We start from the raw sequence: 55,827 nt of genomic DNA on the forward strand, positions 1-55,827 counted from the left end.
CCCGCTCTCCCTACCACACCACGGGTTTCGGTCATGAGGAGGTGCCCTATGGGGGGGGGGGGGTTTGGGCGGGGGGGGGGGGGGGGGGGGGGGTTTGGGGGGGGGTGGGCGGGGCGGGGGGGGGTTGGGGGGGCGGGTGGCGGAAAAACACCCGGGGGCGGGCCGGGGCCCGGCACTACCGGAAGGCGTCTCAGATCGTCTCGCCAAACGCCTTGGCCAGGTTCCGGTAGGCCTTCTTCTGCGCCTCGTCGGTCGCGGCCGGGGCCACGATCTCGATCTCGACGATCTGGTCGCCCTCCGGATTGCCCGGCAGGCCCCGCCCGCGCAGGCGCAGCTTGCGCCCGGCATCCGAATCGGCCGGGATCTTCAGTTCCACCGCGCCGCCCAGGGTCGGCACGCTGATGCTGGTGCCCAGCGCGGCCTGCCACGGCGTGACCGGCAAGGTGTAGAGGATGTTGCGACCATCGACCTCGAACTGCGGGTGTGCGGCGTACTCCACTTCCAGCAGCAGGTTGCCACCATGGTTGCCCTGCCCCGCCAGGCGGATCACCTGGCCCGGACGGATGCCCTTGGGCACGCGCACGTCCAGCTGCTTGCCGTTGACGGTGATGCGCAGGCTGTCGCCGCTGTAGGCCGCTTCCAACGGTACCGACAGCTTGGCACGGGTGTCGCGGTTGGGGGCATGGCCCTGGCTGCTGAACCCCGGGCCAGGACCGGCACCGCCGCGCTGGCGCGCGAACAGGCTTTCGAAGAAGTCGCTGAAGCCGCCGTTGGCGCCACCACCCCCGAACACTTCCTCGAAGTTGAAACCACCGGCGCCGCCGTAGTTCGGCGGTACGTTGAACTCCTCGCCCGGGCGATAGCCCTGCGCGCGCAGCTGGTCGTAGGCCGCGCGCTTTTCCGGATCGCGCAGCGCCTCGTAGGCCTCGTTGACCGCCTTGAACTTGTCCTCCGCCCCGGCTTCCTTGCTGACGTCCGGGTGGTACTTGCGTGCCAGCCGCCGGTAGGCGGTCTTGATCTCCGCCTCGCCCGCGCTCGGTTCCACCCCCAGGGTGGCGTAGTAATCCTTGAATTCCATCCAGCTACCTCGATCTGCTTCGGCCGCGCCGGTGGCGCCGCCCCGGGTTCATTCTACGCGCCGGCGATGCTCCGCCGCCCCTCGTGCGGCGCCAGTGAGGCCGACTGATCCTGCGCAATGCGGTTGCCATCGCCCTGCCCCAGGCTATGGCTGGAAGCCCGCTCCGCAAAGCCTGAAGATGGGGCCTGCACGCCGGTTTTCCAATGTCTTGACGTCCCTGTCCCATCCGGCCCACTACGCTGCCCCAGCAAGGAGTTCCCCCATGACCATCCATGTCGGCGACCGCATTCCGGAAGTGACCCTCAAGCGCATTCGCGAGGGCATTGAAACGCTTGATACGCATTCGCTGTTCGACGCGCGCAAGGTGGTGCTGTTCGCCGTGCCCGGCGCGTTCACGCCGACGTGCTCGGCCCGCCACCTGCCCGGCTACGTCGAGAAATTCGCGGCCTTCCGCCAGCGCGGCATCGATGTCTACTGCATCGCCGTCAACGACCCGTTCGTGATGAAGGCCTGGGCCGCCGATCAGCACGTGCCCGACGGCCTGCTGATGCTGTCCGACGGCAATGCCGAACTGACCCGCGCGCTCGGCCTGGAGCTCGACGCCAGTGCCTCGGGCATGGGCATCCGCGCGCGCCGTTTCGCCCTGTACGTGGTCGACGGCGTGGTCCGCGCCGCCTGGGTTGAACAGCCCGGTCAATTCGAAGTGTCTTCGGCCGACTACGTGCTGGAGCACCTGCCCACCTGATCTCCCACCGCAAGAGGAAACGGCCAGCCATGTCCAGCAAGCCAGCCAAAGCCCCCAAGCCCGCCGCGCAGATTCCCGGCATCAGCGAGCGCACGGCCCTGCGCGAGCGCGCCCGGCGCAACATCGAGGATGGTGCGATCACCGACAGCTACAGCGCCGACCGCAAGGTGGTGATCAAGCTGCTCAACGACGCACTGGCCACCGAGTACGTGTGCGTGTTGCGCTACTACCGGCACTACTTCATGGCCAAGGGCATGCTGGCCGACGCGGTGAAAGCCGAATTCCTTGAACATGCACAGCAGGAACAGGCGCATGCCGGCAAGCTGGCCGAGCGCATCGTGCAGCTCGGCGGCGAGCCGGATCTCAACCCGGATACGCTGACCGCGCGCTCGCATGCCGAATACAAGGAAGGCAGCGACCTGCGCGACATGGTCCGCGAGAACCTGGTGGCCGAACGCATCGCCATCGACAGCTACCGCGAGATGATCAACTTCATCGGCGACCGCGATACCACCACCAAGCGCATCCTCGAAGAGATCCTGGCGCAGGAAGAGGAACACGCCGACGAGTTCGCCGATCTGCTGGATGGGTGGATCGGAGAATAGCGGTTACGCCACACGCTCGCTGCCATCTGCCGCGTTGTAGAGCCGAGCCCATGCTCGGCTGACTGCACCACGCACGTCACAAGAGCAGCCGAGCATGGGCTCGGCTCTACAACAGCGTGGCAGTCATACGGGAAGTGCCAACCAAGGTTGGCACCTACCGGAGGACGTTGAACCGTACCTGGGTCCACGCGCCATCTGCTGCCAGCGCGGTCAGGGTATGCGCCCCGGGATCGGCGAACTCGCGCTGCATCAACTGCGCGCCGTGGGTCTGCGCGATCCAGCGGCCGTCCAGCAACCAGTCCACCGCCTGCTCGCTGCCCAGCGCGCGCAGCTGCAGGCGTACGCCATGTTCGGCGTTGGGTGCACGCGCCAGTGCGGCGCCATCATTGAGGCCATCGATGTGCAGCGCGACGCTGGCCTCCCGGCCATCATCACGGCAGTCCGGCGACAGCGCCGGCAGCTGCGAGGCGTCGCGCGTGGCCTTGGGCAGCCACGGCGACAACAGCGCCGGCCAGCGCGCGATCTCACGCGCGACTTCCTCATGCGGCAAACGGCAATCAGCGGAGACACGCAGACCGGTCCGCGCATCGGCCAGGTAACGTTGACGCCCCGGCTGCCAGCGCCGCGCCTCGCGCTCCGGGAAGGTCGGCGGTGCTGCGCCATCGAGCAGGTAGGCTGGCATCCTGCGCTGGCACAGTGCAGCCGGCAGTCCCTCGGCACGTTCGCCAGTGGGCCAGCAGATGTCTTGCTGGCTGACACTGGCCGGCATCGGCGCGGCCGCCGAATCACCACGCTGGCGCGGCAGGCTGTCCACCACTTCGAACATCAGCGGCAGCGCGGTGACCGCGCCGTACTGGCCCGGCAACGGAGTACCGTCCGGCCGGCCCACCCACACGCCCACCGTGTAGTGGCGGGTACTGCCGATCGCCCACGCATCGCGGTACCCGTAACTGGTGCCGGTCTTCCACGCCACGCGCGGGCGGCCACCGACATCGAACGTCCCGGCGCTGTATCCCGGGCGCGGGTTTGATTCGAGCATCTCGCGCACGATCCAGCTGGCGCCCGGCGAGGCCAGGCGCCGCTCGATCATGGGCTCGTCGTCGGTATAACGCACGCGGCCGGCGATACCGCTCCGGTTGAGCGCGGCGAACGCGCCGACCAGGTCTTCCAGGCGCGCGCCGGTGCCGCCCAGGATCAGCGACAGGTTGGGCGTACTGCCCGGCGGGAAGCGCAGCTGGATCCCGGCGTGCGACAGTCGGGCAGCAAAGCGCGCCGCGCCGACCCGCTGCAGCAGGTCCACCGACGGTACGTTGAGCGACAGCCGCAATGCGCTGGAGGCACCGATGGGCCCATTGAAGGCCATGTCGAAGTTGCCGGGGCGGTAGCTGCCGAAACTCTGCGGTGCATCGACCAGCAGGCTTTCCGAATGGATCAGGCCATCGTCCAGCGCCATCGCGTACAGGAACGGCTTGAGCGTGGAGCCTGGCGAACGCCAGGCCTGCACCATGTCCACGTGACCCAGCCGCTGGCGGTCACCGAAGGACAATGTGCCGACATAGGCGCGTGCCTGCAGGTTCCGGTTGTCGACCACCAGCAGGGCCGCCGAGGTACGCTCGGGCAGCGTCGAGAAATAGCTGGCCACGCGCTCTTCCAGCGTGCGCTGCAGGCCGATGTCGATGCTGCTCTGGATGCGTGCCTGGCCCGGATGCGCCGAGTGCAGGCGCTGCGCCAGCAGCGCGGCGTGCAAGGGAGGGCGCAGCGAACGCGCCACCACATTCTCGACGCGCGCATCCTCCACTTCTTCCGGTGTCCACGCGCCCAGCTCGGCCATGCGTGACAGGACCTTGTCGCGCGCTTTCTGCGCAGCTTCCGGATGGCGGTCCGGGCGCAGCCGGCTGGGCGCCTGTGGCAGCACCGCCAGCAGCGCAGCCTCGGCATGCGACAGCTGCGCCGCCGGCTTGCCCAGATAGGCCCAGCTGGCCGCTTCCACGCCTTCGATGGTGCCGCCGTAGGGTGCACGCTCCAGGTACAGGGCCAGGATCTGCTGCTTGCTCAGGTGCACCTCAAGCTGCACCGCACGCAGCATCTGCTTCAGCTTGCCCCACGGGGTGCGTGAGTGCGGATCGAGAATGCGCGCGACCTGCATGGTCAGGGTCGAACCACCGGACACGATGCGGCCGCCGCGCAGCAGCTGGCCGCTGGCCCGCAGGATCGCCAGCGGGTTGATGCCCGGATGGCGCCAGAACCAGCGGTCTTCATAGGTCAGCAACGCCTGCAGGTACAGCGGTGAGACGCTGTCGATCGAGGCCGGATAGCGCCACACGCCCTCGGCATCGGCAAATGCGCGCAATGGCGTGCCGTCGGCAGCCACCACCAGTGTGCTGGTATCACGCTGCTTCGGCAGCGGCGGCGGGAAGGCGAAATCCAGCACCAGCAGCAGCGCCAGCGCAGCGGCCATGCCCCAGCGCAGCCATGGCCACAGCGGCCGCCACCGGCGGCGCAGGGTCGCCAGCCGGGTCGTCATCGTGTTCTTCATTGCAGGCTGCCAGCAGGACGGGCCGCGCCGTCGCGGCCCGTCCGCGCGGTCACGGCTGTACCACCGTGATCGTGGTCGGGTTGCTGCGGCCGACACCGCGCAGCTGCGGCCGGTACATGTCCTCCACCAGCGGCGGCGGCACCGAGTAGGTACCCGGGGTCACCGCGCGCACCAGGTAGAACACGTTGGCCTTGCTGCCACGCGAGAGCTTCAGCGCAGCCACGTAGCGGTCGTCGCGGAACTCCTCGTGCTTGGTATCGGCGGCCTCACCCCGGTCGCTGATGGTGATGCCATCGACCACCACGTCGGCCCACTGCTTGGCATCGCCCAGGTTGAAGTTCTCGATCTCCAGGCCCGCCGGCAGCAGGTCGGTCAGCAGTGCATCGGGCATCGTGGTGTCGGCGGTGACGGTGACGCGCACGATCAGCGCTTCGCCTTCCTTCAGCGGGCGCGGCGACCACGGCTTGCCATCGGTACCGAAGTAACTGCGTTCAATACCCACTACGCTGTTGTCCGGTGCCGGTGCACTGCGCGGGATACCGGCCACGTCGATGCTGGCGAACATCGGCGGTTGCCCCTGCGGGGTGAAGCGCACGCCACTGGCCAGCTCGCTGGCGCTGAAGTTGCGTCCGAACAGCTTGCGCTCGCCGATCGCTTCGGTGGTGCCACCGATCACCAGCTCACCGGCTACCAGCGCCTTCTGGTTGGCGGCGAGCGCCTTGCCGAGGCGGGCAATCGCCACCTGCTCCTGCGTGCTCAGCCACATCCAGCCGGCATTGCGGCGCGCATCCAGGCCACGACCGAGGTCGACCGCGCGCGCGTCCCAGGCCGGCTTGGCCAACTTGTTCTCGTGGGTCAGCGCGATCATCAGCGCGTCATCGCGGATCGCGCTGCCGTAGTCGCCGAAGTACGACGGGCGCTCGCTGCTGGACTTGGCGAAGGCCGCCGCCAGCGCGGCCTGGCCACGCTTGGCATCGCCCTGCAGTGACAGCGCCACGCCCAGGTGGACCAGCGACAGGCCGCCCACCGCCTTGCTGCGCTCGTTGTCGTACAGCGTGCGCAGGGTACCCAGCGGCGCACGGTTGACCCGGGCCAGCACGTAGCCCGAATAGGCCTGGTTGGCGAACTTCAGCTTCTCGCGGTCATCCTGGCCGTAGAACTGATTGCCGCCGGACAGCAGATCCTCGCTCAGGCGGTTGAGCGCCTTCTGCAGCACGTTGTCAGGCACCGCAAAACCGGCGTCCTTGGCATCGAGCAGGAACTCGGTGATGTACGGCGTCAGCCACGGGTTCACGTAGCCGTCGTCACCCCACATCGAGAAGTTGCCGTTGGCCACCTGCATCGACGCCAGGCGACCGAACGCACCTTCCATGCGCTCGCGACGGGTCTTGGCATCCAGGCCGTCGGCACCGAGCATCGACGACGTCGCCTGGTCCAGGATCAGCGCCGCGTAACCCTTGCTGGTGGTCTGCTCGGCACAGCCATATGGATAGTTCAGCGCGCCCTGCAGTGCACTGGCGAACGGAATCGGCGGCAGCGGGCTGACCAGCAGGCGGGCATTGACCGACTCGGACATCAGGCCATCGGTCAGGCTGTTGTCGAGGCTGACCGCCGCCAGTGGATCGAGCGTACGCACCTGCGAACGCAGCACCTGCGGCCACGCCGCACGCACCGGCAGGTCGTAGCGGCGATCGGCCTTGAAGCCGTTGCCGTCCACCCGCACCCGCACCTTGGCCACGCTGTGGCCTTCGCGTGCCGACAATGGGAAGCTCAGCGTGGTCTTGGCGTCGGCATTCAACTGCACGCTGCGGCTGCCCTCGCCCAGGTTCAACGGGCCCTCGGTTTCCACCTTCACGTTGAACTGGCCCGGCTTGCCGGTGAAGTTCTGCACGTCCAGGGTCACGGTGCTGCGGTCGCCAGGGGCCAGCACGCGCGGCATGCTGGCTTCGGCCAGGATCGGTGCGCGCACTATGGTTTCCACGTCGCGCTTGCCGTACTGGTCATCGCTGTAGACCAGCGCCGACACGCGCAGGGTGCCGTTGAAGTCCGGCACTTTCAGGCGGATGCGGGCATTGCCCTTGGCATCAAGCTGTACCGGACCGGAGAACAGGTCCACGGTCTGCACGCGCGCGGTCGGGCGCTTGGCCTGCGGCAATGCCTGCAGCGCCATGTCGCCGCCGAACTTCAGCTTGCCGCTGCCACCATCGAAGCTCTCGATCACCCGGCTGTAGATGTCGTAGGCATCGATACCGAGGCGACGCTGGGCGAAGAAGTGTGCACCGGCATCGGGCACCGGGAAACGGGTGATGTTGAGGATGCCCACGTCCACCGCCGAAACGGTGACGTGCGCGGTCTTGCCGGCCAGCTGCGGCGCACTGACGGTTACCGGCAGGTCCTGCTCGGGCCGCATCTGCTTGGGCGCGACCAGGCCGACGGCCACTGTGCGGCCCTTGCGGTCCATCGGCACATGCACCACGCCCACGGCACGGGCCGGGGTGATCTTGCTCGGCGCACTGCCGCCACGGAACACCAGCGCAGTGATGTAGACGTCGTGGCGTTCCCAGTCGGCGGTGACCGGAATCTTGAAGGTCGAACCCGGCTTGGCCTCGATGTCCTGCACGTACAGCATGCGGTCGGTCTCGACCATCAGGATGCCCTTGCCGGCGTGCGGCGGGGTCACCGTCACCTCCAGGGTGTCACCGGCCTTGTAACCGGTCTTGTCCAGGCCCAGCTTGACCTTGTCCGGGCGTGCATCCAGGCCACGGTTGTCATCGCCCCAGCTCCAGCCCGCACGGAAGGGGTAGCGGCTGGTCAGGCCGGTGGACGGATCGAACACGTCCACCCGGTACTCGCCCCACTCCACCGGGAAATCAAAGGCGACCGCGCTGTTGCCGGCATCGACGGTTCGGGTTTCCTTGTTCTCGAAACGGCGGGTGAAATCGTAATCCCAGCGGTTGTCGTTGAAGGTCCAGTGGTAGTCGCGCAGCTCGCGCACCAGGGTGATCTTCAGGCCCTTGGCCGGCTGTGGCGTACCAGCGGCATCCACGCGCATCAGCTCGAAGCGCGCGTTGCCGTTGGAATCGGCGCCATCGTCCGGGTTGAACAGCGGCCGCACGCCGACCAGCGCATTGGCGGGCCACATTACCCGCTTCAGGGTGCGGGTGACTGTGCGGCCGCCGGTTTCATACAGGCTGCCGGACAGCACCACGGCGATCGGCGCCTTGGCCTTGGCGGCCTCTTCCGGCAACGCCACATCCTCGCGCAGCTGGCCATTGGCCGGCAGCGTGGTGTCGATCACGTCCTTGGCCTCGCGCGGCAGCTGCAGGGTCGGGTCACCGAAGAAATAGCCCGGCAGGCCGTCCACCGGCTTCTGTTCGGCGGCCACCGCCATGCGTGCGGTGAAGCGGTTGCCATCGGCCGGTGCGCCATACAGGTAGGCGCCATTGGCCTGCAGGCGCAGGTCCTCACCCGGCTTCAGCGTCTTCTGCGCGCTGTCCAGGTCCAGCTTCATGCGTTCGGGCAGGAACTCCTCGATGCGCAGGGTCATGCCCTGGATCGCTTCCTTGCTGGCCGGGTCGGTGCGGAACTCGACCTGCCAGCGGCCGGTCGGCGCCTCGGCGGGGATCACCTGCTCGAAATTGATGTAGCCCTGGTCGCCTGGCTGCAGGCGGGTCTCGCGGAAGGTCTTGCCGTCGGGCTGCTTCAGCCGCAGGAACACCGGTTGCGCCTTGACCGGCTTGCCGTCGTTGTCGCGCAGCAACGCGGACAGGCGCACGGTCTCGCCCGGGCGGTACAGATCGCGCCCGGACCAGGCATAGACATCGAACCACGCGTTGTCGCGGCCGGCCACGGCGAACTCGCTCAGGTCCAGCGCCGGCTGGTTGAACGGCAGGAAGCTGGTGTCCTTGCCACTGCTGGCGACCAGCACGTGAGTGGCATCCAGGGTGTAGTTCAGCAGCGCGTTGCCGTTGCCGTCGGTGCTGCCCTTCAGCACCACCTCGCCCTTGGCGTCGAGCACGCGCAGGTCGATGCCCTTCAGCGGCGCGCCGTCCTTGAGGCCGGCGGTATGGACGAACAGCTTGTCCTTGTAGGCGCGGGTATGCAGGCCGATGTCGCTGACCGAGAAGAACGCGGTATCGAACTCGCCCTCGTAGTCACCGGTGCGCTTGAGCAGGGCGAAGTACAGGCCCGGCTCCTGCAGTTCCCTGATGTCCTGGGTGGGCAGGTAGGTCAGCACCCGCTCGTTCTGCTTGCCGCCAAGGATGAAGCGGTTGACGTAGACCGGCTCGGCCAGCTTGTTGATCGGGCTGCGCTCGTAGTCGCTGCTCAGCTCCCAGCTGCCACGGCGGCCGCCGCGCTGGTACTGGCTGAAGAAGGTCGGAAGATCCTTCTCGCGCACGCGCAGGAATTCGACGTCGACTTCCGGCACGTTCACCGAGACCACCGGCAGGCCACGGCTGTCCTTGGCAGGCAGCACGCTGCCCTGCGAGGCGAAGCCAACCACCGGCTTCAGCTCGCCGCTGAACACCTTCTGCTTCAGTTCCTTGCCCAGGCGGCTGCCATCGGCGGCCAGCAGATCCGGCGAGACCACCAGGCTGAACTCCTTGCCGGCCTCGACGAACGGGTAGCGCAGGGTCAGGCCGTCATCGGACAGCGTCCAGCTGCTGTCTTCGGTGCCGACCTTCTCCTCGAAGCGCACCAGCGTGTCGAAATCCTGGGTGCCGACCAGCGGGCGCGAGAACTCCAGCGCCAGCGACAGGCCGTCATTCTTCTGGTCCGGGTAGGCGCGCAGCAGGGTGAATTCCTTCACCTGCTCGGCCTTGGTGGTGATCGCCTCGCCACTGGCCTTGGGCAACTGCCCGCTGTCGTTGCGGCAGCCGGCCAGGCCCAGCAACAGGCCTCCTGCCAGTACCGCCGCCGCCCATCCCCACCGCTTCCGCCGTGCCGGACCGCTCATGTCGTCACTCCTTGATCGAGGTGGTCATTATAGGCAGGCCGCGTCAAGGCGTTGGCGCCCCGGCGGTCGGAAACCCGGTTCCGCCCGGGACCCGGTAGCCGCCAACCTTGGTTGGCGCCCCCCACATGCCAACCAAGGTTGGCCTCTACCAGAGCGGCCCTACCCCGGCAGGTACAGGTCCACGTAGTCGGTCACCGGCATTGCCGCCAGCGCTACCGGGTCCAGTGATGCCGCCAGGATGCGCTGCTGCTGGACTGTCGGGAAGCGGTGGGCCAGGTGCCGGCGGAACTTGTCCATCAGCAGCGGAATGCCTTCCTCCCGGCGCCGGGCATGGCCGAGCGGGTACTCCACCAGTACCTCGGGCAGCTCAGTACCGTCGCTGAAGCGCACGCCCAGGCCATTGGCGATGCTGCGCTTGCCCGGGTCCAGGTAGTCGGCGCTGAGCTGCGGATCCTCATGGCAGGCCATCTTCGCCCGCAGGGCATCGATGCGCGGATCAGCTGCAACGTCGTCCTCGTAATCCTCGGCCACCAGCCGCCCGTGCAGCAGCGCGATGGCGACCATGTACTGGACGCAGTGGTCGCGGTCGGCCGGGTTATGCAGCGGGCCCTGCTTGTCGATGATGCGGATGCAGGCCTCCTGGGTCCGGATCGCGATATGCGCGATGTCCTCGACCCGCCGCCCCATCGCGCGCAACTGCTGGTGCAGCGTGATGGCCGCCTCCACCGCGGTCTGGCCGTGGAACTCGGCCGGGTAGCTGATCTTGAACAGCACGTTCTCCATCACGTAGCTGCCCAGCGGTCGCCCCAGCGTCAGTGCCTTGCCATGCATCGACACCGCTTCAAAGCCCCAGGTCGGCGCGCTGAGCACGCTGGGGTAGCCCATCTCGCCACTGGCCGCCATCAGCGCCAGGCGCACGCCACGGCTGGTCGCATCGCCAGCTGCCCAGCTCTTGCGCGAGCCGGTGTTGGGTGCGTGCCGGTAGGTGCGCAGGGACTGGCCATCGACCCAGGCCAGCGACAACGCATTGAGCATGCGCTCGCGATCCAGGCCGAGCAGCTGCGCAACCACGGCGGTGGTGGCCACTTTGACCAGCACTACGTGGTCCAGCCCGACCCGGTTGAAGGAATTTTCCAGCGCCAGCACGCCCTGGATCTCGTGCGCCTTGATCATCGCCAGCAGCACGTCGCGCACGGTCGGCGGGGGGCGCCGCAGGGCCTGCGCGTTGCGCCCCAGCCAATCGCAGACGGCAAGGATGCCCCCCAGGTTGTCCGAAGGGTGCCCCCATTCGGCAGCCAGCCAGGTATCGTTGAAATCCAACCAGCGCACCATCGCGCCGATGTTGAAGGCGGCCTGCACCGGGTCCAGCACGTAGTGCGTACCCGGAACGCGCGCGCCGTTGACCACGCTGATGCCCGGCACCAGTGGACCAAGCAGTTTGCTGCAGGCCGGGAAGGACAGCGCTTCCAGGCCGCAGCCCAGCGTGTCGAGCAGGCAGTGGTGCGCGGTCTGGAAGGCCAGGGGTGAGTCGATGCGCGCGTCGCGCACGTAGTCGACGATGCCCACCAGCAGCGCATCCCACGCTGCACGCTCGTTGGACGGGGTGTGGTTGTCGGACATCGTCGATCTCCTCGTTCCGGTGCACGGTTGCCCGTGCACCATGCCAACCAAGGTTGGCATCTACCAGAGCACTATTCGGCCGGCACCCGCACCTTGCCTTCCATCAGCACGCGGGCGCTGCGGCTCATGATGGCCTTGGTCACCGTCCACTGGCCGTCAACGAGGCCGGCCTGCGCGCCCACGCGCAGCGTGCCCGAGGGATGGCCGAAGGTTACTGCTTCGCGTTCGCCGCCACCGGCCGCGCGATTGACCAGCGTGCCCGGAATCGCCGCTGCGGTACCGATCGCCACGGCAGCGGTACCCATCATCGCGTGGTGCAGCTTTCCCATCGACAACGCACGTGCATGCAGGTCGATCGCCGAGGCCGGAATGGCCTTGCCACTGGACGACACGTAATCCTGCGCCGGTGCCACGAAGGCCACCTTCGGCGTGTGCTGGCGCGTGGCCGCATCTTCCAGGTTCTTGATCAGCCCCATGCGCAAGGCGCCGTAGGCGCGGATCTTCTCGAAGCGCTCCAGCGCCCCCTTGTCCTCGTTGATCGCAGGCTGCAGTTCGGTGCCGGTGTAACCCAGGTCGGTCGCATTGAGGAAGATGGTCGGAATGCCGGCGGTGATCATGGTCACCTCGAAACTGCCCACGCCCGGCACGTCCAGGGTGTCGACCAGATTGCCGGTCGGGAACATCGCGCCCGCATCGCCGTCATCGGACGGATCGATGAACTCCAACTGGATCTCGGCGGCCGGGAAGGTCACGCCATCCAGCTCGAAATCACCGGTCTCCTGCACTTCGCCGTCGCGCATCGGCACGTGGGCGATGATGGTCTTGCCGATGTTGGCCTGCCAGATGCGCACGGTGCACAGGCCATCGCGCGGTACGCGGGATGGATCGATCAGGCCGTTGGCGATCGCGAACGGACCCACCGCGGTGCTGAGGTTGCCGCAGTTGCCGCTCCAGTCGACGAAGGCGGTGTCGATCGAGACCTGGCCGTACAGGTAGTCCACATCGTGGTCCGGCACCGAGGCGGTGGAGATGATCACGCACTTGCTGGTGCTGGAGGTGGCGCCACCCATGCCGTCGGTCTGCTTGCCATACGGATCGGGCGAGCCGATCACGCGCATCAGCAGCGCATCGCGTGCGGCGCCCGGCACTTGCGCGGCGTCGGGCAGGTCCTGCAGGCGGAAGAACACGCCCTTGCTGGTGCCACCGCGCATGTAGGTGGCGGGAATACGGAGTTGCGGGAGGAAGGTCATGGTCGAATCCACGCGTTTGAATTTCAGGAAATGTCTTGCATCAGTGCGTCAAGACCACGATCAACGCACCACACGCGCATGATGTCCACGCGGTCCGGTAGATCGAGGTAATAGACGAGGTAGCGTTCGAAGCCCGGAACCAGCATGAACCGCAACGGCACCGGTAGCTGTGCTGCGAGGTCGGCGTGCCGGGTGGAACCCGAGCCTGGAAATACCGCGATGCGTTGAAGCGTGGCCTCCAACTCGGCGAGAAAGCGCCGACCCAGTATCAGCCCACCCTGCCGTGCGAACCACAGTGCGGCATCGGCTGCGTCGGCTTCGGCCCTGGGTCGCCATTCAATCGCCTTCACGCTCCATCCTTTCGGTCAGTTCACGACGCATGCGCTCGAATGTGTCGGCCGTCACCGGGACGCCAGGCCCAGAAGCCAGCCCCTCGGCTATCAACTGCTTGAGCAGCTCTTCAGCCTTGCTGCGCTGGCGCTGGCGGATCAGGTCACGCACGTAGTCCGACGTACTGGAATAGCCGCCTTCACGCACTTCCTCGTCCACGAACTGCTTGAGCGGGTCGGTCAGCGAAATGTTCATGGTGGCCATGAGACTCTCCATTGGCAGTTTTTGCCAAGTCAGTGTGCGCCCTGCCCAGGTGTCGGACAAGCCCGCCCCCAGCCTCCGGGGGCAGGCATTCAGGCCGGTATCACGCCACCTTGGCGCCTTCCAGGAAGTCCTGTGCGAAGCGCTGCAACACGCCACCGGCCTCGTAGATCGCCACTTCCTCGTCGCTGTCCAGGCGGCAGGTGACCGGCACGATCACGTCCTGGCCGTCGCGGCGGTGGATGACCAGCGTCAGCTCGGCGCGCGGAGTGCGCTCGCCGACCACATCGAAGGTCTCGGTGCCATCGATGCCCAGGGTCAGGCGGGTGGTGCCCGGCTTGAACTCCAGCGGCAGCACGCCCATGCCGATCAGGTTGGTGCGGTGGATGCGTTCGAAGCCTTCTGCCACGATCGCTTCCACGCCGGCCAGGCGGACGCCCTTGGCGGCCCAGTCACGCGAGCTGCCCTGGCCGTAGTCGGCACCGGCAATGATGATCAGTGGCTGCTTGCGCTCCATGTAGGTCTCGATGGCTTCCCACATGCGCATCACCTTGCCTTCCGGCTCCACGCGCGCCAGCGAACCCTGCTTCACGCTGCCGTCGTCGTTGCGCACCATCTCGTTGAACAGCTTCGGGTTGGCGAAGGTGGCGCGCTGCGCGGTCAGGTGGTCGCCGCGGTGGGTCGCGTAGGAATTGAAGTCCTCTTCGGGAAGGCCCATTTTCGCCAGGTATTCGCCGGCGGCACTGGAGGCCAGGATCGCGTTGGACGGCGACAGGTGGTCGGTGGTGATGTTGTCCGGCAGCACCGCCAGCGCGCGCATGCCCGACAGCGTGCGCTCACCGGCCAGTGCGCCCTCCCAGTACGGAGGTCGACGGATGTAGGTGCTCTGCGGGCGCCAGTCGTACAGCGGGCTGACCGCGGCGCCGTGCTCCACGCGCACATTGAACATCGGGTTGTAGACGCGGCGGAACTGCTCCGGCTTCACCGATGCCTTGACCACGGCGTCGATCTCGGCGTCGCTCGGCCAGATGTCCTTCAGGCGCACCTCGTTGCCGTCGGCGTCCACGCCCAGCACGTCCTTCTCGATGTCAAAGCGCACGGTGCCGGCGATGGCATAGGCGATCACCAGCGGCGGCGACGCCAGGAACGCCTGCTTCGCATACGGGTGGATGCGGCCATCGAAGTTGCGGTTGCCCGACAGCACGGCCGTGGCGTACAGGTCCCGGTCGATGATCTCCTGCTGGATGGCCGGATCGAGCGCGCCGCTCATGCCGTTGCAGGTGGTGCAGGCGAAGGCGACGATGCCGAAGCCCAGCTTTTCCAGGTCCGGCAGCAGTCCGGCCTCTTCCAGGTACAGCTGCACCGCCTTCGAGCCGGGCGCCAGCGAGGACTTCACCCACGGCTTGCGCAGCAGGCCGCGCTCGTTGGCCTTGCGTGCCAGCAGGCCGGCAGCGATCACGTTGCGCGGGTTGGAGGTGTTGGTGCAGCTGGTGATGGCGGCGATGATCACCGCGCCATCCGGCATCAGGCCCTGCGCCTGCTCGGCCTTGCCCGCTGCCAGCTTGGCCTCGTCGGCGATGCCGCGCTCGGCCAGCTCGGCGGTCGCCACGCGCTTGTGCGGGTTGGACGGGCCGGCCATGTTGCGCACCACGCTGGACAGGTCGAAGCGCAGCACGCGCTCGTACTGTGCGGTGGCCAGGTCGTCAGCCCACAGCCCGGTGGTGCGCGCATAGTTTTCCACCAGCGCGACCTGCGATTCCTCGCGGCCGGTCAGGCGCAGGTAATCGATGGTCTGCCCGTCGATGTAGAACATCGCGGCGGTCGCGCCGTATTCGGGGCACATGTTGGAGATGGTGGCGCGGTCACCGATGGTCAGTGCCGCCGCCCCCTCGCCGAAGAATTCAAGGTACGCACCGACCACGCGCTCCTTGCGCAGGAATTCGGTGAGCGCCAGCACCACGTCGGTGGCGGTGATGCCCGGCTGCGGCCTGCCGGTCAGCTCGACGCCGATGATGTCCGGCAGCCGCATCCACGAGGCACGACCGAGCATCACGTTCTCGGCTTCCAGGCCGCCCACACCGATTGCGATCACGCCCAGCGCATCCACGTGCGGGGTGTGGCTGTCGGTGCCCACGCAGGTATCCGGGAAGGCCACGCCGTCCTGCACGTAGACCACCGGCGACATCTTCTCCAGGTTGATCTGGTGCATGATGCCGTTGCCCGGCGGAATCACGTCAACGTTCTGGAACGCCTGCTTGGTCCAGTCGATGAAGTGGAAACGATCTTCGTTGCGGCGATCTTCGATCGCACGGTTTTTCTCGAACGCCTGCGGGTCGAAACCACCGCACTCCACCGCCAGCGAGTGGTCGACGATCAGCTGCACCGGCACCACCGGATTGACCTTGGCCGGGTCACCGCCCTTGTCGGCGATCGCATCACGCAGGCCGGCCAGGTCAACCAGTGCGGTCTGGCCGAGGATGTCGTGGCAGACCACGCGCGCGGGGAACCATGGGAAATCGAGGTCGCGGCGGCGCTCGATCAGCTGCTTCAGCGAGTCGCCGAGCGTGGCCGGATCGCAGCGGCGCACCAGGTTCTCGGCCAGCACGCGCGAGGTGTACGGCAGCGTGGCGTAGGCGCCGGGCTGGATCGCATCGACGGCGGCGCGCGCATCGAAATAGTCCAGCGTGCTGCCGGGGAGGTTCTTGCGGTAATCGGTATTCATGGGCTGGCGGAATGCTTGAGGCGGGCCGGGTGCCGGCAATGCGGCGGCGAAAGCACCCGGCCGGCACAGGGCCGGCCGGATGGGGACAGCAGGGGATCAGACGCGTTTGTCGATGGCGACGAAGTCGCGGTCTTCCGGACCGATGTAGTTGGCGCTCGGGCGGATGATCTTGCCGTCGATGCGCTGCTCGATGATGTGCGCGCTCCAGCCGGCGGTACGGGCGATCACGAACAGCGGAGTGAACATCGCGGTCGGCACGCCCATCATGTGGTAGCTGACGGCGCTGAACCAGTCCAGGTTCGGGAACATCTTCTTGATGTCCCACATCACCGATTCCAGGCGCTCGGCGATGTCGTACATCTTCATGCTCGACTGTTCTTCGGACAGCTCGCGGGCCACGTCCTTGATCACCTTGTTGCGCGGATCGGAGACGGTATAGACCGGGTGGCCGAAGCCGATCACCACTTCCTTGCGCTCGACGCGGGCCTTGATGTCTTCCTCGGCCTCATCCGGATTGTCGTAGCGCTTCTGCACTTCGAACGCCACTTCATTGGCGCCGCCGTGCTTCGGGCCACGCAGTGCGCCGATGCCACCGCAGATCGCGCTGTACATGTCGCTGCCGGTACCGGCGATGACACGACAGGTGAAGGTCGAGGCGTTGAACTCGTGCTCGGCGTACAGGATCAGCGAGGTGTGCATCGCCTTCACCCACGATTCCTGCGGCTTCTCGCCGTGCAGCAGGTGCAGGAAGTGGCCACCGATCGAGTCGTCATCGGTTTCCACGTCGATGGCACGGCCGTTGTGGCTCCAGTGGTACCAGTACAGCAGCATCGAACCGAGGCAGGCCATCAGCTTGTCGGCAATGTCGCGCGCGCCCGGATGGTTGTGGTCATCCTTCTCCGGCGCCACGCAGCCGAGCACGGACACACCGGTGCGCATCACGTCCATCGGGTGTGCCGACGGCGGCAGTTCTTCCAGCGCGGCCTTCACCGCGGCCGGGATGCCACGCAGCGACTTCAGCTTGGCCTTGTACGAAACCAGCTCGGCGCGGGTCGGCAGCTTGCCGTGCACCAACAGGTAGGCGATTTCCTCGAACTCGCTGGTGTTGGCCAGGTCCAGGATGTCGTAGCCACGGTAATGCAGGTCGTTGCCGCTGCGGCCCACGCTGCACAGCGCGGTGTTGCCGGCGGCGGTGCCGGACAGGGCGACGGACTTCTTCGGCTTGAAGGTCGGGGTTGCGGTCGTATCGTTCATGTTTCCCTCCGAAACTTGATGGTGCAGGGTACTGCTTATTTCTTGGCGGCGAACAGCGCATCGAGCTGCTGCTCGAAGGCGTGGTAGCCGATGCGGTCGTAGAGTTCCTCGCGGGTCTGCATGGTCTCCACCACATTTCGCTGGTGGCCATCGCGGCGCACCGCCTGGTAGACGTTCTCGGCCGCCTTGTTGGCCGCGCGGAACGCCGACAGCGGGAACAGCTGGATCGCAACACCGGCCGAAGCCAGTTCATCGCGGCTGAACAGCGGGGTGGCACCGAATTCGGTGATGTTGGCCAGCACCGGCACCTTCACCGCGTCGACGAAGCGGCGGTAGGTGTCCAGGTCGTAGGCCGCCTCAGCGAAGATTCCGTCGGCACCAGCCTCGACACAGGCGATGGCGCGCTCGATGGCCTTGTCCACGCCGTCCACCTGGATGGCGTCGGTACGCGCGATCAGGAAGAAGTCCGGATCGGTCTTGGCATCGGCGGCAGCCTTCACGCGGTCGACCATTTCACCCTGCGAGACGATCTCCTTGCCAGGACGGTGACCGCAGCGCTTGGCGCCGACCTGGTCTTCAATGTGGCAGGCGGCCGCACCCGCCTTGATCAGCGACTTCACGGTACGCGCGATGTTGAACGCGCTCGGACCGAAGCCGGTGTCGATGTCGACCATCAACGGCAGGTCGCAGACATCGGTGATGCGGCGCACGTCCACCAGCACGTCTTCCAGGGTGTTGATGCCCAGGTCCGGCAGGCCCAGCGAGCCCGCGGCAACACCGCCGCCGGACAGATAGATGGCGCGGAAGCCGGCGCGCTTGGCCAGCAGGGCGTGGTTGGCGTTGATGGCGCCGATCACCTGCAGCGGCGATTCGGCAGCCAGCGCCTCACGGAAGCGGGCACCGGCGGAGAAAGGGGCGGAAGCGGTCATGCGGCGATCCAGGTTGAAGTACGGGACAGACAGCGCAAGCCCCATGCCAAGCTGCAAGCCGTTGATTTCACGGGGACGACCGCCACGCGATAGTGAAACATATGAAACATTGAAACGGATGTATCATGAAACATCCCGTCGACCTCCCGCCGCCATGTACCCGCCCCGCTCACCCCTGCGCCATGCCGACGCCGACCCCGGTCGCCCCGTGATCTGGACGGTCAGCGTCTCTCGCCTGACCGGCCTGTTGGGCGACGTCATTCCCGAGTTCGACCGCCGTGCGCGCATCGAGCAGATCAACCTCGGCTTCGAGGAAGCGGTGGACGTGATCGGCCAACGGCTGCGCCGCGAGCACTGCGACGTAGTGATCGCCGGCGGCTCCAATGCGGCCTGGCTGCGCGGGCGGCTGGAGTTGCCACTGGTGCCGATCCAGGCCAACGGCTTCGACCTGATGGAAGCACTGGCCCGGGCACGACGGATCGCCAGCCGCATCGGCCTGGTCACCCACGCCAGCGACGTACCGGTGTTCAGCAACTTCCAGCAGCGTTTTGGCCTGGAGATCGAGCACCGTCGCTTCGTCACCCGCGAGGACGCACGCGATTGCATTGCCGACCTGCGTGCCAACGGCATTGAGGTGATCGTCGGCACCGGCATGGCCATTGACCATGCCGAGCAGGCCGGTCTGCCCGGCGTGCTGCTCTATTCGGCCGACTCGGTGCGGCAGGCGTTCGAACATGCGCTGGAGCTGACCCAGGCCCTGGCCCGCTCCACGGGCAGCCGGCCGCCCCTGCGCCGGCGCCCGACAGTACGCAGCGACGCGCACGAACTGCTCGGCGACAGCGACGCGATGGCGCAGGTACGCGCTCAAATCGCGCTCTACGCACCGCACGACAGCACGGTGCTGGTCACCGGCGAAACCGGCACCGGCAAGGAACTGGTAGCGCGTCAACTGCACGCCGCCAGCGGCCGTCGCGGGCGCTTCGTGGCGCTGAACTGCGGCGCCATCAGCGAATCACTGCTGGAAGCCGAACTGTTTGGCTACAGCGATGGTGCCTTCACTGGTGCACGGCGCGGTGGTCGCGTGGGCCTGGTCGAGGCCGCCGATGGCGGTACGTTGTTCCTGGATGAGATCGGCGAACTGCCGCTGCCTTTGCAGACCCGCCTGCTGCGCGTGCTGGAAGAACGCGAGGTGCTGCGTGTCGGCGCTACCGAACCGACCGCAGTGGACGTGCGCGTGGTGGCCGCCACCCTGAAGTCGCTGGAACAGCACGCTGCGACCGGCGGCTTCCGTCGCGACCTGTATTACCGGCTGGCCGCACTACGCATCGCCCTGCCCCCGCTGCGTGTGCGGCGCAGTGACATCCCGCTGCTGGCACAGCACTTCTTCCGCCAGCTGCGCGGCATCGACGCGCCACTGGACGAAGCTGCGATGGCAATGTTGACCGCCGCTGAGTGGCCCGGCAACGTCCGCGAACTGCGCAATCTGGTGGATCGACTACGCATCCACTGGCAGCCTGGGGAAGGATTGATCGATGCAGCGCGCCTGCTGCAGCTCGCGCCCGAACTGGTGAAAGAAAGCGCCACCATGTTGCCGCTGGAAAGCAACGGCAAGCGTCCGCCGCGCGCGCAGTTGGAAACGCTGTTGCAGGATCACCGCAATGACCGTGAGGGGATGGCACAGGCGTTGGGGGTATCCCGCACCACGCTGTGGCGCTGGCTGCGCGCGGAGGGGCTGTAGAGCCGGGCCCATGCTCGGCTGCGCGTGCGGAAACATCAGCCGAGCATGGGCTCGGCTCTACAACGGCAGCCCGCCGGCCAGCAGCAGCTCGATCTCCTCCACCTGCACCACCGGCACCCGCCATGGATGATGCGGCACGATGCCCTGCTCGAAGATGCGCTGCAGCCGCTGCGGATCACGCGGCAGGCAGAACTCCAGGCGCACGCTGTCGACCACTTCGGTGTGGCCCGCCTCACCCTGCACGGGCGACGCCCCCGCGCGTGGGCGGAACTGCTCCAAACCCGGCGCCGACCACCACATCCCGTGCTCGTAGTCGCCGGCCACGAGCGCATCCACCGCGAGGATGCCCTGCTTCACCGCGTCCAGGGCTGCCGGCGGCACGAACACCACCACGCGGTACAGCGGCAGGCGTTGCACCGGCCAGCCTTACGGATACAGCAGGCGCTTGCTCCAGCGCCCTTCGGCACCGGCTTCATAGCACCAGCGCTCGTGCAGGCGGAACTCCGCGCCGTACCAGAATTCGATACGGTCAGGCACTACCCGCAGACCACTCCAGCCGTCCGGACGCGGCACGTCCTTGCCGTCGAAACGTGCCTCGACCTCCGCCACGCGGGCATCGAACTCCTCACGCGTCGCCAGCGTCTTCGACTGCTGCGAGGCCCACGCGCCGATCTGGCTCATGCGCGGACGGCTGGCGAAATAGGCATCGGCTTCGGCATCGGCGACCTGCTCGACGCGACCCTCGATGCGCACCTGGATACCGGCCTCGCGCAGGCTGCGCCACAGGAACAGCAGTGCAGCCTGCGGATTGGCCTGCAGCTCCCGGCCCTTGTGGCTGTCCAGGTGGGTGTAGAACACGAAGCCACGCTCATCGAACGCCTTCAGCAGCACGGTGCGCGCCGAGGGACGGCCGTGCGTATCGGCGGTCGCCACGGTCATGGCGTTCGGCTCGACCTCGCGGCTCTGTTTGGCCTCTTCGAACAGGCTGGCAAACGTGGACAGGGCTTCGGCGTACAGGTCGCTCATGGTTGCGTTCTTCTCACACGGATTGGGCTATTGTGGCTGCATGGTCGCTGCTGCGTATATGCCCCAGGTGAAAGGATTCCCCGAAACATTGGCCGAACAGGCGCTGGATGATGCGCTGGGCAGCAGCGCAGCGGTTCCAGTATTGGCGATCAGCGGCCTGCAGGGGAGCGGCAAATCGACGCTGGCCGCGCAGGTCGTGGCCCGTGCCCAGGCGCGCGGCCTGAACGCGGCCACGCTGTCGATCGATGATGTCTACCTGACCCGCGCACAGCGCCAACGGCTTGCCCGCCAGGTGCATCCACTGCTGATCACCCGGGGCCCGCCGGGCACCCATGACCTGCCGCTGGCCCACGCAGTGCTGGATGCGGTGGCCGCACGCCAGCCCTTCGCGATGCCGCGTTTCGACAAGCTGGCCGACGAACGCCTGCCAGAAGCGCAATGGCCGCGCCTGCAACAACCGCTGGACCTGCTGGTGTTCGAAGGCTGGTTCCTGGGCACGCCCGCGCAGGATGGCATCGCGCTGGACAGCCCGTTGAACGCGCTGGAGCGCGAGGCCGACGCCGATGGCCGCTGGCGGCGCTGGTGCAACCAGGCGCTGGCCCGCGACTACCCCGCGCTGTGGCAGCGCTGCGACCGGCTATGGTTCCTTCAGCCGCCGGATTTCTCGGTGGTACCGCGCTGGCGCTGGCAGCAGGAGCAGAACCTGCAGGCCGCGCAGCCGGGCCGGCACGGCATGAGCCGGCCGCAGCTGGAGCGTTTCGTGCAGTACTACGAGCGGGTCAGCCGGCAGGCACTGCGCACGCTTCCCACGCTCGCCGACCACGTCGTGGTCCTGGACGGCCAGCGGCAGGTGCAGGCCGTGCGCTGAGCGCGGCTACTCCACCAGGAAGGTCACCCGCAGGTTGACCCGCCACTCGGTGATCTCGCCGCTGCCATTGGTGACCACCTTGGTCTCGTTCACCCAGGCGCCCTGGATGCCCTTGACCGTCTCGGAGACCTTCTTCAGCCCGCTGCGCACGGCGTCCTCCACGCTTTTCGGCGAGGAGGCGGTGATTTCGATGACCTTGGCGACCGTCATGGCCTGTACTCCGGCTGGCGCGGGAGACCCCGCAGGAACACCTACCCTGACGTGAAGGACGTAAAGGCCAGGGCACGGAGGTGTTAGCATCACAGGGCATGAATCCTGCTCCGAACCTGATCCTGATCGGCCCGATGGGCGCCGGCAAAACCTGCATCGGCCGCCGCCTGGCCGAGCGCTTCACGCTGGACTTCGTCGATGTCGACCAGGCCATCGTCGATGCCGCCGGCGCCAGCATCCCGACCATTTTCGAGCACACCGGCGAAGCCGGCTTCCGCAGCCATGAGCGGCAGGCCCTGGCCCGCGTGCTGGAAGGCCGCGGCCAATTGGTCTCCACCGGCGGCGGCGCGGTGCTGGACCCCGGCAACCGCGCATTGATTGCCCGGCGCGGCTTCGTGGTCTACCTGCGGGTCGGCGTGGCCGCGCAGCTGGAACGCCTGGCCCGCGACAAGGGCAGGCCGCTGCTGCAGCGCCCGGACCGCGAGCAGGTACTGCATGATCTGGCCGCACAGCGCGACCCGCTGTACCGAGAACTGGCCGACCTCACCCTCGATACCGACCCGTATACCGCTGCCGACGCGACTGCCCAACTGGTAGTCAAGCTGGCCACGCAATGGCAGCGCCAGGACATGACCGCATGACTTCCCCCGCCCTGCTGCAGGTCGCCGTTGGCGGCGATCGCCCCTACTCCATCACCATCGGCGCCGGTGCCCTGGCCGATGGCGCTGCATTGGTTTCACACGTGCGCGGCCGCCATGTGCTGCTGCTCAGCGACAGCGAAGTGGCTCCGCGCTATATGGCGTCGGTCAAGCAGACGTTGTTGACCGCACGCCCCGACCTGATCGTCGGCGAGCACGTGCTGGCCGCCGGCGAAGCCTCGAAGACGCTGGCCGAATTCGGCCGTGCCATCGAAGCGCTGGCCGCGCTCGGCGCCACCCGCGACGCCTGCGTGTTCGCCCTCGGCGGCGGCGTGGTCGGTGACCTTGCCGGCTTTGCCGCCGCCTGCTGGATGCGCGGCGTGGACTGCGTGCAGCTGCCGACCACCCTGTTGGCGATGGTCGATTCGTCGGTGGGCGGCAAGACCGCGGTCGACATCCCTGCCGGCAAGAACCTGGTCGGCGCGTTCCATCCACCGCGTGCGGTGATCGCTGATACCCGCGTGCTGGCTACCCTGCCGCCGCGCGAACTGCGCGCGGGCCTGGCCGAAGTGGTGAAGTACGGCGCGCTGGGCGATGCGGTGTTCTTCGAATGGCTGCAGCAGCATGCCGATGCGCTGCTGGCCGGCGAGGATGCCACGCTGGCCGAAGCCATCGCGCGCAGCTGCCGGCACAAGGCCGCCATCGTCGAGCGCGATCCGTTCGAGAAGGGCGAGCGTGCCCTGCTCAATCTCGGCCACACCTTCGGCCATGCCATCGAGACCGAGCAGGGCTACTCGGCTCCTGGCCGCGATGCGCTGAACCATGGCGAAGCCGTGGCGGTGGGCATGGTGCTGGCGGCAAAGCTGTCCACCGACCTGGGCCTGGCCGACGACGCCGACCGCGCTCGCCTGCAGGCACTGTTGGAACGCCTCGGCCTGCCGGTGGCGATCCCGGCCGGGCTGGACCCGCAGGCCCTGCTCGGCCGCATGCGCCTGGACAAGAAGAATGTGGCCGGCCGCCTGCGCCTGGTGCTGTGGCGCGGCATGGGCCGCGCCGAAGTGGTGCCGGACGTGGATGAAGCGGCGGTGCTGAAGGTGCTGGGCGCGGGCTGACCTTTCCGCGTTCGCCGGGCGTGGCCCGGCGCTGACGGATTGTGCTGCGGCATGAAGCGCAGCCGAGCGTGGGCTCGGCTCTACAGGTCCGTGCTGCCCCGGGACGATACAATCGGCGCCATGCACGTCTACCTGCAACATCCCGACGCCGGTGCGCAGGCACCGCGCTTCCTGCGCCTGAGCCTGCAGCCGGACCTGTTCGGCGGTTGGGAGCTGCTGCGCGAGAGCGGCCGCGTCGGCAGCCGCTCGCAGCTGCGGCGCGAGCTGTTCCTGCAGGCCGACGACGCCCGCCACGCCTTCGAGAAGGCCCGCGATGCCGAACTGCATCGCGGCTTCCAGATCCTTTCGCACGGCGACTGACGCCGCTGCTCCTCCCGTCCAAGGAATGCCCATCGTGACCAGCCCTCTCCGCAACGATCGCCTGCTGCGCGCCCTGCGCCGCGAACCGGTGGACTGCACCCCCGTCTGGCTGATGCGCCAGGCCGGCCGCTACCTGCCGGAGTACCGCGCGACCCGGGCCAAGGCCGGTAGCTTCCTGGCCATGGCCAAGACCCCGGAGATCGCCTGCGAAGTCACCCTTCAGCCGCTGCGCCGGTTCCCGCTGGACGCAGCCATCCTGTTCTCGGACATCCTCACCATTCCCGATGCGATGGGCCTGGAGCTGTACTTCGTCGAAGGCGAAGGCCCGAAGTTCCGCCACCCGGTACGTGATGAAGCGGCCATCGCCAAGCTGGCCGTGCCGGACATGGAGCAGGACCTGGGCTACGTGATGGATGCGGTACGCCTGATCCGCCGCGAGCTGGACGGCCAGGTGCCGCTGATCGGCTTCTCCGGCAGCCCCTGGACGCTGGCCTGCTACATGGTGGAAGGCGGCGGCAGCAAGGATTTCGCACGCATCAAGGCGATGGCGCTGAACCATCCGCAGGCGCTGCACCGCCTGCTGGAGGTCACCACTGAAGCGGTGATCGCCTACCTCGGTGCGCAACGCGCGGCCGGTGCGCAGGCGCTGCAGGTGTTCGACACCTGGGGTGGCGTGCTGTCCCCGGCGATGTACCGCGAGTTCTCGCTGCGTTACCTGCAGCGCATTGCCGAGGGACTGGAGCGTGGCGAAGGCAGCGGGCGCACGCCGCTGATCCTGTTCGGCAAGGGCACCGGCCTGCATCTGGAAGCGCTGTCGCAGACCGGCGCCGATGCGCTGGGCCTGGACTGGACGCTGGACCTGGACGAGGCCATGCGCCGCACCGGTGGTCGCGTCGCCCTGCAGGGCAACCTCGACCCGACCACGCTGTACGCCTCGCCGGATGCGATCGCCACGGCCGCAGCGCGCGTGCTCGACACCTATGCCGCCGGCAACGGCGGCTCGCGCGAAGGCCATGTGTTCAACCTCGGCCACGGCATGTCGCCGGACATGGACCCGGCGCACGTGCAGGTCCTGGTCGACGCGGTGCACGCGCACAGCCAACGCTGAGCATTCCGCATGCCATCACGGCGCGATGTTGATCGCGCCGTGACCCGCAGTGCGCGATCATGGCGGCCCCCACGCTGCACCGGCCACACCCCATGTCCACATCGCCATCGACCTACAACCGCCAGCGTCCCCTGCTGTGGCTGGTGTCCCTGGCGATTTTCATGCAGATGCTGGACTCGACCATCGTCAACACGGCGTTGCCGGCGATGGCGGCCAGCCTGGGCGAGAGCCCGCTGCAGATGCAGTCGGTGGTGTTCAGCTATGCGCTGGCGGTCGCCACGTTCATTCCCGCCTCGGGCTGGATCGCCGACCGCTATGGCACCCGGCGCACCTTCCTGGTGGCGATCATCCTGTTCACCCTCGGCTCGCTGGCCTGCGCGTTGGCCCAGCACCTGCACCAGCTGGTTGGCGCGCGCGTGCTGCAGGGCATCGGCGGTGCGATGCTGCTGCCGGTCGGCCGGCTGGCGGTGATGCGCTCGGTGCCGCGCGAGGATTTCCTGCGCGCGATGAGCTTCATCGCCATCCCCGCGCTGGTCGGCCCGCTGATCGGCCCGACGCTGGGCGGCTGGCTGGTCGAGATCGCCTCATGGCACTGGGTGTTCCTGATCAACCTGCCGATCGGCGTGATCGGTTTCATCGCCGCGATGAAGATCATGCCCGACCACTACGCCAGCCATCGCACCCGTTTCGACCTGCGCGGCTACATCATGCTGGCCTTTGCGATGGTGGTGCTGTCGCTGGCATTGGACGGCATCTCCGGACTCGGCACCCCGCACGCGCTGGTGATGCTGATGACGGTCGCGGGCCTGGCTGCGCTGGTGGGCTACTGGCTGCATGCCGCCAATTCCACCGCGCCCTTGTTCTCGCTGGCCCTGTTCCGCGTACCCAGCTACCGCATCGGAATCCTCGGCAACCTGTTCTCGCGCATCGGCAGCAGCGCCATGCCGATGTTGATCCCGCTGCTGCTGCAGGTCGGCCTCGGTCTGGGCCCGATGAACGCCGGCCTGATGATGGTACCGGTGGCGGCCGCCGGCATGGTCTCAAAGAAACTGGCAGTGAAGCTGGTCGAACGTTACGGCTACCGCCGCGTGCTGATGACCAACACCGTGCTGGTGGGGCTGGCAATGGCCAGCTTCATCCTGATGACACCTGGCCAGCACCTGGCCTGGCGCCTGGTGCAGCTTGCATTCTTCGGCGCGGTCAATTCACTGCAGTTCACCGTGATGAACACCGTGACGCTGCGCGACCTTGACCGCGAATTCGCCAGTTCCGGCAACAGCCTGCTGTCGATGGTGATGATGCTGGCCGCCGGTTTCGGCGCCGCGGCGGCCGGCAGCCTGCTGGCCGCGTTCGGCAATCACCTGGACAGCAACAGCGCGACCGCCGCGCTGCATGCCACATTCCTGTGCGTGGGCGCGATCACCCTGACCTCGACGATGATCTTCTGGCAGCTGCCTGACACCAAGCCCGAACCGCGGCAGGTCGAGCACGTCGCGGAGTGAGGGTGGTTCGGCAGGGCCTGCGGCCCTGCACCTGCGGTAGTGCCGGCCGCTGGCCGGCAACAGCAACAACCAAAGCGGCATTCCGTGGGTTGGCGGGGCAGTGTCGCAGTGCGGGGACGCCGCAAGTACGTGCTTGTAAGCTTGGCAGCCGCATCCATGCGGCTGACACCCCGCACTGCGACACCGCCCCACCTCTGACAGACTCCGGCGGCTCTTGGTAGGTGTCGACCTTGGTCGACACATCTGTCAGATATCGAAATCGATCTGGGGTCAGATCCGTTTTTCTACGGGAAACGGATCTGACCCCACGCCATTTCGACAGCACGCAGAATTCTGTCGAAGGCGGGGTGGGTCCGCAGGCCCTGCAGAACCTACCTACCCGTGACCCTGGCGATCGCTTCCACCAAGAGCTCACCAGTCACCGGCTTGCGCAGGAAGCCGCCGATGCCGGCCGCTTCCACCTGCTGCTGCAGGTCCGGATCGGTCCTCGCGGTCACCGCCAGCAGCGGCAGCATGTAGCCCTGGTTGCGCAGGTGCTGGGCCAGTTCGAAACCACTCAGGCCCGGCAGGTCCAGATCCAGCAGGCCGACATCGAAATCGCCGGCACTGATCTCGCGCAGCGCCGCCAGCGCATGGCCGGCATGCACCACCTCGTGGCCGCGTGCGCTCAACAGGCCACGCACCACGTCGGCCACGGTGGCGTCATCCTCGACCAGCAGCACCCGCAGCGGCGGCATGTTCGCCGCTTCGTCGCGATGCCCCTCGGCCGATGCCTCGGCATCGCTGTTCACCACCAGCGGCAACGGCAAGGTCACGCCGAAACAGGTGCCCCGGCCCAGCTGGCTCTCCACCTGGATCCGCCCCTGCATCGCATGCGCCAGCTCGCGGCAGATCGCCAGGCCGAGGCCACTGCCACCGTACTGCGCCGCGGTACGTGCACCGTCGGCCTGCTCGAAGCGACGGAACAGGCGCTGCTGCTGTTCCTGGCTGATGCCCGGGCCGGTATCGCGCACCTCGAAGTGCAGCGCGCGCAGCTCGCCATCGCAACGTGCGTGCAGGGTGATGGTGCCGCGGCTGGTGAATTTCACTGCGTTCGACAGCAGGTTGAGCAGGATCTGCCGCACGCGCATGGCATCACCGGTCGCCTGCAGGCCCGGCGGCAGCTGGTTGTCGAGGACGAAGCGCAGGCCCTTCTGTGCAGCCAGCGGGCCCATCAGCGCCGCCAGATCCTGCAACAGGCCATTCAACGCAAACGACTGCGACTGCAGTTCCAGGCGCCCGGACTCGATCCGCGCCAGGTCCAGCGCATCGTTGACCAGGTGCAGCAGGTGCTCGCCAGCATGCCGGATCGACTGCGTGTAGCCACGCTGCTGCGGGTCCAGTGGCGAGGCCAGCAGCAGCTCGCTCATGCCCAGCACGCCGGTCATCGGCGTGCGGATCTCATGGCCAAGGTTGGCCAGGAAGCGGGTCTTGGCCGCCGACGCCTGCTCGGCCAGTTCCTGCTTGTGCAGCGCCAGCTGATAGGCGTGGCGCCGCTGCAGGCGGCGTCGGTACAACCAGGCAAACCAGCTGGTCAGCAGCAACCCGACCGACGCCAGCACCAGCAGGCCGGACAGGCTGCGCCACCACGGCGGCTGCACGCGGAATTCCAGGCTCTGCACCCGCGACCACACATGGTCGGCCGAGCGGGCCTGTACTTCCAGCCGGTAGCTGCCCGGCGCCAGGCGCGAGAACAGGCGCTCGCCGGCCGGGCCGACTTCGACCCAATCGGGGTCGTAGCCGGCCAGGCGGTAGCGGTACGTATTGGACGCCGAGTCGGCGAAGGACAGCAATCGCGCGACGATGCGCAGGTCGCGGTCGCCATCGGCGATCTGCAACGGCGCATCGTGGGTCATGTCCAGCACCTGCTCGTTGCGGCGCACTTCCACCCGCTCGATCACCAGCGGGGCGCGACGGACCGAAGGCCGTACCTGCTCCGGGTCGAACACCACCGCGCCCGCTGCCGTTCCGGCCACCAGGTGGCCATCGGCCGCTGCGATCAAGGTGTGTTCGCGGAATTCCTGGCTGGGCAGGCCGTCGTGCACGCCGTACAGGCGCACGCTCTGCCCATCGGCACTGACGCGTACCAGGCCGCGTGCGCTGGTCGCCCAGGCCACGCCCTGCGCATCCACCACCAGGCCGGAGGCGGAGATCGCCGGATAGCCCTGTTCGGCACCGACCACCGCCTGCCGTTCCAGCCGCCCCTGGCTCCAGCGGTAACGGGACAGTCGACCATCCTCGGACAACCAGACCTGACCGTCACGGCCCACATGCAACGCATGGATCGCCGTTGCCGGCGCGCCCGGCACCGGCTGGAAGCGCTCGCTTTCCGGCAGCCACTGCAGCAGGCCACGGCTGCTGGCCAGCCAGATGTGGTCCTGCGGCCCGCATTCCACATCAAGGTTGAGCTGGCCCTGCTGCAGGCCGCGCTGGCCATTGTCCAGCTGGCGCCGCACGTGGCCGTCGAGGTCGCGCTGCTGCAGGCCTGCGGGCAGCATCAACCAGAGGCTGTCGCCGTCGCAGGTCATCATTGCTTCGACCACCCCTTCCATCGCCGCATCTGCACCGGCATCACGGCCCCAACGACGCAGTTCGCGCCGTTGCGGGTCGTAGCGCACCAGCGCATCGGTCGATCCAATCCAGACCTGCCCACGCCGGTCCTCACGCACCGAGGTCAACCAGTGCATGCCGTTGACCCAGGTGCGATGCTGCTCGATCCTGCCGGTCTTCGGATCGAAGCGGTCCAGCGCGCCATGGCTGCCCACCGTCCAGACGCCGCCGTTGCTGGAGGGGCTGGTACCCAGCACGAGTGCATTGCGCAGCGAGCTGGGGTCGTCCTCCAGGCGCGACAGCACCGAGAACTGCCACCAGCGTGGCAGCAGGTGCCACAGCCCGGCATTGGTGCTGGCCAACCAGATGCCACCTTCGCGGTCCTCGTAGGCACCGGTCCAGTTCGACCGTACCGGACCGCGCGCGATCGCGCTGTACAGCGGCACGGTCTGGTACTGGCCATCGACCGCACGCCCCAGCCCGGTGCGTGTATCCAGCCAGTGCCCGCCCTGCTCGTCGCGCAGCATCATGCCCAGCACCTGCTCGCCCGGCGGCAGCTTCCACGGGGGGGCTTCGAAGCGGCCATCCGGGCGGCGCACGGTGGCGCCGGCCATCGTGCTGATCCACAGGCTGCCATCCGGCTCGGCGGTCAGCCCGTTGATCAGCAGGCTGGGGATGATGTCCGTACCGACACGCTCGAAGTCGGTCCCGGTCCAGCGCGCCACGCCATGCTTGGTGCCGATCCACAGGCTGCCATCGGCCAGCGTGGCCAGGTAGGGCACCGACGACGAAGGCAGGCTGCGCGGATTGTTCGGCTCGGGCAGGAAGCGCTGCAGGCGATCCTGGCTGTCCAGGCGGTACAGGCCGCCTTCGTGGGTACCGAACCAGATCGAGCCATCAGGCGTGCTGGCCAGGCTCCAGACCGTGTTGGTACCCATCAACGGCTGGCTGCTGCGGTCGTAGAAGTGCAGCTGGCGGCGGTCGGCCGACATGCGCACCAGGCCGGCGTTCTCGGTGCCTATCCACAACTGGTTGCGGGCATCGACCAGCACCGTCCAGATGCGGTTGTCACGCAGTCCATCCTCGGAACGCCACACGCGGTAGGTGCGGCCGTCATAGCGGGCCAGGCCATCGTTGGTGGCGATCCACAGGTAGCCGTAACGGTCCTCGGCCATGCGGTTGACGGTATTGGACGGCAGGCCATCGAACACCGTCACCTGCCGCGGGCTCGGAGGCACCGGCTGTGCCGCAGCGGGCAACGCGCAGCACAGGAGGACCAGCAGCAGCATCGCCGCCCGCAGATACACCACCGATTGCCTCCTCACGCTGGTCCTGATGATTCCCGCGCTGCGGGCGTCGGCATGGTAAACCGAAAGTCGCGCCGTTCACGCCCGGCGTCGGCGTCGTCACGCAGTCGCCTGTCGTTTCGCGCGCGCCTGGGCGATGGCCGTCACCAGCAGGTCGCCGGTCACCGGCTTGCGCAGGAAGCCATCGAAGCCTGCGGCCAGCACCTGGGTTTCGGCATAGGCATCGGAACGGGCGGTCACCGCCACCAGCGGCAGTTCATAGCCCATGGTGCGCAGCTGGCGGGCGATGGCCGTACCATCCAGCGCGGGCAGATCGAGATCGAGCAGGCCGACGTCGAAACCATCGGTGGCGATCTCCGACAGCGCACCCAGGCCATGCAGCACGTGGACCACCTCATGCCCGCGCACGCGCAGCAGGCCGGCGATGACCTCGGCCACCGTGGCATCGTCCTCGACCAGCAGGATGCGCAGCGGCGGCAGTTCCGGCAGGGCCGCCACGTCGCCTGCACTGTTGGCGGCCTGGCGCGTCCAGGGCAGGGGCAGGCGCACGCGGAACCGCGCGCCCTTGCCAGGCTGGCTGTCCACTTCGATGCGCCCCCCCATCGCCACCGCCAGTTCCTGGCAGATCGCCAACCCCAGGCCACTGCCGCCGTAGCGCGACGCGGTACGCGGGCCGTCGGCCTGTTCGAAACGATGGAACAGGCGCTGCTGCTGCTCGGCGTTGATGCCCGGGCCGCTGTCATGGACTTCGAAACACAGGCCGCCCTTTTCTTCCAGGCGTACGGCCAGGCCGACGTGGCCGCGCTCGGTGAATTTGATCGCGTTGCCGAGCAGGTTCAGCAGGATCTGGCGCACGCGCATCTCGTCGCCACTGACACTGATCGGCCCGGGCGGGTCTTCGCCGCGCTGGAACACCAGCTGGCGTTGCTGCGCCATCGGCTGCATCAGGCCCTGCACCTGGTCCAGCAGCTCCCCCAGATCGAACGGGCGCAGGTCAAGCTCCAGCCGCCCGGCTTCGATCCGGGCCAGATCCAGGGCATCGTTGACCAGCCGCAGCAGATGGCTGCCGGCCTGCTGGATGGACCCGGCGTAGCCGCGCTGCACCGGATCCAGCGGGGTCGCCAGCAGCAGTTCGCTCATGCCCAGCACGCCGGTCATCGGCGTGCGGACTTCGTGGCCCAGCGTGGCCAGGAAACGGCTCTTGGCCTGCGAGGCCTGCTCGGCCAGCTGCTGCTTGTGCACCGTCAGCTGCCATTGCTGGCGGCGGCGCAACCGCGCGCGGATCGACCAGACCAGAACCACCAGCAGCAACGACCCCAGCAGGACGTAGCCGAATATCGCCATGCCGCTGCGCCACCACGGCGGCAGCACCTTCACCTGCAACTGCTGCGAAGGCGTCCACGTGCCCCGGGCAGTCGCAGCCTGCACCTCGATGACATAGCGGCCGGTCGGCAGCCGCGACAGGGTGCGCTGGCCATCGCCCCCCTGCTCCACCCAATCCTGGTCGTAACCCTGCACGCGGAAGCGGTACCGGTTGCCCTGCGGGCTGGCATAGGACAGCAGCCGCGCATCGATCTGCAGATCGCGGTCGTCCGGTCCCAGCAGCAGGGTGCCGGTGAGCGGCAGCGGTTGCCAGCCGCGTGCGTCGTCGCGCCGCACACGCACTTCGGCGATCACCAGCGATGAAGGCGGCAGCACGGTGTCGTCGGCATTCACATCAAAGGCGACCAGGCCGGTCTGGGTAACCGCCAACACGCGGCCATCGGCATTCACCGCAGGTGGCCGACCGGTGAACTCGGCATCGGACAGGCCATCGCGTTCGTTGAACTGTTGCAGGCGCCGCGTCTTCGGGTCCCACCGCAGCAGGCCGCGCGGCGTCGTGGCCCAGAGCTGGCCATTGTCGGCCAGCGCCAGCCCCCCCATGGTCACCGGCGGCACGCCCGCACTGCCGTCGATGCGCTGGATCAGGCGCAGGCTCATGCCATCCCACTGGTAGCGCTCGAAGGCGCCCTGGCGCGCCAGCCACAACTGCTGCGGATCGATCCATACCAGATCGTAGATCGGGCCGCGCGACACGCCGGGCACTGCCTCGAAGCGTCCGGCCTGCTCACGCCAGATGCCCATGTCGCCCATCACCCAGGGCCGGCCATGGGCGTCGAAGCGGATCTGCTCGATCGGCGCATCGGCCGTTCCGCGGAAATGTTCCAGCGGATGACTGTGCAGCAGCCGGCCCTCTGCATCGCGCTGCTGCAGGTCCAGGCCCATCACCGACACCCACACCGTGCCATCAGGGGCCTGCCGCATCAGGTCGATGCGCTGGCGCAGGTCGGCACTGCCATCGATCCGCAGGTCACGCAATGCGCCGGTGGCCGGATCGTAGACGGTGATGCGGCCGCCGCGTCCCAGCCACAGGCGACCATCCGGGCGCGGCAGCACCGACCACACCACGCCGTTGCCGAGCTGCCGGTCGCTGGCCAGCAGACGCAGAGTGCCCTGCGCATCGAGCTGGTACACCCCTCGCGCCGAGCCGACGTAGTAGTTCTTCCCGTCGCTGGCCGCGCTCAACAGGTACTGGCTGTCCAGGGGCTTGCCGTCGAGCTGGTTCCAGATCGAGAAGCGCCGCCAGTCCGGTGGCAGATAGGCCAGGCCCTGGGTCAGCAACGCCACCCACAGTCCGCCCTCGTGATCCTGCAGCAGGTCAAGCACACCGCTGTGCGCGGTCAGGAAGCCGCTGCCGCGGTCCCCCTCCAGGCGGCGCAACACCGCCGCATCCCCTCGCAACAGGCCATCGGAGGTACCCGCCCAGTAGCCCCCCTGGCGATCGGCCAGGACCAGGGCCGACCGCAGCTGGGCACTGTCGGCCCATCGCGGGCGACTGACCCGGTCCTGCCCATCGATGCGGTAGAGGCCATCGTTCTGGCTGCCTACCCAGATCGAACCGTCTGCATCACGGCTCAACCGGAGCACGCTCAGCCTACCCAGTTCCCGCGCGGCCACCGGCTCGAAGCCGCTGCCGTTCCAACGCGCCACACCGGCTTCAGTGCCGACCCACAGGCGGCCCCGCGCGTCGACCAGGCTGGTGAAGATGCTGTTGCTGGGCAGGCCACCCGGGTGCGCCGGATCATGGGTGTAGAGGCGCACGCTGCCGTCTTCGCCGAAACGGCAGACGCCATGGTTGTTGGTCCCGATCCACAAGGCGTCTTCGACATAGGCCAGTGCCCAGAACTGCCCCTGGCAGGTGGAATTGACCGTATCGAAGGTCTGGAAGCGTTCGCGGTCGGCATCCAGGCGTGCCACGCCCTTGCCATTGATGCCCACCCAGACCCGGTCCAGCGGGTCGATCAGCAGGGTCTCGATCTCGTTGCCTGGCAACGAGCCCGGCTGTTCCGGGTCGTGCTCCCAGACCCGCAGGCTGTTGCCGTCATAGCGGGCGAGTCCACCATCGGTGGCGGCCCATACGTGGCCCTGGCGATCCTCGGCCAGCGCCACCACCATGCGAGACGGCAAGCCTTCGGCGGCACCGAAGCGGCGCAGGCGTGGTGTTTCTGCCATGTGCAGGGTCGCAGCCGCCGTGGCCATCGCCACCAGCAGCAGTCCCATACCTGCGATGCCACGGCACCACAGGCGCCAGCCGCTCGTCATCCTGAACCCCCTGTCCTGCGCCGATTGTCACACAGGGCCGGGGTCATGGCTGCAACAGCCTGTTTCCAGCGGCGGCACCACCACGAACTGTTGCACCCATGCACGCAACGTTGGCAGGGGGCTGTGCGTATGATCGCAGCGTCCCCTTCCGGAGCCCGCCATCGATGCGTCCCTGCCTGGCCCTGCTGCCGATGCTGCTCGCCACCGCCCCTGCCTGGGCGGCCGCTGACACCTATCGCCTCGATCCGGTGCACACGCGGGTGCTGTTCTCGATCGACCACGCAGGCTACTCGCAGGCCATGGGCACGGTATCGGGCAGCGAAGGGCGCGTGCGGTTCGATCCCGACAACTGGCGCGACGCCACCGTGGAAGTGGATATCCCGGTGTCGCGACTGGACCTTGGTGATGCCAAGTGGAACCAGGCCACGTTGGCCCGCAGCCTGCTCGACGGCGAGCGTTTCCCGACCGCGCGATTCGTCTCCACCATGGTCGAGCCGATCGATGCCAGGCGCGCGCACGTGTCCGGCACGCTGACCCTGCGCGGGGTCAGCCAGGAAGTCACGCTGGATGTGACCCTCAACGCCATCAAGCGCTACCCGCTTCCCCCGTTCCGACGCACCGCCGGTTTTTCCGCCAGCACCACGCTGAGCCGGCGCGCGTTCGGCATCACCGCCTGGCCGGGCGTCATCGGTGATGCAGTACAGCTGAGGATCGAGGCTGAAGCCACCCTCGACCGCAGCGACGCCCCGGGAACTCCCGCTCCCGTTCCGCACTCCGACCCCAAGACGGCCCCCTAGAGGACCCCTCATGACCGCCAAGAACACCCCCGCCGCCTGGGGGAGTGTCAGCCAGATCCTGCATTGGTTGATCGCACTGCTGATCCTCGCCCTGGGCGTGGTCGGCCTGACCATGGGTGAACTGCCCAAGACCCCGAAGTACTTCTGGGTCTACACCGCGCACAAGTCGATCGGCATCACCGTGCTGGCGCTGGTGCTGTTCCGCCTGGGCTGGCGCCTGTACGCCGGTGCACCGAAGCCGGTGCCTGGCGTGCCCAGCTGGCAGGAGCGCATCGCCAGCGCCACCCACGTGCTGCTGTACGTGCTGATGTTCGCCATCCCGCTGTCGGGCTGGCTGTACGACTCGGCCAGCGGCCTGCGCCCGTTCCGCTGGTTCGGCCTGGTCGACGTGCCCAAGCTGAGCGGTCCCGACCCGCAGGTTGTCGCGGTATCGCATGCCATCCACGAATACGGCTTCTGGCTGTTGATCGCGGTGGTGCTGGCCCATGCCGGCGCTGCCTTCTACCACCACCTGTTCCAACGCGATGCAACGCTGTCCCGCATGTTGCCGCGCGGCTGGCTCGCCTCCCCTCAGAAGGACTGACCGATGAACCTGAAACTGACCACTCCGGCCGCCGTGGCCGCCACCCTGGCCGGCATGCTGGCCACCGCTCCGGCACTCGCTGCCGATTACGCGCAGGCTCCCGGCGCCGGCTCGATCCTGGTGTTCGCCACCAAGTACGACGGCGAAGTGTTCACCGGCAGCTTCCCGGGCTTCGCCACCAAGCTCAGCTTCGACCCGGCCAACCCGGCCGCCGGCTCGCTGGACGTGGTGATCCCGCTGGCCGGTGCCAAGAGCGGCAATAGCGACCGCGATTCGACCCTGCAGGGTGCCGACTTCTTCAATGTTGGCAAGTTCGCCACCGCACGCTACACCGCCAAGGGCTTCCGCGCGGTGGGCAACGACCAGTTCGCCGCCGATGGCACACTGGAGCTGCGCGGCGTCAGCAAGCCGGTCACGCTGACCTTCACCTGGAAGCCGGGCACCCAGCCGGTGCTGACCGGCAAGGCCACGGTCAAGCGCCTGGACTTCGGCGTCGGCGGCGGTGACTGGGCCGACACCAAGACCATCCCGGACGAAACCGCGATCAGCACGATCGTGAAGTTCGACGCGAAATGAGCGATGGGCCGGGGCACGGCTCCGGCCGCATCCTGTAGAGCCGAGCCATGCTCGGCTGCCGTCCAGGTCGCGCTGCGCGCGTCAGCCGAGCATGGCTCGGCTCTACAATGAGCTTTCAGCCAACCACGCCTGAACCGTGGCGGCGTCGAACGGCCAGTCCAGCTCGCGGTCGCCGCGCTCGTCACGCAGCACCGGCACCCGCGTGCCATAGCGCGCTTCCAGCGCCGGCTGGTCGTCCAGGAACACCGATTCGAACTCCGGCGCCCGTGCCCTGGCCAGCTCGGCCAGGGCCATGTCGCACAGGTGGCAATCGTCACGTTGGATAAGGGTCAACACCGGCCGGGCTCCCGTGGCGGAAATGCTGCGCCGCAGCCATGGAAGTGCGGCGTGAACCGCTAGAATAGCGATCTCTTCCGGTACCCGCAGTACGGCAACCATGGCTGTCAGCACGTTCGACGTTTTCAAGATCGGCATTGGCCCGAGTTCCTCGCACACCGTCGGGCCGATGAAGGCCGCCGAGCGATTCATCCATCGCTGGCTGCTCGACCCGGGTCGCCTGCACGAGGTCGCGCGCATCCGCGCCGATGTCTATGGCTCGCTGGCGCTGACCGGCCGCGGCCACGGTACCGACAAGGCGATCCTGCTGGGCCTGGAAGGCCAGCGGCCGAACCTGATCGACCCGGACATCATTCCGGCCACGCTGGAGCGCATCCGCAGCAGCAAGCGCATCCAGCTGATGGGCCAGCACGAGATCGCCTTCGACGAGAAGCGCGACCTCGGCATGAACAAGCGCCAGAAGCTGCCGTACCACACCAACGGCATGCGCTTCACTGCCTACAACGCCGACGACGAAGTGATCGCCACCCGCGACTACTACTCGGTGGGCGGCGGCTTCGTGGTCAACCAGGACGACGCGGCCGATGATCGCATCGTGCCCGACGAGACCCCGCTGCCCTACCCCTTCAAGAGCGGCGATGAGCTGCTGGCGCAGACCGCGCGCAGCGGCCTGAGCATTGCCCAGCTGATGTTCGAGAACGAGAAGTGCTGGCGCAGCGAAGACGAGATCCGCGCGCAGCTGCGCGAGATCTGGAGTGCGATGCAGTCGTGCGTGGCGCGCGGCATCCGCGAGGAAGGCGTGCTGCCGGGTGGCCTGAAGGTGGGCCGTCGTGCACCGGCGCTGTACCGCGAGCTGTCGTCGAAGCCGGAAGCGGCGATGCGCGACCCGCTGACCACGCTGGACTGGGTCAACCTGTACGCGCTGGCCGTGAACGAGGAGAACGCGGCCGGTGGCCGTGTGGTGACCGCGCCGACCAACGGTGCGGCCGGTGTGCTGCCGGCGGTGCTGCACTACTTCGACCGCTTCTGCCCTGGCGCGAACGAACAGCGCGTGTTCGACTTCCTGCTGACCTCGGCGGCGATCGGCATCCTCTACAAGGAAAACGCCTCGATTTCCGGCGCCGAAGTGGGCTGCCAGGGCGAGGTTGGCGTGGCCTGCTCGATGGCGGCCGGCGGCCTGGTCGCGGCACTGGGTGGCAACCCCAGCCAGATCGAGAACGCCGCAGAAATCGGCATGGAACACAACCTGGGCCTGACCTGCGACCCGATCGGTGGCCTGGTGCAGATTCCGTGCATCGAACGCAACGCGATGGGCGCGGTGAAGGCGATCAATGCCTCGCGCATGGCGATGCGTGGCGACGGCAAGCACAAGGTGTCGCTGGACAAGGTGATCAAGACCATGCGCGATACCGGCCGCGACATGCAGGACAAGTACAAGGAAACCAGCCGCGGTGGCCTGGCGGTGAACGTCATCGAGTGCTGATTCGCTGCACCCTGCCGAAACAGGCAAAGGGCGGCCATCGGGCCGCCCTTTGTCTTTCAAGCGCGGCGTGAATCAGCGCGCCAGGCCCAGCACCGACACGTTGCGGAAGGTGCTTTCGCCCACCACGCGCACATACCAGGTCCCTGCCTGTGGTCGACTGACCACGATCACCTCGGTAGAGCCCGCACGGCGCGAGCTGTACGGCGCACTGCCAACGTCGGGTGCTGCACCCCGTGCCGCATACAGGCTGACATCGCCGGAACCACCCAGCGTGCGTAGATTGAGCGTGGTCGCCCCCGCCGGCACGTTGATGGCGAACAGCAGCGACTGCCCGTTCACGCCGCTCTGGCCGTCCAGACGGATGCCGTTCTGCAGCTCGGGAATCGGCAGTGCCGGCAACGGCTTGCCCTGAGCCAGCAGGACCGCGCGATGGGCATCGGCAATGCCGGCGCCGATCGGCTTGCCGTCTTCCGGGGGCTGCGGGAACGGACGCGCCGACGCCACCAGGATGTCACGCACCTGGTCGGGGGTCAGTGGCCCCCGGCCGGCCTCGACTGCAGCGGACTGCATCAATGCCACGATGGCTGCGATGTGCGGCGCAGCCATAGAAGTACCCTGGTAACCGCCCAGCACCGGCTGGCCGAGCGGCGCCTGGGTGCCGGCATCGATGGTGGACCAGATGGCGCCGCGGGCCGGTGCCGGCCCGCTGTCGATTTCGCCGCCCGGCGCAGCGACGGTGACCGACGCACCATAGTTGCTGTAGCCCGCACGGCCCCCCACGTAGTTGGTCGCGCCGACGTTGATCACGCCCTTGCAGCTGGCAGGCGAGAAGCCGGCGGCATCGATGTTCGAATTGCCAGCGGCGACCACCACCGTGGTACCACGGCTGCGTGCATAGTCGATGGCCGCCTGCGCTTCAGGGTCCTCGCTGCAGGCACCGAAGCCGCCCAGGCTGAGATTGATCACGTCGGCTGGCGTCGGGTTGTCCGGCAGGCCATCGATATGCCCACCGGCGGCCCAGTAAATGCCGTCGGCCACGTCCGAGCTGGTACCACCGCAGGTGCCCAGCACGCGTACCGGCTGCACCTTGGCACCATAGGCTGCACCCGCGATGCCCAGCGCATTGTTGGCCACTGCGGCCACCGTACCGGCCACATGCGAGCCATGCCAGCTGCTGGTGCCAACACCACAGTAGGAACCATCACTCCAGTCGCCCGGGTCATGCGGATCGGCATCACGGCCGTCGCCATCGCCGGATCCGACGCCGCCCTGTTCGCCCGCCAGCGATACCATGTCATAGCCAGCAATCACATTCGCATCCAGGTCCGGATGCTGCAGGATGCCGGTATCCAGCACCGCTACCACCACGCCCTCGCCGGTGCTTTCAGCCCAGGCGCCCGGTGCGTGGATGCCACCGATCGTGTTCAGCATGTCCCACTGGTGGGACGGCAGGCGAGGGTCGTCTGGCAGGCTCTGCAGCGGATACATGCGGCGATCGATCTGAGCGTACTGCACCGCCGGGTCCAGGCGGAGCTGCTGAAGCAGGCGTGCGCTTTCATCGGAAGACAGCAGGCGTGAAACGGAGACCACTTCGGCGCCGAGGCCGGTACGGCGCTGGACCTTCAGCGTCGGCGCTGCGCCTGCGCGGGCCGGCAGGCTGCGTGCCATCGCCGCTGCCAGCACCCCATCGACGAAACGACGGTCGCGTGCATCGGCCATGCCCGGCTTGAACTTCACGATGAAGCGATCATTCGCCACCGATGTCAGGGGCTTCAGCGGGCCAACAATCCTGGCCGGCTGCAGAGGAAGTGGCGTGGCAGCCGGCGCCGAAATCGAAGTCAGGCCCAGGGCCACAGCACCAGCCAACAGGCCAGCATGCAACGGAAGCTGCTTTTTCATGTTTGTCTCCAGGAACAAATGCAGTGCATGAAAGCCGCCTACCGGTTGGGTGGGCGGCATGGGGGATTACAGATCGATGCCGAAGCCAACACCCGCCGAACGTTCGCTACCACTGAACGCACCGCCAAGGCTGAAGCTGGCGCGCTCGCTGATCTGCTTGCCGTAGCCGATGGACAGGGCCTGTTCGCCGTTCTGCCAGCCGGCACCGACGGCAATGCGCCCACGCGGGCTGCGGCTGCCGCCGGCGTTGATGGCCATGTTGAGCATCGCCGAACCCATGGCGCCCTGCCGGTCGATGCGTCGGTCCTGCTGTCCAAGCCGCTGGTCGATTTCGCGGGTGACCTCGGTGAAGCGATCATCCAGGCCGTTGAACTTCGAATCGGTGTAGCTCCTGGCCGAGGCAAGCGTGTCTGCGTTGCCTGCCTTCATCTGGCCCACATTGGCCGCGTCGGTATCGCGGGTGCCAGCTGCCACGTTGGTGACACGACGCTCGTTGCCGGCGCTGCCCATCGACACCGCGTTGGGTTCGTCGGCCATCGACCCCTGGCCGATGGCCACTGATCCCGAGGCCGATGCGACGGCACCCTGGCCCAACGCGGTGCCGCCGGCACCGGTGACCCTGCTGTCGGCGCCAACAGCAACAGCGTTCTGTGCCTTCGCAGCCACCTGGCTGTTGCTGCCCACGGCAGTACTGTTGTCGGCGCCTACCTGCGAACCGTTGCCGATCGCAGTGTCGTTGGCGTCCTTGGCCAGCGAGCCCTCGCCCACTGCCAGGCCACCGCCGGTGCCGACGGGGGGGCGCGTACCACCCTCACCGCCGGGGCCGCTGCCTCCTTCCAGCGCACCGACCCGGGAATCCAGGCCACTCAGCGCCGAATCCAATGCGCCGATCGCACCGCTCACGTTGCCGAAGCGGACGCCCTGCACCGAATAGGCGGGCCCAATCAGCATGCCGTTGCCATCCATGCCGGCGCCGCCACCCAATGCCTGCGCAACGCTGTTGAGCTGCTGCACGTTCACTGCATCGGTGCCTGCCCTACCTGCCTTCAGATTGTGCAGGCGGGTCCCGTCGCTGCCTTCCAGGCTCAGGCTGTCCTTGTCGGTGCTGTCATAGCGCACGGCGTTGGCGGTCAGGTCTCCCAGCTCGCCCCCCACATCGGCGATAGCGGCTTCGAGCTGGCGCTTGTTCACAGCATCGGTGGCGTCACTACCGTCAGCGACGTGGGTGATCTGCCGTTCGCGGCCCGCCCTGCCCACCGACACACTGTTGGCGCGGTTTGCCACCGAGCCCTGGCCCAGCGCCACCGAACCGGCCGCTGACGCCGTCGCGTCATTGCCGATCGCCACCGCGTAGTCGGCACTGGCGGTGGCACTGGCACCCAGGACATTGGCGCCCCAGCTGTTCGCCTCGGCGCCGTAACCCAGCGCAGTGGCAAATGCACCGTTGGCTTCGGCGAAAGTGCCGACCGCGTTGGAGGCAAATCCCCCCGCCTCGGCGTACATGCCGATGGCGTTGGTGTAGTTCCCGCCCGCGCTGGCGGCGTAGCCCAGTGCTGTCGCGTTGTCACCGGAGGCACGTGCGTTCCAGCCGAACGCCTGGGCCGATTCGCCGGAGGCGAGTGCCGCGTAGCCGATGGCAGTGCTCCAACTGGTTGCCGCATTGCTGTATGCGCCGATTGCAACACCGAGGCCGGCATCGGCCTTGGCGTTGAAGCCCACTGCAGTCGCCTGCCCGCCCCCCGCCGATGCGGTTGCCCCCACCGCCGTGGACCAGCCACCGGCAGCCTGCGAACCCGCACCGAAGGCCGATGCGCCCTGACCGCTGGCACTGGTCGCCTGCACGACCGGCTGGTTGTTGACCAGACCCATATAGGTTCCGCCGACTGCAGTATTCGAGTCATCAAGCGCTGAAGCGCCTTGGCCGATGGCGATGGCGTTCTGCCCCGTGGCCGTGCTCAGCGAACCGAGACTGATCGCGGCATCGCCCATCGCCAGCGACTGAGCGCCCTGTGCGATCGCGCCGGCACCGAGCGCATTGGCCTGCTGGCCAGCAGCGAAGCTGCCCTCACCATCAGCAAATGCACTGCTGCCGATGGCCGTGGCGTCGTCACCGATCGCGACCGCATCGGCGCTGCCATCGGTCGCTGCATCCACCGCAACAAACCGCACGTTCCCCGCCTGTGTCTTCACTTCATTGAGCTGATCAACGTTGACCGCATCGGTGCCCTCGGTGCCAGCAGCCACATTGATGATCTGCCGCTGCGTGCCACTGTTGCCCACCGAGACCGCATTGGCACGATCTGCGACCGAGCCTGCACCGAGCGCGACCGCACCGGACACCGCGGCACGCGAATTGACGCCCAGCGACACACTGTCCGCAGCCTCGGCAAGGGCGTTCGCGCCGGACGCAATACTGTTGTCGCCACTGGCGAACGACAACGCGCCCAGCGCCGTCGCGTGATTGCCAGAGGCGATGGCGCCGGCACCCAGCGCAACGCTGTTGAGTCCCTGCGCCTGCGTAGTGAAGGGGATGCAGAAGCGCTCACAGGTGGACTGGCCGCCAATGGCGACGCTGCTGTCGCCACCCGCCTCGGCGGCGTAACCCAGAGCAATGCCCCGGAAACCTTCCGCGCTGGCAGCCATGCCAGCCGCCAGCGCGCCCGCACCGGACGCATACGCTGCCGGGCCCAGGGCCGTGGAGAAGTCACCGCTGCTGACCGAATTCCAACCCAGCGCCACTGCTGCCGGCCCCGCTGCCACCGACTGCACGCCCAGCGCCAGTGATGAGTTGCCAGTCGCCTGGGCCTGGGCCCCCAGTGCCGCAGCGGCATATCCGCTGGCCTGCGTGCCTACGCCCACGGCGACGGCGCCAGCACCCTCAGCATCGGCGGATTCGCCTGCGGCCACCGACGAGGCGCCCGCAGCCACGGCGCCATAGCCCACCGCTGCGGAGCGGTTACCCAGTGCCGTGGCCGCACTACCCACCGCAACACTGCCCTGCTCGGCAGCCAGCGCTGTGGCACCCAGCGCGGTGGCATCGTCGGCAACCGCTGACGCTGCGCTGCCGAACGCGGCAGCTGAAGCCCCCAGCGCACGGCTGTCTGCACCCGCCGCTGTCGCGCCCTCGCCATGCGCTTCGGCTTGGAAACCCACCGTCGTGCTGCGCTCGCCGTCGGCGATGCTGGCCGCTCCCAAGGCGGTGGCACCTTCACCCACTGCGCCGGCATAAGCGCCGACAGCCACGGCAAAGTCGCCGCCCAATGCGCGTGAACGCGCGCCCAGTGCCACGCCGGCTTCGCCGTTGGTGCCGGCGTTGAAACCGGCGGCCAGACCACCGGCACCGTAGACCTGGGCGTCACCCCCAATGGCGGTGGAGCCCTGGCCTTCGGCCAGACTCAAGGCACCCAGCGCCGTCGCCGCCTGGTCGGCTGTCGCTTCAGCACCCGCCCCCAGCGCGGTGTTGCCGAGTCCGGCCGCCAGTGCGCCCTGCCCGATTGCGGTAGCCGCATCGGCAATGGCTGCCGCACTTTCGCCGAACGCAGTAGCGCCCACGCCGATGGCCTGTGCCAGCGAGCCGACCGCAGTGCTCGCGTTGCCGGTCGCGCGGGTATTCACGCCCAGCGCGATTGCCGCTTCACCGCTGGCGATCGCGTCATCACTGCCATCACCGGCACCGTTGAGTTTCAAGTAGGAATCGCCCAGCGCCGATTCGACCAGGCACACCAGATCAGTCGGCGCGCAGAGCAGCGCCTGCGGTGAAAGCGTGGGCGGCGCGGCCAGTGCCAGCATCGGCAGCATCGCGCCGGCACCCACCATGGGACGCAGCTTGCGTGCACCGGCACGTCCGCTGCGATGGGTCAGTTCGGAGCCCACCACCAGCTGGCCCAGCGCGCGATTCCATACCCGACGGAAAATCCTGTTCATGCGTACCTCTCTCCTGAAACGTGCGGCAAAGCAATCCCGTCGGTGCATGGGCAGCTGCCCGCACCTTCTGGGACCAGGGACGTCGAAACTTCAGGCCGGAGGGCGGACTGTCGCAGTGCGCAGGCGGCCTCACCGGCACGATGAACCTACCGCTCGTTCAACCAGCAGTCACGCACACCAACTCACTCATTCCTCACCGTAATCTCACCGCAGCAGGCAGCACGCAAACGGACGCATCAGCACGCATCAGACGATGCACCCGTCATGCGTCAGCGATTGTGCGATCCCCAGGGGTTGAATACGTAGCCCTCGCCATGCACCGTGGTCAGCGGCAATGGGCCACCGCACGCAGCACGCACTTTCCGACGCAGGCGATGGATCAGAGAATCCAGTCGATGCGGGTCGAAATCGAACACGTCCGGGGTGAGTGCGGCGATCAAGTGTTCGCGCGGCACCACATCACCCGGCTGGGCGAACAGATTGCGGAGCAGTGCGCGCTCACTGCGCGTCAGCGAGATGCCGCCACCACGCGGGGGCAGCAGACGCCACGCGCCGGGATCCAGCCGCCAGTAGCGTTCCGCCTCGGGCGAATTCTGCTGTTGCAGGCGCCGCCCCAGGCTGTACAGCGTCGCCACCAGGACATTGATATCCACCGGCTTGGTCAGATAGGCGTCTGCGCCCTGCACAAGGCCGCGCACGCGATCCGTCGTGCCCTGCCGACCGGTAAGCATCACCACGCCCAGTGCGGGATGCCTTTGGCGCAGCAGGTGCACCACGTTGAAGCCGTCGCCATCCGGCAGGTCGACGGCCAGGACCACGACATCGGCGTGGCGCACTTCCATCAGCGCCTCCAGTCCGGCCACAGTCGCGCTGCCGGCAACGTCGAATCCGTGCACACGCAAGTGGGAAAGAAGCAAGCAGTCGCGAACGAACTCGTCGCCTTCCAGCACGATGACGCGCAGTGCAACCTCTTGAGTCTCGATCATGGCCCCTCATCGATGATGATCCACGCATGATCCTAGACACTTCGAACGCCGTTGCTGCTAGGACCGATCCGATTGCCGCAACGAGAACCTGACGACGTGTGACCGCTCACCTCGCACTTGCCCGCGACTGGTGCAGGACCATTCGAGGACGTGCGCGCCGTCAATGCATCGCCATCGAATTGCCGCTAGGCTCGCGGGAATCCTCCAACCGGTTCTGATCGATGCGCATGCCCCTGGCAGCCCTGCTCGCCCTCCTGCCCTTGCCGGCGCTCGCCGCGCCTACCTACGGGCCGCGCCTGGAGGGCTTCGACTACGGCTATCCGGTGAAGACCTTCGCGCTGGAATCGCAGCGGCAGCCGCTGGAGATGGCCTACCTGGACATCGCACCGAAGAAGACTCCGATCGGCGTGGTGGTGCTGCTGCATGGCAAGAACTTCTGTGCGGCCACCTGGAAGGAATCGATCAAGCCGCTGGTTGCCGCCGGCTACCGGGTGATCGCTCCGGACCAGGTCGGCTTCTGCAAATCCAGCAAGCCCGAGCGCTACCAGTACACGTTCGCACAGCTGGCAGCCAACACCCATGCCCTGCTGCAGCAGCTGCAACTGGGCGACGTGCCGGTGCACCTGGTCGGTCATTCGATGGGTGGCATGCTGGCGGTGCGCTACGCGCTGATGTACCCGCAGGATCTGCGCAGCCTGTCGCTGGTCAACCCGATCGGTCTGGAAGACTGGAAGGCGCTGGGCGTGCCATGGCGCAGCGTGGACGCGTGGTATGCCGGTGAAATGAACATCAGCTACGACAGCATCCGCCGCTACCAGCTGGATGTGTACTACGACGGCAAATGGAAGCCGGCCTACGAACCCTGGGCGCGGATGCAGTCAGGGATGTACGAAGGGCCCGGCAAGCAGGCCGTTGCATGGAGCCAGGCGCTGGCCTCGGACATGGTGTTCAACCAGCCGGTGGTCTATGAACTGAAGAACCTGCAGGTGCCGACCACGCTGTTCATCGGCCAGAAGGACCGCACCGCGATCGGCCGCGACCTGGCGCCGCCTGCGGTGAAGGCGACGCTGGGCAACTATCCGGTGCTCGGCAAGTCCGCGGCCGCGACGATTCCCGGCGCCACGCTGGTCGAGTTCGCCGAACTGGGCCATTCGCCGCAGGTGCAGGACCCGAAGCAGTTCAACGCCGCGTTGCTGAAGTCCTTGAAGGCGCATTGAACGGCAGCCCTCCCCTGTACAGCCGAGCCCATGCTCGGCTCATCCAGCAGGAGGGGATCTCGCCAGTAGCAGCCGAGCATGGGCTCGGCTCTACAAGAACTGTGCGATCAGCCGACGATCCGCAGCACGTCATCCAGCAACGCGGCGGCGGTGACTTCCGCGCCCGCACCCGGGCCCTGGATCAACAGCGGCTGGCGACGGTAGCGATCACTGTGGATGGCGACGCGGTTGTCGGTCCCGGCACCCTGCGCCAACGGGTGATCAGCCGGCAGCTCGCTCAGGCCCACCTGCGCACCCTCACCGTCAACGCGGCCGACGAAACGCAACACGCGGCCGTTTTCGCGTGCCCGCTGCCAACGCGCCTGCAGCGGCGCATCCAGCTGCTCCAGCGCAGCCACTGCGCCCTCCAGCGGCAACGCGGCCAGCGTGTCAGGTACCAGTGAGTCCACCTGCACCTGCGAAGCATCCAGCGCCAGCCCGCTGCTGCGGGCCAGGATCAGCAGCTTGCGGCGCACGTCCTCGCCGGACAGGTCAAGTCGCGGATCCGGCTCGGTGTAGCCGGCCGCCAGCGCCTCGCGCACCGCCGCCGAGAACGGCGACCGGCCGTCGTAACGATGGAACAGCCACGCCAGCGAACCGGACAGCACGCCCTCGATGGCATGGATGTGATCACCACCGGCCACCAGTGCGCGCAGGCTGCTCAGCAGCGGCAGCCCGGCACCGACGGTGGCGCTGTCACCATAGCGCGCACCACTGTCGGCACAGCTCTCTGCAATGGCCTGCGCGCGTGACAGCTGCGCACCACGGCCCAGCTTGTTGGCTGTCACCACATGCACGCCGCGCGCCAGCCACTGCACGTGACGTGCGGCCACGTCTTCGCTGGCGGTGGCATCGACCACCACATCGCCACGCTCCAGCCCTTCGGTGCTGGCCCACGCCGGCGAACTCTGGCCATCGCGTGGCGCACGTCGCGCCAGTTCCAGCGGCAACGCCAGGTCACGATCGATCTCCAGCGCAGTGCGCGAGTTGGCAAGCCATTGCACGCTCGGCAGTTCCAGCCCGCGAGCCTGTAGCGTCTGGTAGCGCTGCACGAAGGCCGAGCCGACCGTGCCAGTGCCCAGCAGCGCCAGGCGTCCGACGCCCAGCGCAGGAATGTCGGCGGCGAGCGCGCTCATGCATCCACCACCTGTTTGCGGCGTGCGGCCGCATCGATCACGACCTCGGCGCGCTGCAGCGCCGCGCCGAGATCGGCCAGCAGGTCACGCTCGGCCTCGATACCGACCGACAGGCGCAGCAGGCCTTCGCTGATGCCGGCAGCGGCGCGCGCTTCGGCGGTCATCGCCGCATGGGTCATGGTGGCCGGATGCGCGATCAGGCTTTCGACGCCGCCCAGTGATTCGGCCAGGGTGAAGCAACGCAGGCCATCCACGAATGCGCGCACTGCCGCGTGCGGATCATCACCCGCGCAGTGCGCCAGTTCGAACGACAGCATCGCGCCGAAGCCGCTTTGCTGGCGGGCGGCGATGGCATGACCCGGATGATCGGCCAGGCCCGGGTAGTACACCGTGCCGACGGCCGGATGCTGGTCCAGCAGGGCGACGATCGAGGCGGTATTTTCCTGGTGCACGCGCAGGCGCGCATCCAGCGTGCGCAGGCCACGCAGCGTCAGGAAGGCATCGAACGGTGAACCCGTCAGGCCCAGCGCGTTGCCCCACCACACCAGCTGCTCGTGCAGTGCCGGATCACGCGCGACCACCGCACCACCCACCACATCACTGTGGCCATTGATGTACTTCGTGGTGGAATGCAGCACCAGGTCCGCACCGAACGACAGCGGCTGCTGCAGGGCCGGCGACAGGAAGGTGTTGTCGACCACGACGAGGGCACCGGCCTTGTGCGCGGCATCGATGACGAAGCGCAGGTCGGTGATGCGCAGCAGCGGGTTGGACGGGGTTTCCACCAGCACCAGCTTCGGCTGGGTGGCCAGCGCCTGCGCCAGCGCGCGCGGGTCGGTCAGGTCGGCGGTGACCAGTTCGAAGTGGCCCTTCTTCGCCAGGGCGTTGAACAGGCGCCAGCTGCCGCCGTACGCATCATGCGGCACCACCAGGGTATCGCCCGGCTGCAGCAGCGCGTTCAGCACCAGGTTGATCGCCCCCATGCCGGTGGCGGTGATGACGCCGCCGGCGCCGCCTTCCAGTTCCGCCAGCGCTTCACCCAGCAGGTCTCGGGTCGGGTTGCCACTGCGCGTGTAGTCGTACTGGCGCTTGTTGCCGAAGCCTTCGAAGCTGAAGTTCGACGACAGCACGATCGGCGGCGTGACCGCGCCATGCGCGGTGTCCCGATCGATGCCCGCACGGACGGCGGCAGTGGTGCGACTACAGGACGGCTCGTTGGCGTGCAGGCTCATGCGGACTCTCCAGAAGTGCGGAAGGCGGTGGCGAGGATCGCGTCGATGCGATCGGTTTCTTTGAGGAAGGCGTCGTGGCCATAGGGCGAACGCAGCACGCGCAGGCTGCCGCGCGGGCCCAGCCCTTCGACCAGGCCGACCAGGTCGGCCAGCGGCACCAGGCGGTCGCCCTCCACGGCCACCACCACGGTCGGCGGCAGGATCGCGGCGGGGTCGACACGGTGCAGGTCGATCGATTCGGACAGGCGCAGGTAGGCGGTCACCGGCGTGCGCGCGACGTACTGCGCACCCGCCGCATCGAGATAGTCTTCGGCGGCCACGCGTACGCGGCCATTGATCACCTCCGGCGCGGCGTCGAAGCGCTCGCCGAACTCTTCCGGCGTGCGGTAGCTGAGCATGGCGAACTGCCGGGCCAGGGCCAGGCCGTGGTCTTCACCGCACTGCAGCTGGCCAAGCGCGACCGCGCGGCGCTGCAGTGCACGCCAGGCGGCGGCATACGGGTGCGGGCGATGCGCACCGCTGGCCAGCACCAGCTGGCGCACGCGGGCGCGGTGGCGGATCGCGAACTGCTGGCCGACCAGCGCGCCATACGAATAGCCGACGAAGGCCTTCAGCGTGCGGATGCCGAGATGGTCCAGCAGCAGCGCCAGCGCATCGGCCTGGTCGGCAGTATCGATCGGCACATCCAGTGCACCGTCGGCACCGATGAAATCGAAGGCCAGCACGCGCAGTTGCTGCGGATCCAGCGCGCGGCCGCTACCCACAAGCGCTTCGGCCCAGCCCTTCTCGCTGAACTGTGCGTTGGAGGCCACGTGGCGATGCGCGGAAATGCCACCGGCCAGCACCACCACCGGCGCGTTGGCCGGGCCGACCCACTCATAGCGCAGGCGCACCGGGCTGGGGCCTGCATGACGCATCGACAGCACCGCGGCGAACTCACCGCGCTCGGCGTGCACGCGGTCTGCGACCGGCACGCTGACGGGGACAAAGGGTTCGGGGCGAACGGCGGTACTGGTGGCGAAGCTCATGGCGGGATCCGGTTGGGGAATCGGCCATCGAGCCTTCGCGGGGCCCGCGTTCGAGATGCACGTGGGGTGCATGGTTCGAACCATCTTTCGGTGGACGCCACGGTCCCCGCAGGATTTGGCACCTACGCAGACGCTTGCGCGCCTGCGGGCTGCCCCGGCTTCAAAGGGCCTGTCCCTCTGCCGGTCTCGATGGTGGAGCCACGATGCCAGCCCTTTCCGGCACTGTCAATCCCTTCATGCGGATAAAGCGATAGATATCTCCAGGATCACTCTGCGAGGGCCGTCCCGGTCGCCCCGTTCAGGATCGGGTACAGTCCCGGCGGTCCTCTTGCTGGAAACGCCGATGCCGCGCCTGCCCCTGTCCTGCCTGCTGTTGCCTCTGCTGGCGAGCGCGACCGCATACGCCGGCGACTGGCGCCAGGGCTGGGGACTGGCTCCCCCTTCCGCCCGTGCCACGCGCGCAGGCAGTGCCGAGGGCGCCGCCCCCATGGCCCGGTTGCGCCTGCAGCCGGTCGGTACGCAATGGCAGGCGCGGATCGACAACGGGCTGGCAGGGCCGCTGCAGATCCAGCTGCGCGCCGCCCCCGGACACCCGGTCGAAGGCCTCCCGGTCGAGTCGCTGATCCAGGGCGACAGCAGCCTGGTGGTCGGCCGCCTGCCCGCCCCGATCGATGGCCGCATGCTGGATCTGCGCCTGCAGTCGGTGCCGGGCAACCCGGCCGCGCGGGCCGAAGATGTCGGCTATCGCCTGCCGTTCGATGCGGCCCGCCTGCGTGTAGACCAGGCACCGCAGGGGCGATTCAGCCATGACGACGAGGAGAACCGCGACGCGGTCGACTTCGCACTGCCGGAGGGCACCCTGGTGCTGGCCGCGCGCGAGGGCACGGTGATGCAGATCCAGGATGGCTTCCGTGGCAACGGCCAGGACCGCGAGCGCGATGGTGCCCGTGCCAATTTCATCCGCGTGCTGCACAGCGACGGCAGCATGGCCCTGTACGGCCACCTCCAGGCCGGCGGCATGCGCGTGCGTCGCGGCCAGGCGGTGGGAGCCGGGCAACCGATCGGCCTGTCCGGCAACAGCGGCTACAGCACTGCGCCGCACCTGCACTTCGTGGTGCAGGTCAACCGCGGCATGGGCCTGCGCTCGGTGCCGGTGCGCATCTTCGCCGAGCAGGGCCAGCTGCAGTTCGCCCGCCACGGCGAGGCCGACGGCGGTATCGGGCGCTGACCGGCCCCGGCCGGTATAATCGGGCGCCTATCTCTTTGAAAAGCGCCCCGGGCGGGCGCCACTGCCATGTCCGAAGTCGCCAACGAAGCGTCGCGTCGCCGCACCTTCGCCATCATTTCCCACCCTGACGCCGGCAAGACCACGCTGACCGAAAAGCTGCTGCTGTTCGGAGGCGCGATCCAGATGGCCGGTTCGGTCAAGGGCCGCAAGGCCGCCCGCCACGCCACCTCCGACTGGATGGCGCTGGAAAAGGAGCGCGGCATCTCCGTCACCTCCTCGGTGATGCAGTTCCCGTACGAAGGCAAGATCGTCAACCTGCTTGACACCCCTGGTCACGCCGACTTCGGCGAGGACACCTACCGCGTGCTGACCGCAGTGGACTCGGCGCTGATGGTGATCGACGTGGCCAAGGGCGTGGAAGAGCGCACCATCAAGCTGATGGAAGTGTGCCGCCTGCGCGACACCCCGATCATGACCTTCATCAACAAGCTCGACCGCGAGGGCAAGGACCCGATCGAGCTGCTGGATGAAGTGGAGACCGTGCTCGGCATCCAGTGCGCGCCGGTCACCTGGCCGATCGGCATGGGCCAGCGCCTGAAGGGCGTGGTTCACCTGCTGACCGGCGAAGTGCACCTGTACGAACCGGGTCGCAACTTCACCCGCCAGGACTCGACCATCTTCCCGTCCATCGATGCGCCCGGCCTGGCCGAGAAGATCGGTGCGCAGATGCTGGCCGACCTGCGCGACGAACTGGAACTGGTGCAGGGCGCCAGCCATCCGTTCGATCTGGACGCTTACCGCGCCGGCAAGCAGACCCCGGTGTTCTTCGGCTCGGGCGTGAACAACTTCGGCGTGCAGCCGCTGCTGGACTTCTTCGTCGAGCATGCGCCGTCGCCGCAGGCGCGAACCACCACCGGTCGCGAAATCGCACCGGAAGAGAACAAGCTGACCGGCTTCGTGTTCAAGATCCAGGCCAACATGGACCCGCAGCACCGTGACCGCGTGGCATTCATGCGGGTCTGTTCGGGCCGTTTCAGCGCCGGCATGAAGACCTTCCACGTGCGCACCGGCAAGGAAATGAAGCTGGCCAACGCGCTGACCTTCATGGCCAGCGACCGCGAGATCGCGGCCGAAGCGTGGCCCGGCGATGTGATCGGCATCCACAACCACGGCACCATCTCCATCGGCGATACCTTCACCGAAGGCGAAGCGGTGACCTTCACCGGCATTCCCAACTTCGCCCCGGAACTGTTCCGCCGCGCACGCCTGCGTGATCCGCTCAAGCTCAAGCAGCTGCAGAAGGGCCTGGCCCAGCTGTCCGAGGAAGGCGCGACCCAGTTCTTCCGCCCGCTCACCAGCAACGACCTGATCCTGGGTGCCGTCGGCGTGCTGCAGTTCGACGTGGCGGCCTACCGCCTGAAGGACGAGTACGGCGTGGAAGCCACCTTCGAGCCGGTCAGCGTGACCACCGCGCGTTGGGTCCACTGCAGCAACGAGAAGAAGCTGGAAGAATTCCGCGAGAAGAACGCATTGAACCTGGCCCTGGATGCGGCCGGTCACCTGGTCTACCTCGCTCCGACCCGGGTCAACCTGCAGCTGGCCCAGGAACGCTCGCCGGATGTGCGTTTCTCGGCCACACGCGAAGCGGCGCACACCGTTTCGGCAGGCTGATGCCACGGGGTCGGATCCCTTTCCGCAAGGAAAGGGCTCTGACCCCGCCGTCGCAACGCAGGGATTCACCCACCATACGGTGACGGGCGTGCACATGCCGCCCATCGCGGCGATGATAGAGGGGCGCGGGTCCCCCTCCCCGCGAACGATGCCTACGCCATGTCCACGACTTCCGTTGCTTCGATCCGCGAAGAAATCGCCAGCGCCCTGACCCACGGCCTCGGTGCCGTGCTCGCCCTGGGCGCCGGCGCGGTGCTGATCACCCTGGCCGCAATCTACAGCGATGGCTGGCAGCTGGCCGGCGCCATCGTGTTCGGCATCGCACTGCTGCTGCTGTACACCGCGTCCACCCTGTACCACGCCATCCAGCACCCGGTCGCCAAGGGCCGGCTCAAAGTGTTCGACCACTGCGCGATCTACGTACTGATCGCCGGCACCTATACCCCATTCACCCTGATCGGCCTGCGCGGCCCGTGGGGCTGGGGCCTGTTCGCCGCGATCTGGACCCTGGCCCTGGCCGGCGTGGTGTTCAAGCTGTTCTACACCGGTCGCTTCAAGCGCCTGTCCACTGCCATCTACGTGGCCATGGGCTGGCTGGTGATCGTGGCGGTCAAGCCGATGCTGGCCTCGATCGACGGCTGGACGCTGGGCTGGCTGCTGGCCGGCGGCCTGTCCTACACGCTGGGCACCTATTTCTACCACCGCGAATCGATTCCCTATTCGCATGCGATCTGGCACCTGTTCGTCATCGGTGGCAGCGTCTGCCACTTCGTCGCGGTCACCATGCAGGTGCTGTAGCACTGGCCCGTGCGCGGCGCGTGCACGCCGCGCACATGGACGCTTCGCGCCCCGTCCACGATGAGGGGGCAACCATGGCAGCGTGAATGCCGCCGCCTCCCCTGCCGCAAAGCGCACGAACCGCTGGCGTCTCCGCCGCCCCGGCCCGCGAGGCCGGCGCTGGTTGACGCTGCTGATCTTCCTGCTCGCGGCGATCCTGGTGCTGATCGCGCTGTGGGACTGGAACTGGTTCAAAGGCCCGGTCGAGCGCGCCGTGCAGGCCCGTACCGGCCGTGCACTGCACATCGGCCATCTGGATGTCGACCTCGGCCAGACCAGCACCATCCGTGCCGATGCGATCACCTTCGCCAATGCCGGTTGGGCGAAGCAGCCGAACATGGCCACGGCCGACCGCGTCGAGATCGACGTGCGCGTGTGGCCCCTGCTGCGCGGCAGCGTGCAACTGCCGGAAGTGCGCTTGACCCGACCGGACGTGCTGCTGGAAACCGCCCCACGCAAGGGCGAGCCGGGCAACTGGGACTTCCTCGGTGACAGCGCTGGCGGCACCAGCCCGCAGCTCAAGCACCTGCGCATCGACGACGGCCGGCTGCAGTTCCTCGACGCACCGGGCCGTACCGACATCCGCGTGGGCGTGCGCAGCGGCCAGCCGAAGCAGGCCGATGCCTCGCCGCCGCTGCTGGTGCAGGGCAAGGGCCACTGGCAGGGCAACCCGTTCACCCTGCAGGGCGGAACCGAATCACCGCTGGAACTGACCAACAGCGACCACCCGTTCCGCATCCACCTCGACGGCCGCGCCGGCGCCACCCACGCGGTGGCCAGCGGCACGCTGACCAATCCGTTCCAGCTGCGCGTGTTCGACCTGCAGTTCGCACTCAGTGGCCAGGACCTGGCCGATCTCTACCCATTGCTCGGCATCGCCATTCCGCCGTCCCCGCCCTACGCGCTGAACGGACGCCTGAAGCGCGACCACGACGTCTGGCGTTACGACGGTTTCACCGGCAAGGTGGGCGACAGCGACCTCGGTGGCAGTCTTCAGTTCGAGGTGGGCCGCGACCGTCCACGGCTGACCGCGACGCTGGAATCCAAGCGCCTGGACTTCGATGACCTGGCCGGCTTCGTCGGCGCGCCACCGAAGACCGGCGGCGGCGAAACCGCCAATGCGGAGCAGAAGGCCGAGGCCGCGCGGGTGGCCGCGCGCGCGCGCGTGCTTCCGGACACGCCCTACAACCTCGGCAAGCTGCGTGCGATGGATGCCGATGTGCGCTGGAAGGCCCACCGCATCAACGCACCGTCATTGCCATTGGACGACATGGACGCCCATCTGCTGCTGGATGACGGGGTGCTGCGGCTGGCCCCGCTGAACTTCGGCGTCGCCGGCGGCGATATCCGCAGCACCATCCGCATGGACGCACGCCAGCCGCAGATCAGCACTGCGCTGAAGGCGAGCGTGCGCGGCGTTCAGCTGGGCCAGCTGTTCCCCGATGCCAAGCTGGCCGAACAGGCCAAGGGCGGCATCGGCGGTGAGGTGGACCTGACTGGCCGCGGCAATTCGATCGCCGCAATGCTCGGCAGCAGCAGCGGCGAGGTCGGCCTGGCGATGGGCCGTGGCCATGTCGGCAACCTGGTGATGGAGCTGGCCGGCCTGGACATCACCGAATCGCTGAAGTTCCTGGTGACCGGCGACAAGCAGATTCCTCTGCGCTGCGCCTTCGCCGACTTCGGTGTGCGCGACGGCCTGATGACCAGCCAGGCGCTGGCGGTGGACACCACCGACACGATCCTCATCGGCGAAGGCACCGTCAGCCTGCGCGACGAAACCCTGGACCTGCTGTTGAAGCCGCGCCCGAAGGACAGGAGCATCCTGGTACTGCGCTCGCCGCTGCACGTTGCCGGCACGTTCAAGGACCCGTCGTTCCGCCCGGACTTCAAAGCGCTGGGCATCCGCGGTGCGGTGGCCCTGGCACTGGGCAGCATCGCCCCGCCGGCGGCCTTGCTGGCGACGATCGAGCTGGGGCCGGGCAAGGATGCCGACTGCGGTGGGCAGTATGCGAAGTAGGGTTGCAGCGTTGTTCGCGGCGCCTCTTTTCCCGCGCGTAGAGCCGGAGCAAGGCGACAGGCAGGACACGCCGTAAATACGTCCCTGTAGGCTCGGTCGGCGCATCCATGCGCCTCACGGTCCTGCCTGCCGCCTTGCTCCGGCTGCGGACAGTTTCCTGCGCGCGCGGAACGAGAGCGAAATTCAAAGTCAAAAGAAAAAAGCAAAGTCAAAAGCCGTTGCCAACCAAGGTTGGCGGCTACCAAAGGCGAGCCACCACGCATGTGCGCACCGCGCTCGCAGGAACGTGTCCAGGGAGGGTGCGGCTGGGCAGGACCGTGAGGCGCATGGATGCGCCGATCGAGCCCCCATGGTGAAGTGACCCCCGGGAGTTGGACATCAGATCCAACCCCGAGGGATACATGAACAGATACGACGCGCGTTTCAAACTGCAGGTCGCCAAAGAGGCCTG

40 protein-coding genes and 1 riboswitch are annotated in these 55,827 nt (G+C 67.7%); of the genes, 18 read left to right on the forward strand and 22 right to left on the reverse strand.

Annotation, left to right across the window (positions count from 1 at the left end):
* Positions 1-190 precede the first annotated feature (190 nt).
* Positions 191-1,078 (reverse strand): DnaJ C-terminal domain-containing protein, encoded by an 888-nt coding sequence (locus RCF13_RS14760; RefSeq protein WP_061478849.1) that lies wholly within the window; start codon positions 1,076-1,078, stop codon positions 191-193.
* A 262-nt stretch (positions 1,079-1,340) separates the two neighbouring features.
* Here RCF13_RS14760 and RCF13_RS14765 point away from each other — a divergent pair, with 262 nt between their 5' ends.
* Positions 1,341-1,823 carry a peroxiredoxin gene (locus tag RCF13_RS14765; RefSeq protein WP_134967752.1) on the forward strand — a complete coding sequence of 161 codons (483 nt, stop codon included), beginning with the start codon at positions 1,341-1,343 and terminating at the stop codon, positions 1,821-1,823.
* A 29-nt stretch (positions 1,824-1,852) separates the two neighbouring features.
* The gene (locus tag RCF13_RS14770) at positions 1,853-2,428 is read left to right on the forward strand and encodes a ferritin-like domain-containing protein (RefSeq protein ID WP_049413447.1); all 576 of its coding nucleotides are present in this window, start codon (positions 1,853-1,855) and stop codon (positions 2,426-2,428) included.
* 154 nt (positions 2,429-2,582) lie between these two features.
* On the opposite strand, the gene pbpC is transcribed toward RCF13_RS14770, so the two are convergent.
* The 9 genes from pbpC to prpB all read right to left on the reverse strand — a co-directional run bounded on the left by pbpC (position 2,583) and on the right by prpB (position 18,287).
* A complete protein-coding gene (gene pbpC / locus RCF13_RS14775; protein WP_134967753.1) occupies positions 2,583-4,964 on the reverse strand; it encodes a penicillin-binding protein 1C in 2,382 nt (793 codons plus the stop codon).
* Between the two features lie 49 nt (positions 4,965-5,013).
* Positions 5,014-9,921, reverse strand: coding sequence for an alpha-2-macroglobulin (locus tag RCF13_RS14780; RefSeq protein ID WP_154351237.1), 4,908 nt, complete (start codon positions 9,919-9,921; stop codon positions 5,014-5,016).
* Between the two features lie 159 nt (positions 9,922-10,080).
* Positions 10,081-11,541 (reverse strand): bifunctional 2-methylcitrate dehydratase/aconitate hydratase, encoded by a 1,461-nt coding sequence (locus RCF13_RS14785; RefSeq protein WP_061478854.1) that lies wholly within the window; start codon positions 11,539-11,541, stop codon positions 10,081-10,083.
* Positions 11,542-11,612: 71 nt separating this feature from the next.
* Positions 11,613-12,791: a 2-methylaconitate cis-trans isomerase PrpF gene (gene prpF / locus RCF13_RS14790; RefSeq protein ID WP_134967754.1), complete on the reverse strand. Its 1,179-nt coding sequence runs from the start codon at positions 12,789-12,791 to the stop codon at positions 11,613-11,615.
* A 23-nt stretch (positions 12,792-12,814) separates the two neighbouring features.
* Complete coding sequence (locus RCF13_RS14795; RefSeq protein ID WP_019338676.1) at positions 12,815-13,141, reverse strand: type II toxin-antitoxin system RelE/ParE family toxin; 327 nt, start codon at positions 13,139-13,141, stop codon at positions 12,815-12,817.
* Positions 13,128-13,385, reverse strand: a complete 258-nt coding sequence (locus tag RCF13_RS14800) for a type II toxin-antitoxin system ParD family antitoxin (protein ID WP_019338677.1) — start codon at positions 13,383-13,385, stop codon at positions 13,128-13,130. The genes RCF13_RS14795 and RCF13_RS14800 overlap by 14 nt, the downstream gene beginning before the upstream one ends.
* 100 nt (positions 13,386-13,485) lie before the next feature.
* Complete coding sequence (gene acnD, locus RCF13_RS14805; protein ID WP_181357842.1) at positions 13,486-16,104, reverse strand: Fe/S-dependent 2-methylisocitrate dehydratase AcnD; 2,619 nt, start codon at positions 16,102-16,104, stop codon at positions 13,486-13,488.
* A 96-nt stretch (positions 16,105-16,200) separates the two neighbouring features.
* Positions 16,201-17,358, reverse strand: coding sequence for a 2-methylcitrate synthase (gene prpC / locus RCF13_RS14810; protein WP_049413436.1), 1,158 nt, complete (start codon positions 17,356-17,358; stop codon positions 16,201-16,203).
* Between the two features lie 35 nt (positions 17,359-17,393).
* Complete coding sequence (prpB, locus tag RCF13_RS14815; RefSeq protein WP_005418360.1) at positions 17,394-18,287, reverse strand: methylisocitrate lyase; 894 nt, start codon at positions 18,285-18,287, stop codon at positions 17,394-17,396.
* A gap of 154 nt (positions 18,288-18,441) precedes the next feature.
* Between prpB and prpR the strand changes: the two genes are divergently transcribed.
* The gene (prpR, locus tag RCF13_RS14820; RefSeq protein WP_134967755.1) at positions 18,442-20,025 is read left to right on the forward strand and encodes a propionate catabolism operon regulatory protein PrpR; all 1,584 of its coding nucleotides are present in this window, start codon (positions 18,442-18,444) and stop codon (positions 20,023-20,025) included.
* Between the two features lie 57 nt (positions 20,026-20,082).
* On the opposite strand, the gene RCF13_RS14825 is transcribed toward prpR, so the two are convergent.
* Both RCF13_RS14825 and pdxH read right to left on the reverse strand, forming a co-directional pair.
* Entirely contained in the window at positions 20,083-20,442 is a 360-nt protein-coding gene (locus RCF13_RS14825) for a hypothetical protein (RefSeq protein WP_134967756.1), read from the reverse strand.
* 9 nt (positions 20,443-20,451) lie between these two features.
* The gene (pdxH, locus tag RCF13_RS14830; protein WP_134967757.1) at positions 20,452-21,051 is read right to left on the reverse strand and encodes a pyridoxamine 5'-phosphate oxidase; all 600 of its coding nucleotides are present in this window, start codon (positions 21,049-21,051) and stop codon (positions 20,452-20,454) included.
* 40 nt (positions 21,052-21,091) lie between these two features.
* On the opposite strand from pdxH, the gene RCF13_RS14835 reads away from it, so the two are divergent.
* Positions 21,092-21,919, forward strand: coding sequence for a kinase (locus tag RCF13_RS14835; protein WP_134967758.1), 828 nt, complete (start codon positions 21,092-21,094; stop codon positions 21,917-21,919).
* Between the two features lie 6 nt (positions 21,920-21,925).
* Here RCF13_RS14835 and RCF13_RS14840 read toward each other — a convergent pair whose 3' ends face one another.
* A complete protein-coding gene (locus RCF13_RS14840) occupies positions 21,926-22,129 on the reverse strand; it encodes a dodecin family protein (RefSeq protein ID WP_005410663.1) in 204 nt (67 codons plus the stop codon).
* Between the two features lie 98 nt (positions 22,130-22,227).
* Between RCF13_RS14840 and RCF13_RS14845 the strand changes: the two genes are divergently transcribed.
* From RCF13_RS14845 to mdtD, 5 genes are all read left to right on the forward strand, one after another.
* Positions 22,228-22,770, forward strand: coding sequence for a shikimate kinase (locus tag RCF13_RS14845; RefSeq protein ID WP_061478864.1), 543 nt, complete (start codon positions 22,228-22,230; stop codon positions 22,768-22,770).
* Entirely contained in the window at positions 22,767-23,879 is a 1,113-nt protein-coding gene (gene aroB, locus RCF13_RS14850; RefSeq protein ID WP_154351239.1) for a 3-dehydroquinate synthase, read from the forward strand. The genes RCF13_RS14845 and aroB overlap by 4 nt, the downstream gene beginning before the upstream one ends.
* Positions 23,880-23,999: 120 nt before the next feature.
* On the forward strand, positions 24,000-24,239 hold the full coding sequence (locus tag RCF13_RS14855) for a WGR domain-containing protein (protein WP_053498927.1): 240 nt from the start codon (positions 24,000-24,002) through the stop codon (positions 24,237-24,239).
* 25 nt (positions 24,240-24,264) lie between these two features.
* Positions 24,265-25,347 (forward strand): uroporphyrinogen decarboxylase, encoded by a 1,083-nt coding sequence (gene hemE / locus RCF13_RS14860; protein ID WP_154351240.1) that lies wholly within the window; start codon positions 24,265-24,267, stop codon positions 25,345-25,347.
* Positions 25,348-25,439: 92 nt separating this feature from the next.
* Positions 25,440-26,849 carry a multidrug transporter subunit MdtD gene (gene mdtD, locus RCF13_RS14865; RefSeq protein ID WP_005418383.1) on the forward strand — a complete coding sequence of 470 codons (1,410 nt, stop codon included), beginning with the start codon at positions 25,440-25,442 and terminating at the stop codon, positions 26,847-26,849.
* Between the two features lie 371 nt (positions 26,850-27,220).
* Here mdtD and RCF13_RS14870 read toward each other — a convergent pair whose 3' ends face one another.
* Both RCF13_RS14870 and RCF13_RS14875 read right to left on the reverse strand, forming a co-directional pair.
* Entirely contained in the window at positions 27,221-30,748 is a 3,528-nt protein-coding gene (locus tag RCF13_RS14870) for a hybrid sensor histidine kinase/response regulator (protein ID WP_134967759.1), read from the reverse strand.
* Between the two features lie 96 nt (positions 30,749-30,844).
* Positions 30,845-34,387 carry an ATP-binding protein gene (locus RCF13_RS14875; RefSeq protein WP_134967760.1) on the reverse strand — a complete coding sequence of 1,181 codons (3,543 nt, stop codon included), beginning with the start codon at positions 34,385-34,387 and terminating at the stop codon, positions 30,845-30,847.
* Between the two features lie 164 nt (positions 34,388-34,551).
* On the opposite strand from RCF13_RS14875, the gene RCF13_RS14880 reads away from it, so the two are divergent.
* Genes RCF13_RS14880 through RCF13_RS14890 form a run of 3 tightly spaced genes read left to right on the forward strand, consistent with a single transcriptional unit; the run spans position 34,552 to position 36,343 of the window.
* Positions 34,552-35,184 carry a YceI family protein gene (locus tag RCF13_RS14880; RefSeq protein WP_061478870.1) on the forward strand — a complete coding sequence of 211 codons (633 nt, stop codon included), beginning with the start codon at positions 34,552-34,554 and terminating at the stop codon, positions 35,182-35,184.
* 10 nt (positions 35,185-35,194) lie between these two features.
* Positions 35,195-35,767, forward strand: a complete 573-nt coding sequence (locus RCF13_RS14885) for a cytochrome b (RefSeq protein ID WP_005410672.1) — start codon at positions 35,195-35,197, stop codon at positions 35,765-35,767.
* A 3-nt stretch (positions 35,768-35,770) separates the two neighbouring features.
* Positions 35,771-36,343 (forward strand): YceI family protein, encoded by a 573-nt coding sequence (locus RCF13_RS14890; protein WP_134967762.1) that lies wholly within the window; start codon positions 35,771-35,773, stop codon positions 36,341-36,343.
* Between the two features lie 102 nt (positions 36,344-36,445).
* Here RCF13_RS14890 and RCF13_RS14895 read toward each other — a convergent pair whose 3' ends face one another.
* Positions 36,446-36,679 carry a glutaredoxin family protein gene (locus RCF13_RS14895; protein WP_053499620.1) on the reverse strand — a complete coding sequence of 78 codons (234 nt, stop codon included), beginning with the start codon at positions 36,677-36,679 and terminating at the stop codon, positions 36,446-36,448.
* A gap of 100 nt (positions 36,680-36,779) precedes the next feature.
* Here RCF13_RS14895 and RCF13_RS14900 point away from each other — a divergent pair, with 100 nt between their 5' ends.
* Complete coding sequence (locus RCF13_RS14900; protein ID WP_049415888.1) at positions 36,780-38,162, forward strand: L-serine ammonia-lyase; 1,383 nt, start codon at positions 36,780-36,782, stop codon at positions 38,160-38,162.
* A 72-nt stretch (positions 38,163-38,234) separates the two neighbouring features.
* Here the strand turns inward: RCF13_RS14900 and RCF13_RS14905 are convergent, their stop codons facing one another.
* From RCF13_RS14905 to RCF13_RS14915, 3 genes are all read right to left on the reverse strand, one after another.
* A complete protein-coding gene (locus RCF13_RS14905) occupies positions 38,235-40,061 on the reverse strand; it encodes a S8 family peptidase (RefSeq protein WP_181357843.1) in 1,827 nt (608 codons plus the stop codon).
* 66 nt (positions 40,062-40,127) lie between these two features.
* The gene (locus tag RCF13_RS14910; RefSeq protein WP_231352250.1) at positions 40,128-43,985 is read right to left on the reverse strand and encodes an ESPR-type extended signal peptide-containing protein; all 3,858 of its coding nucleotides are present in this window, start codon (positions 43,983-43,985) and stop codon (positions 40,128-40,130) included.
* Between the two features lie 269 nt (positions 43,986-44,254).
* Entirely contained in the window at positions 44,255-44,971 is a 717-nt protein-coding gene (locus tag RCF13_RS14915) for a response regulator transcription factor (protein WP_061478875.1), read from the reverse strand.
* 221 nt (positions 44,972-45,192) lie between these two features.
* Between RCF13_RS14915 and RCF13_RS14920 the strand changes: the two genes are divergently transcribed.
* Positions 45,193-46,188 (forward strand): alpha/beta hydrolase, encoded by a 996-nt coding sequence (locus tag RCF13_RS14920; protein ID WP_134969277.1) that lies wholly within the window; start codon positions 45,193-45,195, stop codon positions 46,186-46,188.
* Between the two features lie 107 nt (positions 46,189-46,295).
* Here the strand turns inward: RCF13_RS14920 and RCF13_RS14925 are convergent, their stop codons facing one another.
* From RCF13_RS14925 to RCF13_RS14935, 3 genes are read right to left on the reverse strand one after another with little or no spacing between them, the layout of a single operon-like run.
* Positions 46,296-47,363: a homoserine dehydrogenase gene (locus RCF13_RS14925; RefSeq protein ID WP_134969278.1), complete on the reverse strand. Its 1,068-nt coding sequence runs from the start codon at positions 47,361-47,363 to the stop codon at positions 46,296-46,298.
* Positions 47,360-48,595, reverse strand: coding sequence for an O-succinylhomoserine (thiol)-lyase (locus RCF13_RS14930; RefSeq protein ID WP_231352251.1), 1,236 nt, complete (start codon positions 48,593-48,595; stop codon positions 47,360-47,362). Before RCF13_RS14930 ends, RCF13_RS14925 begins: the two co-directional genes overlap by 4 nt.
* Positions 48,592-49,623, reverse strand: coding sequence for a homoserine O-succinyltransferase (locus RCF13_RS14935; protein ID WP_231352252.1), 1,032 nt, complete (start codon positions 49,621-49,623; stop codon positions 48,592-48,594). The genes RCF13_RS14930 and RCF13_RS14935 overlap by 4 nt, the downstream gene beginning before the upstream one ends.
* A 77-nt stretch (positions 49,624-49,700) precedes the next feature.
* Positions 49,701-49,819, reverse strand: a riboswitch (SAM riboswitch).
* Positions 49,820-49,966: 147 nt separating this feature from the next.
* Between RCF13_RS14935 and RCF13_RS14940 the strand changes: the two genes are divergently transcribed.
* The 4 genes from RCF13_RS14940 (at position 49,967) to RCF13_RS14955 (ending at position 55,376) form a co-directional block, all read left to right on the forward strand.
* Complete coding sequence (locus RCF13_RS14940; RefSeq protein WP_231352253.1) at positions 49,967-50,851, forward strand: M23 family metallopeptidase; 885 nt, start codon at positions 49,967-49,969, stop codon at positions 50,849-50,851.
* 66 nt (positions 50,852-50,917) lie between these two features.
* A complete protein-coding gene (locus RCF13_RS14945; RefSeq protein ID WP_049415910.1) occupies positions 50,918-52,522 on the forward strand; it encodes a peptide chain release factor 3 in 1,605 nt (534 codons plus the stop codon).
* Between the two features lie 159 nt (positions 52,523-52,681).
* Entirely contained in the window at positions 52,682-53,320 is a 639-nt protein-coding gene (locus RCF13_RS14950) for a hemolysin III family protein (RefSeq protein WP_005418403.1), read from the forward strand.
* Between the two features lie 82 nt (positions 53,321-53,402).
* A complete protein-coding gene (locus tag RCF13_RS14955; protein ID WP_134969342.1) occupies positions 53,403-55,376 on the forward strand; it encodes an AsmA family protein in 1,974 nt (657 codons plus the stop codon).
* The last annotated feature ends 451 nt before the right edge of the window (positions 55,377-55,827 follow it).

It is taken from the genome of Stenotrophomonas maltophilia group sp. RNC7, from assembly GCF_030910085.1.
Classification (GTDB): Bacteria; Pseudomonadota; Gammaproteobacteria; order Xanthomonadales; family Xanthomonadaceae; genus Stenotrophomonas; species Stenotrophomonas sepilia.

Coding starts and splice junctions, on each gene's coding strand:
- RCF13_RS14770 (WP_049413447.1), top strand. CDS start 1,853: ATGTCCAGCAAGCCAGCCAAAGCCCCCAAGCCCGCCGCGCAGATTCCC.
- RCF13_RS14920 (WP_134969277.1), top strand. CDS start 45,193: ATGCGCATGCCCCTGGCAGCCCTGCTCGCCCTCCTGCCCTTGCCGGCG.
- pbpC (WP_134967753.1), bottom strand. CDS start 4,964: ATGAAGAACACGATGACGACCCGGCTGGCGACCCTGCGCCGCCGGTGG.
- RCF13_RS14855 (WP_053498927.1), top strand. CDS start 24,000: ATGCACGTCTACCTGCAACATCCCGACGCCGGTGCGCAGGCACCGCGC.
- RCF13_RS14845 (WP_061478864.1), top strand. CDS start 22,228: ATGAATCCTGCTCCGAACCTGATCCTGATCGGCCCGATGGGCGCCGGC.
- prpB (WP_005418360.1), bottom strand. CDS start 18,287: ATGACCGCTTCCGCCCCTTTCTCCGCCGGTGCCCGCTTCCGTGAGGCG.
- RCF13_RS14765 (WP_134967752.1), top strand. CDS start 1,341: ATGACCATCCATGTCGGCGACCGCATTCCGGAAGTGACCCTCAAGCGC.
- RCF13_RS14875 (WP_134967760.1), bottom strand. CDS start 34,387: ATGACGAGCGGCTGGCGCCTGTGGTGCCGTGGCATCGCAGGTATGGGA.
- RCF13_RS14885 (WP_005410672.1), top strand. CDS start 35,195: ATGACCGCCAAGAACACCCCCGCCGCCTGGGGGAGTGTCAGCCAGATC.
- RCF13_RS14905 (WP_181357843.1), bottom strand. CDS start 40,061: ATGAAAAAGCAGCTTCCGTTGCATGCTGGCCTGTTGGCTGGTGCTGTG.
- RCF13_RS14890 (WP_134967762.1), top strand. CDS start 35,771: ATGAACCTGAAACTGACCACTCCGGCCGCCGTGGCCGCCACCCTGGCC.
- RCF13_RS14910 (WP_231352250.1), bottom strand. CDS start 43,985: ATGAACAGGATTTTCCGTCGGGTATGGAATCGCGCGCTGGGCCAGCTG.
- mdtD (WP_005418383.1), top strand. CDS start 25,440: ATGTCCACATCGCCATCGACCTACAACCGCCAGCGTCCCCTGCTGTGG.
- prpR (WP_134967755.1), top strand. CDS start 18,442: ATGTACCCGCCCCGCTCACCCCTGCGCCATGCCGACGCCGACCCCGGT.
- acnD (WP_181357842.1), bottom strand. CDS start 16,104: ATGAATACCGATTACCGCAAGAACCTCCCCGGCAGCACGCTGGACTAT.
- RCF13_RS14785 (WP_061478854.1), bottom strand. CDS start 11,541: ATGTCCGACAACCACACCCCGTCCAACGAGCGTGCAGCGTGGGATGCG.
- RCF13_RS14840 (WP_005410663.1), bottom strand. CDS start 22,129: ATGACGGTCGCCAAGGTCATCGAAATCACCGCCTCCTCGCCGAAAAGC.
- RCF13_RS14880 (WP_061478870.1), top strand. CDS start 34,552: ATGCGTCCCTGCCTGGCCCTGCTGCCGATGCTGCTCGCCACCGCCCCT.
- RCF13_RS14945 (WP_049415910.1), top strand. CDS start 50,918: ATGTCCGAAGTCGCCAACGAAGCGTCGCGTCGCCGCACCTTCGCCATC.
- RCF13_RS14950 (WP_005418403.1), top strand. CDS start 52,682: ATGTCCACGACTTCCGTTGCTTCGATCCGCGAAGAAATCGCCAGCGCC.
- RCF13_RS14760 (WP_061478849.1), bottom strand. CDS start 1,078: ATGGAATTCAAGGATTACTACGCCACCCTGGGGGTGGAACCGAGCGCG.
- RCF13_RS14925 (WP_134969278.1), bottom strand. CDS start 47,363: ATGAGCGCGCTCGCCGCCGACATTCCTGCGCTGGGCGTCGGACGCCTG.
- RCF13_RS14935 (WP_231352252.1), bottom strand. CDS start 49,623: ATGAGCTTCGCCACCAGTACCGCCGTTCGCCCCGAACCCTTTGTCCCC.
- pdxH (WP_134967757.1), bottom strand. CDS start 21,051: ATGAGCGACCTGTACGCCGAAGCCCTGTCCACGTTTGCCAGCCTGTTC.
- RCF13_RS14835 (WP_134967758.1), top strand. CDS start 21,092: ATGGTCGCTGCTGCGTATATGCCCCAGGTGAAAGGATTCCCCGAAACA.
- aroB (WP_154351239.1), top strand. CDS start 22,767: ATGACTTCCCCCGCCCTGCTGCAGGTCGCCGTTGGCGGCGATCGCCCC.
- RCF13_RS14800 (WP_019338677.1), bottom strand. CDS start 13,385: ATGGCCACCATGAACATTTCGCTGACCGACCCGCTCAAGCAGTTCGTG.
- RCF13_RS14930 (WP_231352251.1), bottom strand. CDS start 48,595: ATGAGCCTGCACGCCAACGAGCCGTCCTGTAGTCGCACCACTGCCGCC.
- prpF (WP_134967754.1), bottom strand. CDS start 12,791: ATGACCTTCCTCCCGCAACTCCGTATTCCCGCCACCTACATGCGCGGT.
- hemE (WP_154351240.1), top strand. CDS start 24,265: ATGCCCATCGTGACCAGCCCTCTCCGCAACGATCGCCTGCTGCGCGCC.
- RCF13_RS14900 (WP_049415888.1), top strand. CDS start 36,780: ATGGCTGTCAGCACGTTCGACGTTTTCAAGATCGGCATTGGCCCGAGT.
- RCF13_RS14915 (WP_061478875.1), bottom strand. CDS start 44,971: ATGATCGAGACTCAAGAGGTTGCACTGCGCGTCATCGTGCTGGAAGGC.
- RCF13_RS14940 (WP_231352253.1), top strand. CDS start 49,967: ATGCCGCGCCTGCCCCTGTCCTGCCTGCTGTTGCCTCTGCTGGCGAGC.
- RCF13_RS14780 (WP_154351237.1), bottom strand. CDS start 9,921: ATGAGCGGTCCGGCACGGCGGAAGCGGTGGGGATGGGCGGCGGCGGTA.
- prpC (WP_049413436.1), bottom strand. CDS start 17,358: ATGAACGATACGACCGCAACCCCGACCTTCAAGCCGAAGAAGTCCGTC.